Here is a 57,671-nt window from a genome sequence, read left to right on the forward strand (position 1 = left end):
AACAACTCCCCGATCCCCACCTCCACATCCAGCACCGCCCGCACCCGCGCCACCAACCGCATACCCGACAGCGAATCCCCGCCCAGGTCGAAGAACGACGCGTCGGTTCCGACCCGCCCGAGGCCGAGGACCTCGCCGTACAGGCCGCACAGCACCTCCTCCACGGGCGTCGCCGGGCCACGGACGGCGCCCGCGCCCGCGAAGTCGGGGGACGGGAGGGCGGCGCGGTCGAGCTTGCCGTTGGCCGTGATCGGCAGGGTGTCCAGGACCAGCACAGCCGCCGGGACCATGTACTCCGGCAGGTGCTCCCCCACGTACTCGCGTACCGCTCGGGGGTCGAGGGCACCCCGCTCGCGCTGCCGTTCGTCCGGCACGACGTAGCCGATCAGTTGCTTGTCGCCGGCCGAAGCGCCGTCCTGGCGGGCCACCACGACGGCCTGCCCGACCCCCGCGTATCCGGCGAGCACCGACTCGACCTCGCCCGGCTCGACGCGGAACCCGCGCACCTTCACCTGCTCGTCCGCGCGCCCCACGAACAGCAGCTCGCCCTCGGCCGTCCACCGGACGAGGTCGCCGGTCCGGTACATCCGCCGTCCACCGCCGTCACCGAACGGGCAGGCCACGAAACGTTCCGCCGTCAGGCCCGGCCGCCGCAGATAGCCGCGCGCCAGACCGGACCCGGCCACGTACAACTCCCCCACCACACCGGGCGGGACCGGCTGCAACGCCGCGTCCAGGACGTACACCTGCCGGTTGGCGAGAGGTCGCCCGATGGGCAGGGCCGGACGGTCGGGTGCACCGATCGGCAGTGCATGCCAGGTCGCGCAGAGAGTGATCTCGGTCGGGCCGTACAGGTGCCGGACCGCCACGCCCGGGCATGCCTTCCGCACCCGCGCCACCGCACCGACCGGCACCACATCGCCGCCCGTCAGCACCTCCTCCAACCCGGCGAAACACTCCGGGGACTCCTCCGCAAGCACCCGGAACATCCCCGCCGTCACATGCACCACCGACACACCATCCGCAATCGCGGCACGAATGCGAGCCGCATCCACCACACCCGGCCCAGCCACCACCACACGGCCGCCCGCCGCCAGCGGCACCCACACCTCGAACAGCGACACATCAAAGGCATGCGGCGCATGCATCAACACCACACCACCGGGACGTACTGGCCAGCCCGGATCCCCCACCAGCCCCGCCACACTCCCGTGCGGAACCGCCACACCCTTCGGCACCCCCGACGAACCCGACGTATACATCACATACGCCACGTCCCCCGCGCCCACTGACACTGCCGGACCATCGGCATGGCACCCCGCAACAGCCGCACGAACCCCCGGATCATCCAGCACCACGAGCCGCCCACCCATATCCGCAGGGATCACGTCCCGGTACGCCTCCGTACACACCACCGCTACCGGCGCCGAATCCCCCAACAGGAACGTCACCCGCTCCGCCGGATACTCCACATCCACCGGCACATACACCGCCCCCGCACGCCACAGCCCCAACAACGCGATCACCAAATCGACCGAGCGCTCCATCACCACCGCTACACGATCACCACGCCCCACACCCACACCCGCCAGATACGACGCCAGACGCCCCGCCGCCGCATCCAACTGGCCGTGCGTGATGGACCGTTCCGTGTCCACGACCGCCACCGCGTCCGCCGACCAGCCGAGCTGGCGGGCCAGCAACTTCGGCACCGTGTCCGCCGCTGTCGGGCGCGGGGCGGGGTTCCACGCGGTGAGCAGCATGCCTCGCTCGGGTTCGGCCATCAGCGGCACGTGTCCCACCGGCTGCGACGGGTCGGCCGTCAGCTGCTCCAGGAAGTGCAGGAAGGAGCGGTGGCTGCCGCGGAGCCAGGCGCGGTCGTAGGTTTGCGCGTTGGCCTCGAAGGTGATCTCCATGCCGTGGTCGGCGGACGCGCCGCTCACCAGGACGCCGAACTCCTCGACACGGCGGCTGGACAGGTCGTGGACGACGGCCTGTTGGTCTCCGAAGGTGAGGGTTTCGCCGGCCATCGGCATGACGTTCACGTACGGGCCGAAGTACCAGCGGTCGCCGGTGGGCCAGTTGAGTTCGCGGCGCAGTCGTTCGCCCCGGAAGTCCTGGTGGTCGATGAGGTCGCCGATCTCCCCGGCCGCCGTCCGCGCGAGGTCGAGGAGGTTCGTGTCGGCGGTCACGGGGAGGCGGAGCGGCAGGATGTTCGCCTTGGTGCACGGGGTGCGGCGGGCCTGTTCGGTCGTGCGGCCGGCGACCGGGAGGCTCAGGATCGCCTCGTCGGAACCGGTCAGCCTGCCCACGAAGGCGGCGACCGCCGCGACGACGAGGCGGGGCCAGCTCACGTCGGCGCGGGTGGCCGCCGCGCGCAGCGCCGCGACGGCGCGTGGCGACAGGTGCCCTGTCTCGCGCAGGACGGTTTCGGGCGCGCCGGACGCGTCGGGGGCTTCGGGGTCGGCCGGGCCGGTCGTCGTGCGGTGGCCGGGGACGCCGGTCAGGTCGGGGCGGTCCGCGAAGTGCTCGTGCCAGTACCGCCGGTCTGCCTCGTACCGGTCGGAGGCGCGGTGGGCGGACTCCTGTTCCATCAGTTCGCGCAGGGGGGCGTGGTCCGCCGGGGCGAAGGGCTTTCCGTCGAGGAGCGCCGTGTAGACGGTGGCGGCGCGGCGGGCGAGCAGGGTGCAGCCGTAGGCGTCCATCAGGAGGTGGTCGTAGCGCTGGTACCAGATGTGGTGGTCGGGTGCCAGGCGGAAGAGAGCGTGCGAGAAGGGGCGGACGGCGTGGGCGGGGATCTCCTGGTTCAGCTCCGCCCGCATCCACGTTTCGGCGACCGCTCTCGGGTCGTCCTCGGCGGTGAGGTCGAGGAATTCGGCGGGCGGGCGATCTGCGTCTTCACCAGGAAAGATCATCCGTGATCCGCCGGCGCCGTCGTCCTCGAATCGCGCGTGCAGGATTTCTGTCTCGTCCGTCAACTGCCGCAGTACGCGCTCGAATGAGTTTTCGTCGACGGGTCCGAATATCTCGACGTACTGCCCGACGCTGTACAGCCGTCGGGAGCCCGCTACGCGTTGTGCCAGCCATATTCCCTCCTGGGCGTCGAGGAGGGGCAGAGCACGAGCAGCGTTGCCGTTCATCATTCCCCCTGGCCGAGCAATTCCCCTCGGCTGTTCCGGCTGTCCGGGCCATAGGTGCGTCAAGGCCGTACGAGCCGTCCAACCGCGCACTTTCCGCACTTGGACAGAGATACCGGTACGCGCTCAAGGCAGGCCGGACGGGCATGCAAAGGAAAAGGCGCGTGGCCTCGCACGGAGAATTAAATGCTATGGCCCAGGGGGGAATGGGCGCGACCGTCCGCGGTGGGCATTCCCGGCCGTTCCGCCGGTGCCCGGTGCGGAAGCGGTGGGGCCGGTGTCCGCAGGGGGAAGTCCACTTCGACGACGAGGCCGCCCTGGGGCCGCGCGTGCGCGTGCAGGGTCGCGTCGTGGGCCGCCGCGATGGAGCGGACGATGGAGAGGCCGAGGCCGTGGTGTCCGTTGTCGGCCGTCCGGCCGAGGCGCTGGAACGGCTCGAAGAGGCGGCTCACCCCGGCGGGCGGGATCTGCGGGCCGGTGTTGGCGACGCGGACGAAGGCGCGGCCGTTCCTGACGCCGGTCACGACCGTCACCCAGCCGTCGGGCGCGTTGTACCCCATGGCGTTGTCCAGGAGGTTGGCGACGAGACGCTCGACGAGCGCGTCGTCGCCCCAGGTGCACGCCGGTTCGATGTGCGGTTCCAGGCGCAGCCCCCGCCGGTCCGCCTCCGGCCGGGATGCGAGGACCACGTCGCCGGTCAGCTCCGCCAGGTCGAGCGGTTCCCTGCGGTCGAGGCCGCGCTCGCTGCCGGACAGGGTGAGCAGTGATTCCAGGAGGCGGGCCTGCTGTTCGCTGAGGGTCAGCAGCCGCTCGAAGTTGGCGCGGAAGGAGTCGACGGTGGCCTCGCGGTCGATCAGGGACTCCTCCAGGAGGGCGTGTTCGACGGTCAGGGGGGTGCGCAGTTCGTGCGCGGCGTTGGCGACGAAGCGCTTGTGGGAGTCGAGTGCGGCCTCCAGCCGGCCGAGGAGGCCGTCGACGGTGTCGGCCAGGTCCTTCAGCTCGTCGCCCGGCCCGTCGACGGCGAGGCGCTCGTGCACGTTGTGCGCGGAGATGCGCTGGACGGTGGTGGTGATGGTGCGCAGCGGCCGCAGGACGCGCCCCGCGACCAGCCAGCCGAGGCCTATGGCGATCACCGCCATGATCGCCAGTGCGATGCCGGACTGGGTCAGCAGGTGCTGCATCTCGGCGGCGTGCTGGCGCATCGCCTGCTGCTGCTGTGCGTGGGCGAAGCTGTCGACGGCTCCCGGGACCTGGTCGCGGGAGTACATGTGGACGCCGGCGTCGCCGGGTGAGCCGGAGCCGCCGCGGCGGCTGACGAGGACGGTGCTGTTGGGGCGGTTGACCAGCAGGTAGGTGATCGTGAGCAGGACGGCGCCGGACACGACGAACAGCAGGCCGTAGAGCAGGGTGAGCCGCATGCGGACCCGTCGGGGCATGAGGCGCGCGACGAGTCCGGCTCGGGACAGGGCCGCGCGGGCCGCGCTTCGCAGACGCATCGGCATCTCGCTTCGCTTCGTCAGGTCATCGGGGGATCCGGTACCCGCCGCGGGGCACGGTCTCGATCACCGGTGGTGAACCGAGCTTCGGCCGCAGCCTGTTGATGGTCGCCTTGACCGTCGTGGTGAACGGGTCGGTCGCCTCGTCCCACACCCGTTCCAGGAGCTCCTCGGCGGACACGACGCGGCCGCGGGCCGCCATCAGGTATTCGAGGACCGCGAACTCCTTGGGGGTGAGCGAGAGCCGCTGCCCGGCGCGCGTCGCGATCCGCTGGGCCGGGTCGAGCCGCAGGTCGCCGTGGACGAGGACCGGCGGTACGGCCGGCTGGGCGCGGCGGGCCACCGCCCGGATGCGGGCGACCAGTTCGGCGTACGCGAAGGGTTTGGGGAGGTAGTCGTCGGCGCCGAGGCTGAGTCCTTCCACCCGGTCCGCGATCGTGCCGGACGCCGTGAGCATCAGGACTCTCGTGCGGGCGGGTTCGGACATCAGGGCGCCGCACACCTCGTCGCCGTGCACGGTGGGCAGGTCGCGGTCGAGTACGACCACGTCGTAGTCGACGACGGAGGTGCGCTCCAGCGCGCCCTCTCCGTCGTAGACGACGTCGACCGCCATTCCTTCGCGGCGCAGCACTCTGGCCACGGAATCCGCGAGTTCGGCCTGGTCCTCTACCACCAGCACCCTCACAGCCCCACCCCCCGATGGATCATGGCTGACCAGGATCTCCGAGCGGGGGTCACACACTGGTCACAGCCCGCCGCCACGGTTCAGCGTACCGGCGGGGCGCCGGGTGCGGGCCGGTGTGACGGAACGGCATCCGCGATGCGGTGTGCCGCATCGCGGATGCCGTGGGAGGGGCAGGGCTCATCTCATCCGTGGCCAGGGGGCGGTGGGCCGCCGTGGCCCCCCGGTCCACCTGGTCCGCCCGGTCCACCGGGACCACCAGGTCCGCCCGGTCCTGCGAGGAAGACTCCCGGGCCGCCGGGGAAGGCTCCGTGCGGGCCGCCCGGCATCGGGCCGCCGGGACCGCCTGGGCCACCGGTCAGGACGGGGCCGGGGCCGTGCGGGCCGCCGACCGGCTCGGGCACGGGCCCGTCGCCGTTCTTCGAGGGCTGGCGGGAGAACTGTGTGCGGTACAACTCCGCGTACACGCCCTCCAGTTGCATCAGTTCCTCGTGTGTGCCGCGTTCCTGGACGCGGCCCTTGTCGACGACGAGGATCTGGTCGGCGTCCCTGATCGTGGACAGGCGGTGCGCGATCACCAGCGAGGTGCGGCCCTTCAGCGCGGTCTTCAGGGCGCGTTGCAGTGCCGCCTCGGACTCCGAGTCGAGGTGGGCGGTGGCCTCGTCGAGCACGACGATGGGCGGGGCCTTGAGCAGCAGCCGCGCCATGGCCACACGCTGCTTCTCGCCGCCGGAGAAGCGGTAGCCGCGGTCGCCGACCACGGTGTCGAAGCCGTCGGGCAGCGATTCGATCAGGTCCCAGATCTGCGCGGCCTTGCACGCGTCGATCAGTTCCTGCTCGGTGGCGTCGGGCCGCGCGTAGGTGAGGTTGTCGCGGATGGTCGCGTGGAAGAGGTGCGCGTCCTGGGTGACCATGCCGACGGTGTCGTTCAGCGACTTCAGCGTCACGTCGCGGATGTCGTGGCCGCCGATCCGGATGACGCCCTCCACCGGATCGTAGAGCCGCGGCACCAGGTGGGTGATGGTGGTCTTGCCCGCGCCCGACGGGCCGACCAGCGCGGTGAGTTTGCCCGCGGGCACGGTGAACGTCAGGTCGCGCAGGGTCCAGGTGTTCTGCGCCCGCTCCTGCGACGGCAGCGCGATGGACTCCAGCGAGGCGAGCGAGACGTCCGCGGCCTTCGGGTAGCGGAACGACACGTTCTCGAACGTGATCTCCGGTGCCCTGGAACTTCCGTCGGCGGCGGCCGTGGCCGCGGCGGCCGGCAGGGGCACCGCGTCGGGCTTCTCGGAGATCAGCGGTTTCAGGTCGAGGATCTCGAAGAGCCGGTCGAAGCTGACGAGGGCGGTCAGCACGCTCGTCTGCGCGCTCGACAGCTGGTTGATGGGGCCCATCAGCCGGGTGAGCAGCGTCGCGAGGGCCACCAGCGTGCCGATCTGGAACGTGCCCTCGATGACGAGGGCACCGCCGATGCCGTAGACGAGGGCGGTGGCGATGGCGCCGACGAGCGTCATCGTCAGGAAGAGCATCTTGCCGTAGACGGAGGTCAGGACCCCGAGGTCGCGTCCCTTGCGCGCCAGTCGGGAGAACATGTGCGTCTCGGTCGCGGGGCGGCCGTACAGCTTGCTCAGCAGGGCACCGGTCACGTTGAAGCGCTCGTTCATGAACGAGCCGACCTCGGCGTTGACCTGCATGTGCTCCCGCATGATCCGCTGCAGCCTGCGGCCGACGACCCGGCCCGGCAGGATGAAGAGCGGGATCACCACGAGGGAGACCAGGGTGACCACCCAGGACAGGTAGAACATCGCGCCGAGGACGAGGAGCAGGGTCAGCCCGGCGGACACCACCGTGGACAGCAGTGCCGTGACCGCCTGTTGGGCGCCGACGACATCCGTGTTGAGGCGGCTGACGAGGGACCCGGTCTGGGCGCGGGTGAAGAACGCCAGCGGCTGTCGCTGCACGTGGTCGAAGATCTTCGTGCGGAGGTCGTAGATGAGCCCCTCGCTGACCCGCCCCGAGTACCAGGCCTCCGCGAACCCGAAGCCGGTGCTCAGCACGGCGAGGACGGCGACGATCACGGCGATCCACACGACCACCGAGGTGTTGCCGTCGACGATGCCGTCGTCGATGAGGTACTTGAAGAGAAGGGGGGTGGCCACCACGTTGCCCGCGTTGAGCACGGTGACGACCAGGAGAACACCTATGTTGAAGCGATACGGTTTCGTATAGGGGAGGATTCGCTTGGCCGTGCCAGGCTTTATCTTCTGCTTGGTCACCGACTCGTCAGGACCCATCCCCCGCATCAGTACCGGCCCCGGGCCGCCGATCATGGCCACGAAAACCTCCTGTTTCCGTTGTCGTTTCGGTCGGGGAGCGCCTAGCCGGCGGCTTCGAACCTCTCCATCTCTTCGATGAGGCTCTTGGGACGCATGTCCGTCCAGTTCTCCTCGATGTAGTCCAGGCACGCCTTGCGCGTGTCTTCTCCGAACACGGCCTTCCAGCCGGCCGGCACCTCGGCGAAGGCGGGCCAGAGCGAATGCTGGTTCTCGTCGTTCACGAGAACCAGGAAGGTGCCGTTTTCGTCGTCGAACGGGTTCGGCATAACCACTCCGATCAATTTCCGTCGGTCAGTTTCCGTCGACAGGACGTGCAATTCCGTCGGCGGGACGCGTTTCACGCTATCGGGGTGTTTCGAGGCCTACAAGGCTGTCCAGCCTCGGTGAAGAATCCAGTGATCGCGGAATTCACCGCCGCGGGCCTCTCCAGATATCCGTAGTGGCCGCAGCCCGGGATCTCCGTATAGGAGCTGCCGGGAATGCTCCGCGCGACCTCGCGGGACAGGTGCGGGCGGATGACCAGGTCGTCCTGGAAACCGATGACCAGGCACGGCCTGCTGATGCGGCGGTAGGCGGCCAGCCGGTCCGGGATGAGCTGCAGCCCGAGCTGGCCGCGTGCGCCCGTCGCCGTGGCGTCCACGGCCGACAGCTCGAAGACGGCGAGCCAGTCGCGCAGGCGTTCCTCGTCGTTGAGGGTACGCGGGGAGAGGTTCTGCAGGGCCTGTACGTAGGCCGCGAAGCGGGGCGGGAGTTTGCCCCCGCCGTCGGTGAGTTCCACGTCGGCGGCGGTCATCGCGGCGGTAAGGGCGTCGGTGCGTCCGCTGGTCGCCATCAGGACGGCCTGGCTCACGAGGTCGGACCGGGTCAGCAGCAGTTCCTGGACCACGATGGCACCCAGTGAGTAGCCGACGACCCGGCACGCGCCGTCACCCGCGCCCAGGTACTCGATGAGCCCCGCGACGTCCGCGACCATGTCGGCGAGGGTGAACCCGTCGGGGCACGGATCGCTCGGCGGGATCCCCCGGTTGTCGAGCGTGATCACCCGGTAGCCCGCGCCGGTGAGGGCGGGCACCTGGTGGGTCCGCCACATCCGGCCGGGGGCACCGGTGCCGGTGACCATGACGACCGGCTCTCCGGTGCCGTACTCGTCGTAACCGAGGTTGATCCCGTTGATCCGGGCGATCGGCATCGCAGTGTCCCCTCAACCGTGCGGTGTCGCACCGAAGCGGCCGACCTTGTCGATGACGTCCTGGCCGTAGATGCGGAGGGCCTGTTGGAGCGCGAACTCCGCCATGTACGCGCGGAACGCGTCCGGCGGCTCCTCCGCGAGGTTGAGCATCCGCCGGTTGGCGAGCACCGCGGCGCCGTCGAGCCGGGCCAGGCCCGCCTCCACGGCGGCGTCCATGTCCTCGGGCTCCACGACCTCGTCGACGAGCAGCCGCGCGTCGGGCTCGGCGGCCCTGATCCTGCGGCCCTCCAGGATCACCTGCCGGGACAGGCACGGGCCCACGTACCGGCTGAACCGGAAGTTGGCCACGCCGGGGATGATCCCCTCCTTCGCGGCGGGCAGGCTGAGGTAGGCGTCCGACGCGGCCAGCACGTGGTCGCAGACCAGCAGGAGCTGGGCGCCGCCCCCGATGGCGAAGCCGTCGACGGCCGCGACCCACGGCTTCTCCACGAGGGGCGAGTGCCACCGGCCGGGATGGTCGGCGCGCACACCGCGCACGAGCTTGTGCAGATAGCCGAGTTCGCGCCGCAGCAGGAACCCGACGAGCGGAATGTCACCGGAGCTGAGGCTCTTGAGGTTGATGCCCGCGCTGAAGACGCGCCGGCCGCGGTAGCGGGGGTGCGTCATCTCCCCGCCGCGCAGCAGCCCGACCCGGACGGCCGGGTCGAGCAGGGCGAGGTCGACGGCGGTCTCCATGTCGTCGACCTGGCGGACGTCCTCGGCGTTCAGACAGTCGTCCCTGCACAGGGTCAGCCGCGCCACGCCGTCGGCGCGCCGCTCGACGCGCACGGACTCCATCTCCACGACTCCCGTCCGGGTGAACTGGTCCAGGAGCCCCAGGGCCCGCGGGGTCGGCCGCAGCATGGCATCGAGCAGGTGCGGCCCCGCGGACGGGGAACGGAGCACGGCCCGCAGGAAGATGCCCTGGTCGATCTCGTCCCCCTCCTTGGCGGCCTGCGGCCTGCTCCGCTCGGCGGCGAGCCGGGCCTCGCCGGGCACCAAGCCCGGGAAGGCGACGGCCGCGGCGGCGAGAAGTTCCTCGATGCGCGGGGACTCGGTGCGGCCTGCGGTCAACCGGTCGTAGACGGCGTCCGCATACGTGTCGAGGAACGCGACCCGCAGCGCGCGCGCCGCGTCCTTGGCCGCGGCGATGTCGGCACGCTGCTCGGCGGTACGGGCGGACGGCTCGGGCAGCCCGGCCACCAACGCGTCGACGCGCGCCACGACGCCACCCTCCGCGACCGCCTCCGCCCAGGCGTCCCGCACGTCGGCGTGACCGGCCGGGGCCGGGTGCTCCGGGTGTTCCGGGTTCGATGAGTGACTGAGTTGCGGCGACTGTCCCGGTCGCGGCGACTGGTCCGGTTGCGGCGGCGGGCCCGGGAGCGTGGCCGTCACGACGCCTCCTCCCCTGGCCCAACACGGCCACAGGCCGCGAGGCGCGCACCGGGCACGACCGCACGACCGCGCTGAGGCGGATGCCCCGGCTGCCCCGGTCGCGGTGGCCGACCGGGCTGGGGCGACTTCCCTGGCCGCGGCGACTGCCCCGGAAGAGTGGTCGTCACGACGCCTCCTCCCCCGCGCCGGCGGCCTGCCGCAAAGCGCGGTCGCAGGCCGCGAGGTGGGCGCCCAGGGCGTCCTCGAAGCCGGTTGTCGCCGCGTCGAACATCAACTGTCGTCGGATCGCGACCTCCTTGCCGGACAGGCCGCCGGCCAGCTCGGCGATGACGGCGAGCGCGGCCGCCGGATCGTCCGTCAGCTCGTCGACGACGCCGAGCGCCAGCGCCTCGGCCGCCTCGATCGTCCGGCCGAACAGGAGGGCCTTGCGTATCCGGGCGATCCCGGCGAGCCGGACCAGGCGGTAGCCGGCCATTCCGGGCCAGGTGGCCGAGGCGTCGCGCGGGAGGAGCAGCCGCGTGTCCGGGAAGGCGACGCGGACGTCGGCGGCCAGGAACGCTTCGAGCGCGGTTCCGCCGCAGTCGCCGCGGGCCACCGCCACCGTGGCCGCGGGCAGCCGCTCCAGGCGGCGCAGCGCGCGCTCCCACTTGGTGACCAGCATGACGTCGAGATCGTCGGCCCAGCCGTCCCGCGGTGCCCCCGTGACGTGCAGGGCGACGACGGGGGGTCCTGTCCCGTCCTCCGTACGGTCGCAGAGGGCGCCGACGGCCTTGACCGCCGTGGCCGACAGGGGCTCGGATCCGTCCAACTCCAGTGCGTACACCGCGTTCATGGTCTCTGCCGTCCTCACCATCGGATCAGCGCCGTCTCGATCGTGGAGCCCGGCCCCATGGTCATGAGCACTCCGTACTCGCCGGGCCGGGTGACCCCCTCGTCGAGGAGGCGTTCGTACGAGAACAGGAACGAGCCGCTGGACACGTTCCCGTGGTCGCGCAGCACACCGACGGTGTGGCGGACGTCGTGGCGGGTCAGTCCGAGGTTGACGACGACCGCGTCGATCACCTTCTTGCCGCCGGAGTGCACCAGCCAGTGCCGGATGTCGCTCCTGCGCAGCCCGGTGCCCGCCAGCAGCCGGTCGACGACCGGTTCGGCGTGCGCGCCCACCACGTAGGGGATCTGCGGGTCGAGGAAGAAGCTGAACCTGCCCTGGACGCGGTCCCAGTCGTACCGCATGGCGTCGACCGCTTCGGGGATGACGCAGCTCGCGAACTTCAGGACGGTCGGCGCCTCGGCGTACGAGTTCGGACCCTGGGCGGATGTCGTATCCGTGAACAGGGCTACGGCCGCCGCTCCGTCGCCGAACAGGCTGTTCACGACCGCCGTCCGCATCGTCGAGTCCACGGTGTACGCGGCCGAGCACGCCTCCACGCAGAGCACCACGGCGAGCTCCCCGGGGTGGGCCGCCGACCAGCCGGACACCACGCCCAGGGCGTTGAGTCCCGCGTTGCAGCCCATGCCGACGATGTCGGTCCTGCCGCAGTGGCGGTCGATGCCCAACTCGCGGATCAGCAGGGCGCTGAGGCCGGGCGTGAGCAGTCCCGTGGAGGTCACGCAGCACAGATGGCGCAGGTCGGCGAGGTCGGCGCCGGCCTTCTTCAGGCAGGCGCGCAGGGCCTCGCCGCCCATCTCCAGGGCCAGTGCCTTGTGTTTGTCGAGCAGGTCGCCCTGGGACTCGGGGGCGCGCACGCCGTGGGCGTCCTCCGGAGGAAGGGCGAGGTTGCGCCGTTCGATCGCGCTGTTGAGGAACACCGAGCGCACTTTGGGGTCGGTGATCCCGAAGGCGTCCAGCACCTCCAGCTGCGAGTAGGACGCGGCGGTCACGGCCGTGCCCACGCCGACGACGCGGGGGTGGGCGAACGTCGTGGGCGGTGCCGGGTCCATGGTCATCGATGCGGTCCCCGTGGTCATCGGAAGGTCCACCCCCACATTCGTGGCTTGCTGCGCAGGTACCGCATGGTCTCGGTGCCGGTCACTGTCCTGTCCTTCCCTGTCAGGTCGAGCTCGCGGTCAGGTCACCGTTCGCGCGCTCTCCGCCTCGATGAACCGCACGAGCCGCGCGGTGCCCTCCCGGATCTGGGCGGGCGTCAGATAGCTGGTCGACAGGCGGATGCCGTGCAGGCCTCCGCCGTCGGGATGGAAGTACGTCATCGGCGTCCAGATGACGCCGAAGTCCTGTGCCGAGCGGATCAGCGCGGCGTTGTCCGCGCGGAAGGGCACCCGCAGGGTGAGGAAGAACCCGCCCGTGGGTTCGTTCCACCCCACGCCGAGGGCCTCCCGCCGCTCCGGGGGCAGGTGTGCGTCGAGCTCCCTGAGCGTGGCCCGCATGGCATCGCCGTAATAGGTGGCCGCTGCCGCGTTCAGCTCCGAGACCCGGCCGCCCGCCGCGAGGAGCGTGCCCGCCACGGCGGCCTGGCTGAGCGAGGAGGTGTTGACCGTCACCATGCTCTTGATCTTGGCGAGTTCGTCCGCGAGCAGGCCTGTGTGCCCGGACTCGTCGACGACGGGCTGGTCGGCGACGACGAAGCCGACGCGGGCGCCGGGGAACACGGTCTTCGAGAAGGAGCCCAGGTGGACGACCGTGTGCGCGCGGTCCTGGGACTTCAGCGTCGGCAGCGGCGGGCCGGGGCTGACCAGGCGGTAGGGGCTGTCCTCCAGGATGAGGATGCCGTGCCGGGCGGCGAGTTCGAGGAGTTCGGCCCGCGCCCGCGGACCCATCGTGGTGCCCGACGGGTTGGAGTGGTCGGGGACGACGTAGAAGGCGCGGGGCCGGCGCCCGCGGGCCCGCTCGTTCCTGATCGCCGCCTCCAGGTCGGCGCAGGAGACACCGTCCTCGTGCTCCTCGACGGGGGTCACGGCGACGTCCAGGAGGCGGGCCGCTCCGGTGATGCCCACGTAGCAGGGGCTGGAGACCAGGAGCGCGTCGTCGGGGCCGGTGATCAGGGCGCGCAGGACGAGGAGCATGGCCTCCTGCGCGCCGACGGTCACCACGATCGACTCGGCCGGGACGTCGATGTTCTCGTCGGCGCGCAGCGAGTCGGCGATGATCTCGCGGATCTGGCCCGCGGTGGGCCCGTACTGGTACATGGCGGTGCGCACCTGCTGCGGCGAAAGCCCTTGCTCCTCCAGGTGGTTCAGGTACCGGCGGAGGTGGGTGAAGATCTGTTCGTTGTCGAAGAAGCCGTCGTGGGGGCGGCCCGGCGCGAAGGAGATCGCCTCCGGGTAGCGGGAGGTGATCTCGTTGAGGAAGGTCATCGTGTCGAGGACCGGGGCGGACACACTGGCGTGCAGGTCGGCCTTCCGCAGCGGCCGCGCGGCCACGGCCGGTGCCGTGGCCGTCTCTGTGGCCGTGTCCGTGGGGGACGGCGCGGTGCGGACCAGGCCGGGGCCGATGTCCGCGACGGTCGCGGTGCCGGTGAACGTCATCGCCTCGCCGAGCTCCCGGACGAGGCCGTCCAGCGCCTCCGCCACTCCCGCGCGCCCGCCGGCCCGCAGCCCGTCGAGGACGGGGCGCCCGGCGAACACCGCGTCGGCACCGGACGCGAGGGACACGAGGATGTCCGCGCCGCGCCGGATCCCGCCGCTCAGCAGGACCGGGCAGCGCCCCGCCACGGTCTCCGCGATCGCGGGGAGCGCGTCGAGGGAGGTGACCACGACGCCGTCGGCGCCGCTGTCCAGGGCGCGGAGCGCGTCGGACTCGGTGCGCACGCCCGCGACGAGCAGCGGCAGCGCGGTGGCCGCGCGCAGCCCGGCCACGTCGGCCCAGCCGGCGCGGGTGTCGAGCAGGGTGCGGACGTCGCTCGACGGTGCGTGCCGCGTCAGGTTGGCGGGGGCGGCGACCTTCCCGAGGCGGGCATCGTCGCGGCTGCCGAGCGCCAGGAGCACCGCCCCGAATCCGGCGTCCTCGGCCCGCGCGGCGAGGTCGCGTCCGGTGTCGCGGTCCCGGAAGGCGTAGGTGCGCAGCCAGGGCGGGACGTCGGCGGCCGAGGAGAGCTCGCTGAAGGCGCGTTCGGCGAAGGCGCCGACGACCGCGGGGAGTTGGGCGGCGCCCGCGGCGCGGATCACGGCGAGTTCGCCGCCGGGGCGGGCCGGGGCGGCGAGCGGTCCGACGACCAGGGGCGCCGCCCAGACGCGGCCGAGGATCTTCACGGTGGTCTCGGGGGGCCCGGGGTTCCCCGGTGCGCCCTGGCGCAGGCCCTTGCGGTCGAACGCCGCTCGGTTCGCCGCGGAGTGCTCCGGGCCGTCGGCCGTCAGTTCCGGCATGAATTCTCCCAGGCGTCCGGAAGTTATCGGGAAAGTGTCATACGTCGCTCAGAGTCACACGGTTCCCGACGGTCCAACAACGTCGTCCAACCGGCCGATTCGCACACTTGGACAGGCACGGACACGCTTCAACACGCCGGTCGGCGGCCACGCGGAACGCTCGGCGGTCACGCAGGGCTACGGCCCGGCCGGGTCACCGCGACGGTCGCGTCCCGTACGACATCCCATCCCCCGGCGCCGAGCACGGCCACGAGCCGGTCCGCGGTGCGCGGCGGGACGGTGAAGCGTACGGCGAATCCCGCACCGTGCGCGTCCCCGTCCGGCCTCGCTTCCTCGACCCGGGCGTCGTCCGCCGCGATGCCGAAGTCCGCGACCGCGGCGAGGAGCCGTGCCAGTTCGCCGGGGCGGTCCGGGACGGCGACCCGTACGCACAGGTCCTCGGGCGAGGCGCCGGACCGGGTGTCCGGGATCTCCGCGAGGCCGGAGATGCCCCGGTCGAGCAGGTCCACCAGCGTCCGCATGCCGAGGTCCCGCTCCCGGCCGCCGGGTGCGGCGAGCGCGTCCAGCGCCGGCACGAGGCGGGAGAGGTCCCTGTGCAGGTCCCTGAGGACGCCGGCGATCGCCGGGGCGTTGGCCTGGAGGATGTCGCCCCAGAGCCGTGAGTCGCCGCCCGCGATCCGGGTGGCGTCGCGCAGGCCCTGTCCGGCGAGGCGGGGCAGGTCGGCCGGGCCCTCGCGCAGCCGTGCGGCCATCAGGCTGGCCATGAGGTGGGGTACGTGGGAGGTGACTGCCACGGCGGCGTCGTGGTCCTTGCTGCCCATCACGACCGGGACGGCACCGCACAGGGCGACCAGTTCCAGGGCCTGGTCGAAGGTCTCGTCCGAGGTCAGCGGGGAAGGGGTCAGCACCCAGTTGCGGCCCGTGAAGAGGTCGGCGCGGGCGGCGAGCGGGCCCGAGCGCTCCCGGCCCGCCAAGGGGTGGCCTCCGACGTAGCGGTCCGGGTCGGGGGCGTGGCTCAGCGCGGCCCGCTCCGGCTCGGCCTTCACGGACGCCACGTCGGTGTAGCTGTCGGCGAGGCGGCGGCCCTGCGCCTCGGCGAGCACGGCACCCACCTGGCTGGGCGGCACGGCGAGCACGGCCAGGTCCACCGGTTCGGCCGGGGTCCGCACGAATCCGGCGCCGAGCGCGGCGGCCGTCCGGGCCGCCGCGGGGTCACGGTCGGACAGGTACACCGTCACGCCCCGCCGGCTCACGGCCAGCGCGACGGAGGTGCCGATCAGGCCCGTGCCGATGACGGCCATGGTGCGCATCACAAGTCATCACCCGTCCAAACAAGTCAGCACCCGCCAAAGGCCATCGGCCATAAACCGAAAACTGAAGGATAAAGGACCACCAGCTTTATGCGCGGCCCTGCGAAGTCGGCCTCCTGGACGGTGAAGTCCGGCGTCCATAACGGCCGTAGCCAGATTCGCGACCGGGCTCGTAGAGTCCCAGGAGCTCATTTCTCTCCGGATCTGGAGACCTTCATGAGGGATTTATCGGAATCACCGGAATCAGCAGAATCAGCGGATCCGCTCGCGGATCTCTCCATCGACTACGTGGAGATGTACGTCGAGGACCTGGACGCGGCGGTGGCCCACTGGACCGACCGGTACGCGTTCACCGTGATCGGCACCAGCACCTCCGCCGAGCACCGTGGCATCACCGTGCGGCACGGGAAGATCACGCTCGTCCTGACCCAGGCGACCTCCGAGCTGCACCCCGCGTCCGCGTACGTGATGGCCCACGGCGACGGCGTCGCGGACATCGCGCTGCGCACCGCCGACCCGGAAGCGGCGTTCCAGGCCGCGCTGGCCCGCGGCGCCCTGGCCCACCGGCATCCGGCGCCGCCGACCGAGGCCGGTCCCGGCACCACCGCGGCGCTCCGTGGCTTCGGGGACCTCGTCCACACCCTGGTCCGGCGCGCCCCCGGGGAAGGCCCCGGGCTGCCCGTCGGCCACGTCCCGGTGGCAGCGCCGGACACCGAACGGTCCGACGCCGTCGGCCTGTTGGAGCTCGACCACGTCGCGGTGTGCCTGCCCGCGGGCGACCTCGACGCGATGGTCGCCTACTACCGCGACGCCCTCGGCTTCCGGTTCGTCTTCGAGGAGCACATCGTCGTGGGCACGCAGGCCATGGAGTCGAAGGTCGTGCAGAGCCGTTCGGGGACCGTGACCCTCACGCTGATCGAGCCCGACACCTCGGCCGCCACCGGCCAGATCGACGAGTTCCTCAAGGGGCATCAGGGCGCGGGCGTCCAGCACCTGGCGTTCTCCTCGCGGGACGCGGTGAGCTCGGTGCGGGCCCTGTCCGAGCGCGGCGTCGCGTTCCTGCGCACCCCGTCGTCGTACTACGACCTGCTCGGCCGGCGCGTCGAGCTGGGCGAGCAGCGGCTGGCCGACCTGCGCTCGACGCACGTGCTCGCCGACGAGGACCACGACGGCCGGCTCTTCCAGATCTTCACGGCGTCCACCCACCCGCGGAAGACCCTGTTCTTCGAGGTCATCGAGCGGCAGGGAGCGGCGACCTTCGGCAGCGCGAACATCAAGGCGCTCTACGAAGCGGTGGAGCTGGAGCGGACGAAGCAGCGTGGATTCGACCAGCGCTGAAGCGGGGCACCGGCCCGCGGTCGACCGTCTCCACTGTCTGGCCGACGTCGAACGTGCCGCCGACGCGGTCCTGCCCGCCGCCGTCCGGGACTTCGTGGCCGGCGGCAGCGGCGCGGAGGTGACGCTCGACGCCAACCGCGCGGCCCTCGACCGGGTCTTCGTCGTGCCGCGCGTCCTGCGGGACGTGTCGCGGTGCACGACGGAGGCCACCCTGCTCGGGCGTCCTGCCCGGCTGCCGCTCGCGGTCGCGCCGGTCGCCTACCAGCGGCTGGTGCACCCCGAGGGGGAACTGGCCGCCGCCCGGGCGGCGAAGGCGGCGGGCGTGCCGTTCACCGCGAGCACCCTCAGCAGCGTCCCGGTGGAGCGGCTCACCGCGGTCGGCGGAGCCGTCTGGTTCCAGCTGTACTGGCTGCGGGAGCCGGGGCGCTCCCTCGACCTGGTCCGGCGGGCCGAGGACGCCGGCGCGGAGGCGGTCGTGCTCACGGTCGACGTGCCGTGGATGGGCCGCAGGCTGCGCGACGTGCGCAACCGGTTCGCGCTGCCGGACCACGTGCGCGCCGCCCACCTCGCGGCGGGGCCCTCCGCCGCCCACCGGCCGCCTTCCGGCGCAGCCTCCGCGCTGGCCGCGCACACCGGGGCGGCGTTCTCGCCCGCGCTGACGTGGTCGTCGGTGGCGGCGCTGCGGGAGCGGACCCGGCTGCCGCTGGTGCTGAAGGGTGTCCTCGCGGCCGAGGACGCGGTGCGCGCCGCCGAGTGCGGGGTCGACGCCGTGGTGGTGTCGAACCACGGCGGCCGCCAGCTGGACGGCGCCGTGCCGAGCGTCGACGCGCTGCCGGACGTGGTGGCGGCCCTTGCCGGCCGGTGCGAGGTCCTGCTGGACAGCGGCGTCCGCAGCGGTACGGACGTGCTCAGGGCGCTGGCACTCGGCGCGTCCGGCGTGCTGGTGGGGCGTCCGCCGCTGTGGGGTCTCGCGGTCGGCGGTGAGGACGGAGTGCGGCGGGTCCTCGAACTCCTGACGGACGAATTCCGGGACGCTCTGGGACTCGCGGGATGTGCGGACGTGGCTGCGGCGCGCGAACTGCGGGCGGTCCGCCGGGAGTGGTGAATCCGTGGCGGGGCATCCCGTCGCATTCCGGTGGCGCCGCGCGGAGGAACGCCCTGCGCAATATCTTCGGAACGCGCACCAATACCATTCCAGAACACGCCTGGATCAGCTGTCGACGCCGCCGTACCGCAATTGCGTCCCCCTATTGCGACACCCCTATTCACCCCTACCGGCTCGCGCGACCGGCCACGGCCTAGGATTGTGGGGTTTGTCCCCGAGCCGCGTACGGAGCCCGACCATGCACAGCCCCCACGATCCGTTCGTACGCGTCCGGGGTGCCCGGGAGCACAACCTCCAGAGTGTCGACGTGGACATCCCGCGCGACGTCCTCACGGTCTTCACGGGCGTCTCCGGCTCGGGCAAGTCCTCGCTCGCGTTCGGCACCATCTACGCCGAGGCCCAGCGGCGCTACTTCGAGTCCGTCGCGCCGTACGCCAGGCGGCTGATCCACCAGGTGGGCGCCCCGAAGGTCGGCGAGATCACCGGACTGCCGCCCGCCGTCTCGCTCCAGCAGCGCCGCTCGGCGCCGACCTCCCGCTCCTCCGTCGGCACGGTCACCACGCTCTCCAACTCCCTGCGGATGCTCTTCTCGCGCGCGGGCCGCTACCCGGAGGGCGCCGAACGGCTCGACTCGGACGCCTTCTCGCCCAACACGACGGCCGGCGCGTGCCCAGAGTGCCACGGTCTTGGCCGTGTCCACCGGACCACCGAGGAGCTGCTGGTCCCCGACCCCTCGCTGTCCATCCGCGAGGGCGCCATCGCCGCCTGGCCGGGCGCCTGGCAGGGCAAGAACCTGCGGGACGTCCTCGACGCCCTCGGCCACGACGTGGACCGCCCCTGGCGCGAGCTGCCGCAGCGGGACCGCGACTGGATCCTGTTCACGGACGAGCAGCCGGTCGTGACGGTGCACCCGGTGCGGGAGGCCGGCCGGATCCACCGCCCCTACCAAGGCACTTACATGAGCGCCCGGCGCTATGTGCTGAAGACCTTCGCCGACTCCAAGAGCCAGACGCTGCGGGCCAGGGCCGAGCGGTTCCTGGCGAGTGCGCCGTGCCCCGCGTGCGGCGGGAGCAGGCTGCGGCCGGAGGCGCTGGCGGTGACGCTCGCGGGCCGCACGATCGCCGAGCTCGCCGCGCTGCCGCTCTCCGGGCTCGCCGACGTCCTCGCGGCGGAGAGGACGTCGTCGGAGACGGCGCGTGTCCTGACCGAGGACCTGCTGGCCCGCATCGCGACCGTCACCGAGCTCGGCCTCGGCTACCTCAGCCCGGACCGCGCCACGCCCACCCTGTCGGCGGGCGAACTGCAGCGCCTGCGCCTCGCGACCCAGCTGCGCTCGGGTCTCTTCGGTGTGGTGTACGTCCTGGACGAGCCGTCGGCGGGACTCCATCCGGCGGACACGGAGGCCCTGTTGACGGTCCTCGACCGGCTCAAGGAGGCCGGGAACTCCGTCTTCGTCGTCGAGCACCACCTCGATGTCATGCGGCACGCGGACTGGCTCGTCGACGTCGGCCCGCAGGCGGGCGAGCACGGCGGGCACGTCCTGCACAGCGGCCCGGTGGCGGAGCTCGCGGACGTCCCGGAGTCGGCGACCGCCCGCTTCCTCTTCGACGAATCCCCCTCACCCGTACGCGAAGTGCGCCCCGCCCGGGGCTGGTTGAAGGTCGGGCCGGTCACCCGGCACAACCTTCGCGAGGTGACGGCGGAGATCCCGCTCGGCGCGTTCACGGCGGTCACCGGCGTGTCGGGCTCGGGCAAGTCCACGCTCGTCGGCGAGATCACCGAGGAGCTGCCGGGGGTCGGCAGGCTGGTCCGCGTCGACCAGAAGCCGATCGGGCGCACGCCCCGTTCCAACCTCGCCACCTATACCGGCCTCTTCGACGTCGTGCGCAAGGTCTTCGCGGCCACGGACACGGCGAAGGAGCGCGGCTACGGCGTGGGCCGGTTCTCCTTCAACGTGGCGGGCGGGCGGTGCGAGACCTGCCAGGGCGAGGGGTTCGTCAGCGTCGAGCTGCTCTTCCTGCCGAGCACCTACGCGCCGTGCCCCGACTGCGCGGGCGCCCGCTACAACCCCGAGACGCTCGAAGTGACGTACCGCGGCAGGAACATCGCGGAGGTCCTCGACCTGACCGTGGAGTCCGCCGCGGACTTCTTCGCCGACACTCCGCCCGTCGTACGCAGCCTGCGCACGCTCCTCGACGTCGGGCTCGGCTACCTGCGGCTCGGCCAGCCGGCCACGGAGCTGTCGGGCGGCGAGGCCCAACGCATCAAGCTGGCGGGCGAGTTGCAGCGCGTCCGGCGGGGCCACACCCTCTACCTCCTGGACGAGCCCACGACGGGCCTGCACCCGGCCGACGCCGAACTCCTCACGCATCGCCTGCACGAGCTGGTCGACGCGGGCAACTCCGTGGTCGTCGTGGAGCACGACATGGCGATGGTGGCGGTCGCGGACCATGTGATCGACCTGGGTCCGGGCGGCGGCGACCGGGGCGGCCGGATCGTGGCGACGGGCACCCCGGCGGAGGTCTCCCGGGCGGAGAACAGCCGTACGGCGCCGTACCTGGCCCGCGCCCTGGGCGGGCAGGGCGACTGACCGGCGGCACGCAGCCCGGCACCGGCGGCACGGCCCCGGCGCGTCACCCGTTCCGGTACGCGTCGCGCAGCCGGGACTTCGCCAGTTTGCCCGTGGGGGTGCGTGGCAGGGACACGGTGAAGTCGACGGTGCGGGGAGCCTTGTAGTGCGCGAGGCGGTCCCGCGCGAAGTCGATGAGTTCCCGTTCCAGTTCCGGGCCGGGTTCAACGCCCGGCTCGACCTGGACGACCGCCTTGACCGCCTCGCCCATCTCCGGGTCGGGGACCCCGACGACCGCGACGTCGGCGACGGCCGGGTGCAGCACGAGGATGTCCTCGGCCTCCTGCGGGTAGACGTTCACACCACCCGAGATGATCATGAAGGCCTTGCGGTCGGTGAGGAAGAGGTAGCCGTCGTCGTCGACGTGTCCGATGTCGCCCGTGGTCGTCCAGTTCGGGTGCTCGGGGTGCTGGGCCGCGCGGGTGCGGGTCTCGTCGCCGTGGTAGCGGAAGGACGGTACGTCGCGCTCGAAGTAGACCGTTCCGGTCTCGCCGGGCGGCAGGACGCGCCCCTCCTCGTCGCAGATCCGCAGGGTACCGAGGAATCCGTCGCGGCCGACGGACCCGGGCTTGCGCAGCCACTCCTGCGGGGTGATGAAGGTGATGCCGTTGCCCTCGGTCGACGAGTAGTACTCGTACAGGACGGGCCCCCACCACTCCATCATCCGCCGTTTGACCTCGACGGGGCAGGGCGCGGCGGCGTGGACGGCGACCTTCATCGACGACAGGTCGTACCGCTCGCGCACCTCGGCGGGGAGCTTCAGCATGCGGACGAACATGGTCGGCACCCACTGACTGTGCGTCACCCGGTGGCGCTGCACGGCCGCGAGGGCCGCCTCGGCGTCGAAGGACTCCATCAGGACGACGGTGCCGCCGAGCGCGGTCACCACGCCGCAGAAGCGCAGGGGTGCCGCGTGGTGGATCGGCGCGGGGCAGAGGTAGACGGTGTCCTCGCCGAAGCCGTACATCGCCTGGAAGACGACGGTGTACGTCGTGGGCTGGTCCCGCACGTCCCCTTCGGGGAGTGTCGGCTCGATGCCCTTGGGCCGTCCCGTGGTGCCGGAGGAGTAGAGCATGTCGGTGCCGAGCGGCTGGCGGTCGGGCGGCACGGGGGAGGCCGCGTCCAGCGCCTTCTCGTACGACCCGTCGTCGAGGCCGAGCGCGAGCTGCGGCCCGCCCGCCAACTCCCTGACACGCATGCCCAGTTCGGTGAGCGAACCGGCGACGATCAGCGCCCCCGCGCCGCAGTCGCGCACGATGTAGGCGGCCTCCTCAGCCGTCAAGTGGTGGTTGACGGCGGTGAGATAGAGCCCGGAGCGCATGGCTGCCCAGTAGACCTCCAGGGCGCGCGGGTCGTTGTCGCAGAGCAGGGCGAGGTGGTCGCCCCGACGCAGACCCGCGGCCCGCAGATGATCCGCGAGCCGCAGGGAGCGTTCTTCGAGTTGTCCGTAGCTGAGGGTCCGTGTGCCGTCGGCGCTGACGACGGCCGTCCTCGCGGGGTCGTACGCTCCCGGATACATGGGTCGCAAGGTACGCGCCCCCCGCGGCGGGCGGAACCGCGCCTATCGGCTGACCTTCCGGGTGGCGCGCAGCCACTCCTTGTTCATCGCGGCGATGGACGGCAGCGGAATGCCCTTCGGGCAGGCCGTCGCGCACTCGCCGGTCAGCGTGCAGCCGCCGAACCCCTCCGCGTCCATCTGCGCGACCATGTCGAGGACCCGCGTCTCCCGCTCGGGCGCACCCTGCGGGAGCACGTTGAGGTGGTTGACCTTGGCCGAGGTGAAGAGCATCGCCGACCCGTTGGGGCAGGCCGCCACGCACGCCCCGCAGCCGATGCACTCGGCGTGTTCGAAGGCGAAGTCGGCGTCCGGCTTCGGCACCGGGGCGGCGTGCGCCTCGGGCGCGGAGCCGGTGTTGGCGCTGATGTAGCCGCCGGACTGGATGATGCGGTCGAAGGCGGAGCGGTCCACCACCAGGTCCTTGACGACCGGGAAGGCGGCGGCGCGCCACGGCTCGATGTCGATGGTGTCGCCGTCCTCGAAGGACCGCATGTGGAGCTGGCAGGTGGTGGTGCGCTCGGGGCCGTGCGCGTCGCCGTTGATGACGAGCGAGCAGGCGCCGCAGATGCCCTCGCGGCAGTCGTGGTCGAAGGCGACGGGGTCCTCGCCCTTGACGATGAGCTCTTCGTTGAGGGTGTCGAGCATCTCCAGGAAGGACATGTCGGAGGAGATGCCGTCCACTTCGTAGGTGGACATCGCGCCGTCGGCGTCGGCGTTCTTCTGGCGCCAGACGCGCAGGGTGAGCTTCATGCGTAGCTCCGCTGAGTGGGGTGGACGTACTCGAAGACGAGGTCTTCTTTATGAAGGACGGGGGCGTCGCCGGTGGCGGTGAACTCCCAGGCGGCGGCGTAGGAGAACTCCTCGTCGCGGCGGGCGGCCTCGCCGTCGGGCGTCTGGGACTCCTCGCGGAAGTGGCCGCCGCAGGACTCGGCGCGGTGCAGGGCGTCGAGGCACATCAGCTCGGCGAGTTCGAGGTAGTCGACGATCCGGTTGGCCTTCTCCAGGGACTGGTTGAACTCCTCGCCGGTGCCGGGCACCTTGATGCGGCGCCAGAACTCCTCGCGGATCTGCGGGATGCGCTCCAGTGCCTTGCGCAGCCCCGTCTCCGTGCGGGCCATGCCGCAGAACTCCCACATGACTTCGCCCAGTTCGCGGTGGAAGGAGTCGGGGGTGCGGTCGCCGTCGACGGACAGGAGGAGGTTGAGCCGGTCCTCGGTCTCGGCGAGGACCTCCTGGACGACGGGGTGGTCGTCGCTCACCTCGTCCTTGTGCGGGTTGCGCGCGAGGTAGTCGTTGATGGTGGACGGCAGGACGAAGTAGCCGTCGGCGAGGCCCTGCATGAGGGCGCTCGCGCCGAGCCGGTTGGCGCCGTGGTCGGAGAAGTTGGCCTCGCCGATCGCGAAGAGGCCGGGGACGGTGGTCTGCAGGTCGTAGTCGACCCAGAGGCCGCCCATCGTGTAGTGCACGGCGGGGTAGATCCGCATCGGCACCTCGTACGGGTTCTCCGCGGTGATCCGCTCGTACATGTCGAAGAGGTTGCCGTACTTCTCCTCGACCTTCTTCTTGCCCATGCGCCGGATGGCGTCGGCGAAGTCGAGGTAGACGCCCTGACCGCCGGGGCCCACTCCCCTGCCCTCGTCGCACACGTTCTTCGCGGCGCGCGAGGCGATGTCACGCGGGACGAGGTTGCCGAAGGACGGATAGATCCGCTCCAGGTAGTAGTCGCGCTCGTCCTCGGGGATCTCGTTCGGCGGCCGCTGGTCGCCGCGCGCCTTCGGCACCCAGATGCGTCCGTCGTTGCGGAGCGACTCGCTCATCAGCGTGAGCTTGGACTGGTGGTCGCCGGTGCGCGGGATGCAGGTGGGGTGGATCTGGGTGAAGCAGGGGTTGGCGAAGTACGCGCCGCGCCGGTGGGCCCGCCAGACGGCGGTGGCGTTGGAGTTCATGGCGTTGGTCGACAGGTAGAAGACGTTGCCGTAGCCGCCGGAGGCGAGGACGACGGCGTCGGCGAAGTACGTGTCGATCCTGCCGGTGATCAGGTCGCGGGCGACGATGCCGCGCGCCCGCCCGTCGACGACGATGACGTCGAGCATCTCCGTACGGGGATGCATCTCCACGTTCCCCGCGGCGATCTGCCGGCTGAGCGCCTGGTAGGCGCCGAGGAGCAGCTGCTGCCCCGTCTGGCCGCGGGCGTAGAAGGTGCGGGACACCTGGACGCCGCCGAAGGAGCGGGTGTCGAGGAGGCCGCCGTACTCGCGGGCGAACGGCACGCCCTGCGCGACGCACTGGTCGATGATCTCGACGGAGATCTGCGCGAGGCGGTGCACGTTGGACTCGCGGGCGCGGAAGTCGCCGCCCTTGACGGTGTCGTAGAAGAGGCGGTGGACGGAGTCGCCGTCGTTGCGGTAGTTCTTCGCGGCGTTGATGCCGCCCTGCGCGGCGATGGAGTGGGCGCGGCGCGGGGAGTCCTGGTAGCAGAACTGGACGACGTGGTAGCCCTGTTCGGCGAGGGTGGCTCCGGCGGAGCCGCCGGCCAGGCCGGTGCCGACGACGATCACGGTCTGCTTGCGGCGGTTGGCCGGGTTGACCAGCTTCGCCTCGAAGCGGCGGGTGTCCCAGCGCTCGGCGATCGGCCCGGTGGGTGCCTTGGTGTCGACGAGCGGCTCCCCCGTCGTGTACGCGGAGTACTCACTGGAGTAGTTCATGGGTCAGCTCACCAGTCCGGTCATGACGGCCACGGGTACGGAGACGAAGCCCAGGGTCAGCACCGCGGCGAGGCCGTTGGCCAGGGGCTTGAGGACGCGGTCGCGGGTCGCGGTGCCCACGCCCAGGGTCTGTGCGGCGCTCCACAGTCCGTGCCGCACGTGGAAGCCGACGGCGACCACGGCGACGATGTAGATGACGTTGCCGTACCAGGTGGAGAAGGTGTCGATGATGTTCTGGTACGGGTGCAGGTGCTCGTAGTTCCCCGGGTGCACGGTGCCGGTCGTCAGGTCGAGGATGTGCCAGACGATGAACAGGGCGAGGATGATGCCGCCCCAGCGCATGGTGCGGGTGGCGAAGCTCGCCTCGCGCCTCTTGTGCACGTACTTCGTGGGGCGCGCCCTGATGTCGCGGCGGCTCAGCTGGTACGCGGCGGTGGCGTGCGCGACGACGGCGACGACGAGCACCACGCGGAGCAGCCAGAGCGTCCACTCGTAGTGCATGAAGGGCTCGCCGACGGTGCGGAGCCAGTGTGCGTAGTGGTTGATCTCCGCGGGGCCGAAGAAGATCTTCAGGTTCCCGATCATGTGCAGGAACAGGTAGAGCAGCATGATCAAGCCGCTCACCGCCATCACCGTCTTCTTGCCGATGGTGGAGTCCCACAGCGTGCGGGTCATGGACGGTCGTTTGTCCGTCCGCGTTGCCAGAGCCATGTCGGAGACGCTACGGCCGAAAGTCCTCATCGGTCCAAGAGATGGTTCGGCTCATCTCCATAGCCTCTCCCTATCGAGGCCCGTACGCTGCAGGTATGCAATTCCAGCAGCTGCACTACTTCGTCTCGGTCGCCGAGACCCGGCACTTCACACGGGCCGCGGAGGCGGTGCACGTCTCCCAGCCCTCGCTCTCGCAGCAGATCCGGGCGCTGGAGAAGGAGCTGGGCGCGGAGCTCTTCAGCCGGGCGCGCGGCAACATCACCCTCACCGACGCCGGCGAGGCCCTGCTGCCGCTGGCCCGCCGGATCCTCGCCGACGCGGACACCGCGCGGATCGAGGTGCAGGAGCTGGCGCAGCTGCGCCGCGGCCGCATCCGCCTCGGTGCCACCCCGAGCGTCTGCACGGGCCTGCTGCCGGATGTGCTCCGCGCCTTCCACGACCGCCACCCGGGCATCCAACTCCTCATCGAGGAGGGCGGCTCCCACGATCTCGTACGCGAACTGGCGCGCGGCGCGCTGGACCTGGCCCTTGTGGTGCTGCCGCTGCCGTCGCCGTCACCCGCCCTGACGACCGTGGAGCTGCTCCGCGAGGACCTGGTCGTGGTGTCCTCGCCGGACTGGCGGGGCCTCGGCGGCTCGGTCCGGATCGCGGATCTGCAGGGTGAGCGCCTCGTGATGTTCCGGCACGGCTACGACCTGCGGGAGCTCACCGTCACCGCCTGCCGCGCCGAGGGGTTCGAGCCCGAGTTCGCGGTGGAGGGCGGCGAGATGGACGCGGTGCTCGGCTTCGTGCGGGCCGGGCTCGGCGTGGCGGTCGTCCCGCGCATGGTCGCGGAACGCTCAGGCCCCGACCTGCGGATGACGCCCCTGGCCAGCCCGAGCCTGCACCGCACGATCGCGCTCGCCCACCGCAGCGACGTGGCACCCCCGCGGGCGGCACGCGAACTCCAGCGGATGCTGCTGGCACGCTGACGCGTGCCCCCACCGCTCACTCCGGGTCGCGGCCCGTCAGACAGTAGGTGCCGCCCGCCGGATCGCGCATCACGAGCCAGTTCGCGCCGCGCGACACGAAGACGGCTCCGTGGCTCTCGTGCCAGGCGCGCACCGCGTCCGGGTCCGAGCAGGCCAGGTCGAGATGGGCCCCGGCGCGCCCGTCCGGGCCGAGACACTGCAGCAGGAGCCGGACCGGGAGCTCCGGGGGCGGCTGCACACGGTGGAACTCGGAGAGGGCGCTCGCACTGGACTCCCACCCCGTGAGCGCCGCCCAGAAAGCGACTTCCCTGTCGTACGCCCCCGGGGGCACGTCCAGGCACACCTGGTCCAGGCGGCTGGTGGCGCCGCCGGGCGCGGCGACCGGTGCCGGGCGGGTCGTCTCGCCCGACCAGGGCACCACGCAGAAGAGCTGCCCGGCCGGCGAGCGCAGGACTTCGAGGCCCTCCTCCGCGTGCACCGCGGCGGCGCCGAGGCCGCGGGCCTCCCGCGTCGTCGCGGCGACGTCGTCCACCGCGAGGTCGAGGTGTGCGCCGGCGGGCCCGGCCACGGCCTGCGCCTTCACGCACGCGTCGGCGGGAGCGTGCGGCAGCAGGGTCGCGAACTCGGCGGCGGGGCCCCGGAGTTCCGACAGGCGCGTGCCGGTGACCGCGGTCCAGAAGGCGCAAGCCCGGGGGAAGCGGTCGCGGGGCCGGTCGATGAAGGCGTACGCCCAGCGGATCACGGGTCAGCCCGTCGCGTCGGCGAGCGCCAGCTCGTGCAGCCGGTCGGGCGGGCCCGGGCGGGCGTAGTACCAGCCCTGCGCCGTGTCGCAGCCGAGCTCCCGCAGCTGGTCCGCCTGCGCGCCCGTCTCGACGCCCTCGACGGTGACCGCGAGGTCGAGGCTGTGCGCGAGCGCGACGATCCCCTCGACGATCTTCAGGTCGACGGGGTCGGCGGGGAAGTGCTGCATGCCCTGCGTGAACGAGCGGTCGAGCTTGAGCACGCTCACCGGCAGGCGGCGCAGATTGGCGAGGTTGGAGTAGCCCGTGCCGAAGTCGTCGAGCGCGATGTCCACGCCCATCTCGGCGAGCCTGCGCAGCGGCTTGAGCAGGTCGTCATCGGCTCCTATCAGAGCGGACTCGGTGACCTCCAGGCAGAGCGCGCCCGGCTCCAGGCCCTCGCGCTCCAGGATGTCGACCGTGTCGGAGACCAGGCCGGGGTGGGTCAGCTGCATGGGTGAGAGGTTCACGTTGACGCGCAGGGGTCCCGCGGCGGCCGCCCCGTCGAGGGGGCGCGCCTCCCACAGGCGGGCCTGGCGTACGGACTCCGCGAGGACCCAGCGGCCGAGCGGCACGATCAGGCCGGTGTGCTCGGCGAGCGGGATGAAGCGGTCCGGGCCGATGACGCCGTGCTGCGGGTGCAGCCAGCGCACCAGCGCCTCGGCGCCGCGCACGCTGCCGTCGGCGAGGTGCACGAGCGGCTGGTACTCGATGAAGAACTCGCCGCGCTCCAGGGCGGCGGGCAGCGCGGTGGTCAGCCCGTGCCGGGTGATGGCGCGCGCGTCGGCCTCGGGGTCGGCGAGTTCGTAGCGGTTGCCGCCCGCGGACTTGGCGCGGTACATCGTGATGTCGGCGCTGCGCAGGACCTCCGCGGCGCCGCGCTCGCCCGCGGGGCCCTCCACGATGCCGATGCTGCCGCGCACGGTCAGCTCGCGGCCGTCGACGCGGATGGGGGTGGCGAGCGCGTTCATGATGCGGCCGGCGAGCTCGTCCACCTCGGTCTCGGTGTCGGGTCCCGTGGTGAGCGCCACGAACTCGTCGCCGCCGAGTCTGGCCACCATCTCGCCGGGGGCGGTCGCGCAGGATTGCAGCCGGTCGGCGACCTCGACGAGCAGCCGGTCGCCGGCCGCGTGCCCGAGGCTGTCGTTGACGGTCTTGAAGCCGTCGAGGTCGAGGTAGCAGAGCCCGAAGCGGGCGTCCGCGCCCGCCGCGAGGGCCTTCTCCAGGCGTTCGAAGAACAGGGTGCGGTTGGGCAGGCCGGTGAGCGCGTCGTGCGTCGCCTCGTACCGCAGGCGGAGGTTGAGCAGGCGGCGCTCGGTGGTGTCCTCCATCAGCGCCAGCTGGTACTGCGGGACTCCGTCCGCGTCGCGCAGCAGCGACACGGTCAGGTTGGTCCAGAGGACCGTGCCGTCGGGGCGGTAGAAGGCCTTCTCCACGCGGTAGTGCTCGCGCTCGCCGCGCACCAGCTCCTCGTACAGCTTCCAGACGTGCGGGGAGTCGTCGGGGTGTGTCCACTCCCCCACGTTGCGCCCGCGGAGCTGGTGCTCAAGGCCGCCGAACATGCGGATCAGCGCGTCGTTGACTTCGAGGATCCTGCCTTCGAGGTCCGCTATCCCGATGCCGATCGCGGCGCCGTGGAAGACGGCCCGGAAGCGTGCCTCGCTGGCGTGCAGGGCCTCGGCGACGGCGCTGCGCGCGCTCAGGGCGGCGCGGGAGATCGCCTCCTGCTCGGCGAGGGTGCGTTCCCGCAGGGCCCGGGCGAAGCCCGCGGCCATGGCGTGCTGGATGCGCGCGGAGCGGGCCCGCAGCGCTTCCTGGGGTCCTTCGCCGCCGCAGTACAGGACGAGGTAGGCGTCGACGCAGTCGAGGGTGCGGCTGAGGGCCTCGGGGTCGGTGCAGTGCGTGCCGATGAGGGCGGCGCCGACGGCCTGGCTCTCCGCCGCGTCGAAGACCCGCTCCTGGAGCGCGTCGTTCAACCGCCTGGCAAGCGGCACCAGTTGCTGCTCGAACTCGGGACGGGTCAGCGAGGTGGCGGTGACGGGGAAGATCGCACGGCTCCAGATGGTGGCGAACCTGCGGAGTCTGCCCTCGGGTCCGTCCTGCTCGCCGCTCAACGCTTCCGTCCCACGCCCGCGAATCCCGAGAAGGAGTACGGGTCCTCCTCCTCGGGCGCGGTGTCGGGCCGCCAGTGCGGCATCGGCACCAGGCCGGGTTCCACCATGTCGTATCCCTCGAAGAACCGCGCGATCTGGTCGCGCGAGCGCATGATCAGTGGATTGCGGATGTCCTTGTATACACCGACGGTCCGGCCGGCTTGCTCGGGGGGGACGGGGATCCCTTCGTACGAGGCGTGGCTGAGGATGACGAGGCTGCCGGGCGCCATCGCGTCCCGCAGCTCGGCGACCGCCGCGTAAGGATCGTACGCGTCCTCGACGAAGTGCAGGACGGCGACGAGGAGGAGAGCCACCGGGCGGTCCAGGTCGAGGACCGAGGTGACCTCCGAACTGCCCAGAATGTCCCGGGGCTTGCGCAGGTCGGCGGCGAGGGCCGCGGTCCCCTCGGTGCCGTCGAGCACGCTGCGGCTGTGGGCCACGGCGACCGGGTCGTGGTCCACGTACACGACGCGCGCCTCGGGGCTGGCCTGGCGCGCCACCTCGTGGACGTTGCCGAACGTGGGGATGCCGGAGCCGATGTCGAGGAACTGGGTGACGCCCCCGGCGACGGCGTGGCGCACCGCGCGCCGCATGAAGGCGCGGTTGGCCTGCATGATCTTCGGGAGCCCCGGCATGTGCTCCATGGCCTCGCGGGCCGCCTCCCTGTCCACCTCGAAGTTGTGCGAACCGCCCAGGTAGTAGTCGTAGATGCGGGACACGCTGGGCATCGAGATGTCGATGCCCGGCGGTGCCCAGGCGGGACGCTCCATCAAGACTCCAAGGTAGGGGGCGGCACGGGCGATCCGGTGTTCGAGGGTGAGGCTACTGATCGTCCGCCAAGGGAGCGAGTCAAACCGGAAATTGGTCGTCCGTTCTCGGTCACTGCCTTTGGCAAGTGCCGTATCCCACACGTACGACCGGCCCGCCCCCTCCTTGTGATATGGGAGGGGACGGGCCGGTCTGTCCGAATGCCGTGCGGGCGGCTAGGGAGCGCCCACTGTTTTCCCCGTGGGGCTCGCGGCGTACCAAGTGCCGCCCACGCCCTGGCCGTTGGTGTCGCCGGGCTTCTTGTCGCCGGCGAAGGTGTACAGCGGCCAGCAGTCGATCGTCTGCTGCTTCTTGCCGTCGGGCCGGTTGAAGACGGTGTAGCCCTTCTTGAGGATCCCTCTAGTGGCGCTCTGGTCCACGGGCTCCACGACGGGCCACTTGTCGAGGCAGGCGCCGGTGCAGGCCGACTTCATCGGCCAGGCGGAGTCCTTCGTGAAGCGGTAGACCGTCATGCCGTTCTTGTCGACGACGATCTCGCCGAGCTTCGGGTCCTTGCGGGTGGACAGGCCCGCGGGGTCGACGGGGGCGGTGTCGGCCGCCGGTGCGGCCTTCTTGCCGTCGGGGGCGGCCGCGAACCAAGTGCCGCCCACACCCTGCCCCTTGGCGTCGCCCGGCGCGGTGTCCTTCGCGTACCGGTACATCGGCCAGCCGTCGATGGTGAGCTGCTTGGTGCCGTCGGTGGCGGTGACCTCGCCGAGCAGGGACTCGTCGACTCCCGGCGGGGCCTTGGAGCCGTCGGCCGCGACGACGGGCCAGGCCTTCAGACAGGCCGCGTCGCAGTTGGACCTGGGCGGCTGGGCGGTGTCCTTGTCGAAGCGGTAGAGGGTGCGGCCCGCGCTGTCGGTGACGACCTCGCCGAGCTTCTTGCTGTCCCACACCGCGAGTTGACCTGCGGACTTCGCCTTGGCGCCCGCGCCCTTGTCCGCGGCGCCGAAGTCCTCCCCGTAGGCGTCGTCCGCGCCGTAGCCGTCGCTCTTGGCGGGTGCTTCGTTGCCCACGTTCTGCCCGTTCGGAGACTGGTCGCCCTTCTCCTGACCGCACGCCGTCGTCAGCGCCAGCAGGGCCGCGGCTGTCGCTACGAGCGAGGCGTTCCGCCAGGCCCGGGGGGAACCCCCACTTGGATGCAGCATCCTTGACTCCCAGTGTCAGCACAGGTGTTGTGGCGCCCTTTTGCGTCACACATGGCCCTAGGTACGGGCCGGGACGGCCGTCGCGTTCAACCCCGCCGCAAGATTCTTTGTGCGCCGCGGGGCGGCGTGGGCGGCGGCGCTCGCGGTCGAACCCCTGTCGGGGGCGCGTCCTTCCTTCGGGTCATTCATGGGCTTCGTGGGCGTGCCGAGGGCGTGCGCGGCTCATGCTCCCCGTCGTGCACGGAACTCCACGAGCCTTGTCGCCTCTGGTCACCCGCGTGTTGGCGCTGGTCGGGCTGGCGTTGCTGCTCGCCGCGTCGACGGCCGTCGGCTCCGCCTCCGCCGACAACTGCGGGTACGCGTCGATCAATCAGAACGGTGGCGCCTCCGGCGGCGACAACGTGGCCGTCTCGGGCGACGGCGCCGGCTGCTGGGCCGGGCCCACCCACCACCCGAAGCCCAAACCCCCGCCACCACCTCCACCTCCACCTCCCCCGCCACCGCCGCCGCCCCCACCACCGCCGAAGCCGCCCGCCCCTGAGCCACCTCCGCCGCCGGCTCCGGCACCGCCGCCGGAGCCGTCCGCGCGGCCCGCGGCACCCCCGCCCGCGCCGCCCCCGCCCGCCGCCGCGCCGGCATCAGAGCCGAAGCCCGACCCGAAACCCTCCGCCCGCCCCCCGAAGGCCCCCGCACCCGTGAAATATCCGGAGTACAAGGCCCCGCCCCGCAAGCAGGCGCCCCGCCACGGCCCGTCCCTCGTCTCGCTCACCCTGCTCATCACGGCGCCCGCGGTGCTCGCCGTCGCCGCGCTCCGCCCGCGCTGACCGCCGGAGGTCTCCATGTCGGAATGGCTTGTTCTCACCCTCGCGATGGTGGCCGCTTGCGGTGTTGTGCTCATCGTGACACTGCTGCGCCACCGCAGGACCGGCGCGGACTACGACGCGTCCGAGACCCCGGACGTCATCGAGTACATGACGATGATGATCGGTGTCGTGTACGCCATCGTCCTCGGTCTGGCCATCGCGGGAGTCTGGGAGGCACGCGGCGCCGCCCAGGAACACGTACGCCTTGAGGCCCAGGCGCTGCACGAGGTCTCGGAGCGGGCGCGGATCTATCCCGAGGAGATCCGCGACCGTATCCGCGCCGATGTCCACACCTATGTCAGCCATGTCGTCACCACCGAGTGGGACACCATGAGGTCCAAGAACGAACTCACCGACCGCGGCTCGGACCTCCTGGCCCGCGTCCGGCACGACGTCACGGACTACGAACCGAAGACGGACTTCGAGGCGCAGGCGTATCAGCCGCTGGTCGACTCGGTGGCGGCCGCGGACGACGCGCGCAGCGCCCGCGCGGACAGCGTCGGGGCGACCATGCCCGCGGTGGTGTGGTTCGGCCTGATCACCGGCGGCCTGGTCACCATCGGCATGCTCTTCGCCCTGCAGATCCGCCGCACACCGCGCGAACTGGTCCTCGCCGGGCTCTTCTCCGCCCTGTTCGCCTTCCTGCTCTTCCTCATCTGGGACTTCGACGCGCCCTACAGCCGTGGTGTCGCCGCGACGGCGGAACCGTTCCGGGCGCTGTTCCCGGATCTCGGGGGCTGACCGGGCCCGCCCTGCTCGGCCTTCCTACTCGGCCGCCGGGGCGCGGGGAGCCCGGCAGGACCGTCAGCTCCCCGCGCCCCGGCGGCCGAACCGCAGTTTCCACGGGGTGATCGCCGACTCCGCCTGCACCCGCAGACTGAGCTTCGACTCGCCGTTGGCGCGCTCTTCGAAGGTGATCGGCACCTCGACGATGCGCAGACCGCGGCGGATCGCGCGGTAGTTCGTCTCGACCTGGAAGGAGTAGCCGTTGCTCCGCACCGACGGCAGGTCGATCGCGGCCAGCGCGGTGGCCCGCCACGCCTTGAAGCCGGCCGTGGCGTCCTTGACGCCGAGCCGCAGGACGGCGTTGACGTAGAAGTTCGCCCAGGCGGACAGCGCCTTGCGGTGCCAGGCCCACTCGGTGGCGAGCGCGCCGCCCGCCACATACCGCGACCCCAGTACGACGGCCAGGTCGTCGCCGCCCGCGAGCAGGGTGCGCACCATGAGCGGGAGCGCCTGCGCCGGGTGCGAGAGATCGGCGTCCATCTGGACGACCACGTCGGCGCCGTCGGCGAGGGCGCGGGTCATGCCGGCTACATAGGCACGGCCGAGGCCGTCCTTCTCGGCGCGGTGCAGGACGGTGACCGTCCCCGCCGACTCCGCCGCGATCCCGTCCGCGATGTCACCGGTGCCGTCCGGCGAATTGTCGTCGACCACCAGGACGTGAAGGTTCGGCAGCTCCAGCTCCCTGAGCAGGCCGACGAGAAGGGGCAGGTTCTCCCGTTCGTCGTACGTGGGGACGACCACCACGACCTTCGGGGAGGCCGCGTCAGCGGCCCGGGACACCTGTTCCACGTTCATTCCCCCGTGCGATTCTCCGTTCGGTCGGCACCACACTACGACAGGGATCTTGAAAGTACGCCAACACCTGGGCGTGGGCGGCCTGTTGGGGCGCGAGCGACGCCTGGCCGCACGTCCCGGTCGGAGAGGCCCGGCCGGGACGCGCGATGCCACGGACCGACGCGCGTTGGCCGTGAACCGCGCTGCGCCGCGCCTCCGCAGGGCGCACTCTGGTGACATGGCCTGGCAGTCACCGATCGTCGTCCATCCGCCCGCCGCCGACGGCGGACGACGCGTCACCGTGCGCGGACGGGAGGTGGGCGTCGCGCGCAGCGACCACGAGCTGACGGAGCTGCTGCGGCGCGCGGGGCTCGGCGAGGCCGACATGGCGCTCGACGACCCGCACCTCGTCGAGTGGCGGGGCGGACCGCACGTGTGGGCCAAGGCGTGAGGCAGCCGACGGCCAGGACGTGAAGCCGCCACGCCGTCCCGTTCCCTCGCCCGGCCCACACGATTGCCCCGTTCGCGCGACACGGATCGCGCGACCCCTGGCCACTATCTAGCGTTTCGGGCATCGAGGTGCATTTCAGGCATCAGCGGAAGAAGGTCCGCAGCTGCTCCTCGTGGACCCGGAGGATTCATCATGCGCGCGATACGCGTCGCCTCGGCCGCCCTGCTCACCGCTTCCGCCCTCACCCTCACCGCTCCGACCGCGTCCGCGTCCGCCCCCACAGGCGAGGAGAACGTGACCGCGTTCGGCTTCAGCATCACCCCCAAGACGGTCGCCGCCGGCGGGCAGGTGACCCTCAACGTCGACGGCTGCGACGGCGAGACCAAGGTCACCTCCGGAGTCTTCGACGACACCACCATCCCCAAGGGGCAGAAGTCCGCCACCGCCCACGTGTTCTGGGACGCGAAGCCCGGCGCGATGTACGAGGTGACGTTCACCTGCAACGGCAGCAACCCCGGCAGCGACAAGGCCGACCTCACCATCGCCACCGGCCGCCCCGACAACAACACCCGCCCCGACGGCAACACGCACCACAACCCGCAGAAGGGCGTCAAGGCCGGCGTCGGCGGCAGCCTCGGCGGACTCGACCTGCACGAGATCGCCCTCGGCGGCGCCCTGATCCTGGGCACCCTGGGTGCCGCGTACTACAAGACGCGCCGCCGCACCGGCGAGGGCAACTCCTGACCCGCGCGCTCCGCACCCGCGCGCCGCGGCGCTTCGCCCCCGGGCGTCTCCAGGACCCGAGGGCGAAGGACGGTCACCTGCCGGGCACGGAGCGGAAGGGGGTCGCGCCGGCCCGGCGGGAACTCAGATCTTGTTCTCGGCGCGGCGGCGCATCCAGAAGACCCCGCCGCCGACGAGCGCCGCCGTGACCAGGGCACCGCCGATGGCCATGTCGGTGCCGGTGGCCCCCGAGTTCGTGCTGCCGCCGAAGCCGCCGCGCACACCGCCGTGGATGACGGTGAACGCCGCCGGCCGGGTCAGCGTCTTGCCGCCGCAGTGAGCGGTGATGTCGTACGCGCCGGGGTGGGTGTGCGAGTGGACGATCGCGGTGGCGCTCGCCGTGGTGCCGCCCGCGATGCTGTGCAGCTTCGCGTCCGGGAAGGCATGTGAGGTGATCTTGCTGCCGGGCGACTGGCAGGAGGATCCGTCGACGGTCACCGTCAGGTGGCCGCCTCTCGGGATCACGCTGGGCATCGCCACGATGTTGGTCGGGTCGGCCCACGCGGACGCGGTCGGGGCGGCGAGCCCGACGGCCCCGACGGCCACGGCGGCGACCGCGACGGCACGAGTGGTCCGCATACGAGAAGTACGCATGGCAATCCTCCGCGGAAGGCGCCCCGGGGATACCGTCCCCGGTCGATCGGCGAGAGCGCCTCCCAGACTGACCCTCAGATGCCTAGGTCAGGCCCGCATTTCGGCGCTCGGCCGTCCTGGTGAGACGACACGCCGGGGCGCGTCCGCGCAACCCGACATCACCGCAGGTCACGGACCGTCAGAAATTTCCTGCCCGGGGCGACTCGGATGGCGCACCCCGGCCCCGGAGCCACCCGTTCGCTCCCGCCCTTTCGCACGCCGCGCGCCCCGCGCTTAGCGTTTTGGTACGCGCTACGGACGCGGCACGTCTGCCGCGTCGAGAGGGGATAGAGAATGCCTTCGCCCCAGCCGGCCGACGAGTTCGAATTCCAGGATCTCCAGGGTTTCCAGGAGGACGAAAAGCAGCGGAAGCGCGCCCCGTGGGGTGTGATGGCGCTTGTCCTGCTGACCGGTCTCGCGCTGATCCGCAATGGTTCCGGGGAATTCGACGTGGGACCGCCGCAGCCCGCGTCCGCCGCCGCCGCGGACCGCGCGCCCGAGTCGGGTGACGGAGCTCCCGCGCCCCTGACGTTCTCGCCCGCGGAGCGCATCCGCATCAAGGGCATTCAGGTGGACGCGCCGGTCATGCAGGTGGGGCTGGATTCCGAGGGCTGGGTGGACGCGCCGCCGCCGGGGGACCCGAACCTCGCCGGCTGGTTCACCGGCGCCGTGTCACCGGGCGAGACGGGCACCGCCGTGGTGGTCGGCCATGTGGACAATCAGCAGGGCCCCGCCGTCTTCTACGGCCTCGGTTCGCTGAAGAAGGGACAGCGCGTCGAGGTCGAGCGCAGGGACAAGCAGACGGCCACTTTCGAGATTTACGGCGTCGAGGTGTTCGACAAGGACAATTTCCCGGGCGAGCGGGTCTACGGGAACAGCGGAACTCCGGAATTGCGCGTCATCACCTGCGGCGGCGGATTCTCCAAGCACGCGGGCTACGACGGGAACGTCGTGGTGTTCGCCCGCCTGGTCGCCGGGAGCTGATGCGGACCGGGCCGGGTGGGTCAGGTCAGGCCAGGCCAGGTCAGGTCAGGTCAGGTGGGGGTGCGGCAGCGTGATGCGGTATCCGGAGTCCAGGAGTTCCGGAAGGTAGCTGCGCAGCGCCTCGACGCTGCCCGAGCGGTCGCCCCCCGCGTCGTGCGAGAGCACCACGACGCCCGGTCCCGCGCCCGCGCGCACGCGTCGCACGATGGTCCGCGCGCCGGGTTCGGTCCAGTCGAGGGTGTCGACCGTCCAGGCAAGGGGCTCCATGCCGAGTTGGGCGCCCAGCTGGAAGGCGTTGCGGTTCCACGCTCCGTAGGGGGCCCGGAACCACTCCGGGGGCATGCCGGTCACTTCCTCGATGACGTCACAGGTGCGCTCGATCTCTTCGCGCATCGTGGCCCTGCCGAGGCGGGGCAGCAGCGGGTGGCTCCAGGTGTGGTTGCCGATTACATGCCCGTCGTCGGCCATCTCGCGCAGCAGGTCCGGGCTGTCGGCGGCCATCTCGCCACACACGAAGAACATGGCGCGGACGTCGTACCGGCGCAGGGTCCGCAGGATGCCCGGGGTGTAGCGCGGGTCGGGCCCGTCGTCGAACGTCAGCACCATCGACCGGTCGCGGCCCGGCATGCGCAGGATCGGTGCCTTGCGCACGTGGGACAGGGCCCGCGTGTGGCGCTGCGGGCCGCTTCCCGCGATGGGCCGCAGGCGGTACGCGGAGGGCTTGAGGGCGCGTGCGGCCTGCGGGCCACCGGCGGGCGGCCCGCCGGTGGCGGTGGGTCCCGGCGTGGCCGGTCCTTCCGTGCCCGCGCAGCCCGCGACGGTGGCGAGCCCGAGGACCGCGGCGGCGCGGAGCAGCACCCGACGCCTCGGCGACAGCTGATCGTCTTTCATGACTAATCCGTCGCATGGCCGACAGCCCACCCCGAACATCAACACCCGCGGCGGGCCCCGAAAGCACCCGATCAGACGCGGCGGACGAGGGGGAAGGGGAGGGTCTCCCGGATGGTGAGGCCGGTGAGGAACATGACGAGCCGGTCGACGCCGATGCCGAGGCCGCCGGTGGGCGGCATCGCGTACTCCAGGGCGTCGAGGAAGTCCTCGTCGACCTCCATGGCCTCGGGGTCTCCCCCTGCGGCGAGCAGCGACTGGGCGGTGAGGCGGCGGCGCTGCTCCACGGGGTCGGTCAACTCCGAGTAGGCGGTGCCCAGTTCGGTGCCGAAGGCGACGAGGTCCCAGCGTTCGGCCAGGCGCGGGTCGGTGCGGTGCTGGCGGGTGAGCGGGGAGACGTCGGTCGGGAAGTCCTTGTAGAAGGTGGGCAGCTCCGTCTTCTCCTCGACGAGCCGCTCGTACATTTCGAGGACGACGTCGCCGCGGCCGTCGTCCGCCGTGTACGGGACGGCGGCCCGGTCGCAGAGCCGGTGCAGGGTCTCCGTCGGGGTGTCCGCGTCGATCTCCTCGCCGAGCGCCTCGGAGATCGCGCCGTGGACGGTCTTGACCGGCCAGGGCCCGGAGATGTCGTGCTCGACGCCGTCCTTGTACGCCACGGGTCCGCCGAAGGCCGCGGTCGCGGCGCCCTGGATGAGTTCGCGGGTGAGGTCGAGCATCACGTCGTAGTCGGCGAAGGCCTGGTAGGCCTCCAGCATCGTGAACTCGGGGTTGTGTTTGTGGGAGACGCCTTCGTTGCGGAAGGTGCGGCCCATCTCGAAGACCTTCTCCATGCCGCCGACGCAGAGCCTTTTCAGGTACAGCTCGGGGGCGATGCGCAGGTGGAGGTCGAGGTCGTAGGCGTTGATGTGGGTGGTGAAGGGGCGGGCGTTGGCGCCGCCGTGGATCTGCTGGAGCATCGGCGTCTCGACCTCCAGGTAGCCGCGGTCGAGGAGGCCCTGGCGCAGGGCCTGGACGGCGGTGGAGCGGGCCCTGACCACGTCGCGTGCGCCGGGGCTCGCGACCAGGTCGAGGTAGCGGCGGCGCACCTTGGCCTCGGGGTCCGTGAGTCCCCGACGTTTGTCGGGCAGCGGGCGCAGGCACTTGCCGGTGAGGCGCCAGTCGGTGACGAAGACGGTGAGCTCGCCCCGGTCGCTGGTGCCGACCGTGCCGGTGGCGGTGATGTGGTCGCCGATGTCGGTGCCGGTGGTGAAGCGGTTGAGGGTGTCGGAGCCCGAGGTGGCGCGGGTGAGGGCGAGCTGGCGGTCGCCGGACCAGTCGCGCAGGACGGCGAAGACGACGCCGCCGAAGTCGCGTACGAGCATGACGCGGCCGGCGACGGTGACCTGATCGCCCGTCATGCCGGGGTGTATGTCGGCGAGTTCGTGGGTGCGCGGGGGCAGGCCGACCGGGTAGGGGTCGATGCCCGCGGAGCGCAGCCGGTCGAGTTTGCGGCGGCGGATGCGGATCTGTTCCGGGAGCTTCGACGTGGGGTCGGCGTCGGCGGTGTCGTTCCGGCCCGCGAGGCCGAGCGCGGCGATCGGCGGGAGGCCCTCGGTGGTGGCGGGCCGGTCGACGCCGCGGGGCTTGTGGCCGTTGCCCCACAGCTTGCGCAGGGACGGTACGGAGACGAAGCCCTCGGCGATGCCGGAGGCCAGGCTGATGCGGGCGAGGGCGCCGCTGTCGCCGTAGCAGATGAAGCGCGGGTACCACTCCGGGTGGTACTTGGCGTTCGAGCGGTAGAGCGCTTCGAGCTGCCACCACTTGGAGAAGAACAGGAGCAGTCTGCGCCACAGCCGCAGCACCGGGCCCGCGCCGATGCGGCCGCCCTCCTCGAAGACCGAGCGGAACACGGCGAAGTTCAGCGAGATGCGGCGCACGCCGGTCCTGGGGGCCGCCGCGCACAGTTCGGCGACCATGAACTCCATGACGCCGTTGGGCGCGGTGCGGTCGCGGCGCATGAGGTCCAGGGAGATGCCGTCCCTGCCCCACGGGACGAGGGAGAGCAGGGCGAGGAGCCTGCCGTCGGCGTCCAGGGCCTCGACGAGGAGGCAGTCGCCGTCCTCGGGGTCGCCGAGCCGGTCGAGGGCCATGGAGAAGCCGCGTTCGGTCTCGGTGTCCCGCCAGGCGTCGGCCTTGTCGACGATCTCCTCCATCTCCTCGTCGGTGAGCGTGGAGTGGCGGCGGATGCGGGCGGTGGCGCCGGTGCGGCGGACGCGGTTCACGGCTTGGCGGGTGACGCGCATGTCGCGGCCGTCCAGGTCGAAGCCGGCGACGTGCAGGATCGCCTCGTCGCCGAGTTGCAGGGCGCCGAGCCCGGCGCGGGCGTAGGCGGTGGCGCCGTCCTCGGACGCGCCCATGACCGCGGGGGCCCAGGCGTACCGGCGGGCCACGTCGAGCCAGGCGCCGATGGCGTGCGGCCATGCCTCGCGGTCGCCGACGGGGTCGCCGCTGGCCAGGCAGACGCCGGCCTCGACGCGGTAGGTGACGGCGGCCTTGCCGCTGGGCGAGAAGACGACGGCCTTGTCGCGCCGGGTGGCGAAGTAGCCGAGGGAGTCCTGGTCGCCGTAGGCGCCGAGGAGGGCGCGGATGCGGGGTTCCTCGTCGCCGTGCAGGGCCGCTTCCATGCGCTGGGAGCGGAAGAGGGTGGCGGCGGCGTTCAGCAGGGCGAGGGCGCCGAACAGGCCGAGCCAGAAGTGGAGGGTGCGCGGCGGGGTGCCGTCGAAGTAGTCGCTGCCGTGCGGGAGGCCGCCGCAGACCCGGTTGACCGCCCAAAGCAGGCGTTCACCGCGCGGGAGCGTGCCGGGGAACAGCTCGACGAGGCCCCAGCCCACCAGGACCGCGATGCCGAGGCCGGCGACCAGGACGGCGACGGCCCGCCAGACGGCGCCGTGCCGCGAGTCCGCGGAGAATTCGGCGCGGGCGAGGAGCAGCACGACGAAGGCGGCCCCGCAGACGACGAACGAGGGCAGGCACTCCGCCCAGAAGCCGAGCGCGGCGCCGACCACGTCGGAGACGAGCAGCAGGCCCAGGTAGCTGACCACGAGCCACCACGCGACCTTCTTGCGGGCGGCGGTGGCGGCGGCGAGCAGGAAGAGGAAGACGGCGTACGCGAGGTTCGCGCTGACCGGGACGGTGACGAGGTCCAGGAAGCGGATGACGGGCATGAGGAGGCGGCGCAGCGGCGCGACGACGGCGAGGACCGCGCAGAAGACGCCGAGGGCTCCGAAGAAGGCGGCGAACCCTTCGGGGACGCGGCCGAGGAAACCGTCTCGGGAGCGTATCCGCCCGCCGGGCGCGGGCGCCTCCGTGCTGACAGTCATGGGCACGACTCTAGGAAGAGGTGCGCCGGGGCGCGCGCCGAGAGCGGCGGGACGGGGCACGACCGCCCGGAACGCGGGCGGTACGACTGCCTCCGCTAACCTCTCGGCGTGAGTGCAGACCAGTCCCAGCAGTTCGAACGCGGCACCGACGGGCCCAAGGTGATCGTGGTCGGAGTCGATGGCTCCGATTCATCGCTCCGCGCGGCGGCATATGCCGGAGGCCTGGCGCGGCGGCAGCGGGCCCTGCTCGCCGTCGTGTACATCCAGCCGGTGCTCGCCGCGGGCGCCGCGTTCGGTGTGCCGGTCGCCGAGACCACCGACGAGATCGCCGAGGGGCTGATCGCGGAGATCCGGGCGGCGACGGAGCGGGTGAAGGACATATTCGACGTCCGGTGGGAGTTCCACACGTTCCGCGGCGACCCCTACACCGGCCTGGTCACCGCCGCGGACGACCTGAAGGCCGACGCCGTCGTCGTCGGCGCCTCCGAGCAGGCGGGCCACCGCATCGTCGGCTCCGTCGCCGTCCGGCTGGTGAAGGCCGGGCGCTGGCCGGTCACCGTGGTCCCGTAGCCCCGCGCACCTGAATGGCCCCCGGCGTGACGACGCCCCGGACGGCCGGGGTGTGGCGTCTTCCGTCGCGCCCCGGGCTGGGCCATCATGATCCGCCATCAGCCGACTGCCGTCTGCGAAGAGGTGGAGATCATGTCGGGACTCCGGATGGGACAGGGCGTGCTGCGCCGCAAGCCCATCGAGCACATCGACGAGACGGAGACGGGGGCGGGCGGCGGGCTCGCGAAAACCCTCGGCCTCTGGCAGCTCACCGCGATCGGTGTCGGCGGCATCATCGGGGCCGGCATCTTCAGCCTCGCCGGCGCCGTGGCGAACGGCACGGCGGGCCCCGCGGTACTGATCTCCTTCCTGATCGCGGGGGTCGCGAGCGCGGCCGCCGCCTTCTCGTACGCCGAGTTCGCGGGCATGATCCCGAAGGCCGGGTCGGCGTACACCTACGGTTACGTGGTGCTCGGCGAGCTGACCGGCTGGTTCATCGGCTGGGACCTGCTGCTGGAGTACACCGCGATCGTCGCGGTCGTCGCGATCGGCATCTCCGGCTACTTCGGCTTCCTGGTCGAGGAGCTGGGGGCCGAGCTGCCGAGCTGGATGATGGGCGCGCCGGGCACCGGGGACGGGCACAAGGTCGACCTCTTCGCCGCGGTGCTGTGTCTGTTCATCGCGTATCTGCTGACCCTCGGCATCAAGAACGCCGCGCGCTTCGAGATGGTCGTGGTGGTGCTGAAGGTGGTCGTGGTGCTCGTCGTGATCGCGGTCGGCTTCTTCCACATCGAGACCGGCAACTACGAACCGTTCTTCCCGTACGGGGTCAGCGGCGCGTTCACGGGTGCGGCGACCGTCTTCTTCGCCGTCTTCGGCTACGACGCGATGAGTACGGCCGCGGAGGAGTCCAAGGACGCGCAGCGGCACATGCCGAAGGCGATCCTCTACTCCCTCGCCATCTCGATGGTCCTTTACGTGCTCGCGTGCCTGGTCCTGACGGGCATGCAGAGCTACCAGGACGTCGACCCGGAGAGCGGCTTCTCCACGGCGTTCAAGTCGGTGGGGCTCGGTGGTCTCGCGGACGTCATCGCGGTGGGCGCGATCATCGGCATCCTCACGGTGATGTTCACGTTCATGCTGGGCTGCACCCGAGTGTGGTTCAGCATGTCGCGCGACGGCCTCCTTCCCAAGTGGTTCGCCAAGACGCACCCGACCCGGCACGTGCCGACGCGCGTGACCTGGATCGTGGGGGTCGCGTCGGCCGCCATCGCCGGGTTCCTGCCGATCGGCGAGGCGGCCGAACTGACCAATATCGGGATCCTGTTGGCGTTCGTGGTGGTGTGCGTCGCGGTGATCGTGCTGCGCTACAGGCGCCCGGATCTGCCACGCACCTTCCGCTGCCCGGGGATGCCCGTGGTGCCCGCGATCGGAGTGGTGTTCTCCATCTGGCTGATCACGTTCCTGCAGTGGCAGACGTGGGTGCGGTTCGCGGTGTGGTTCGCGCTCGGTCTCGTCGTGTACTTCGGGTACTCCTACCGGAAGTCGGAGCTGGCGAAGGCGGAGCGCGGCACCGGGGCGTGACGCGGTCTACTTCCCCATGACCAGGCCGTGCTTGCCCGCGCCGCGGCTGAGGACGACGCGGCGGATGCGGTCGCGCACGTCGCGTACGTCCGCGCCGCGGTCCAGCGCCCGGTTGAGGTTCACGACGCGCACGGAGTCCGTGTCGAACCACATCGGCAGGAACTCGGCCTTCGTCACCCGCCAGCGGGCGCCCGGCCGCGCGGGCGGAGCGAAGGTGAAGCGGCCGATGGTGCCCTGGTTGCCGCGCGGGTCGTGGGCGCCCTCGTGGTTGATCATCTCACCGGCGATCTGGTCGCCCATGCCGTAGACGACCCAGGTGCCGTTCACCTTCTCGTACGCCTGTGGGACGTGGGCGTGCGTGCCGATGACGAGGTCGATGTCCGGGCGCCCGCCCGTCCGCGACGCCGTGAGCCGCTTGCCGAGCCGCAGCTGCTGCCGGTCGGGCTCGTCCTGCCACTCCGTTCCCCAGTGCAGGCTGACGACCACGACGTCGGCGCCCGCCTTCCGGGCCCGCCGGGCATCCTGGATGATCTTGCCGCGGTCGATGAGGTCGACCGTCCAGGGCTTTCCCTTGGGGAGCGGATAGCCGTTCGTGCCGTAGGTGTACGCGAGCTGCGCGACCTTGGCGCCGCCCGCCCGGAGCCACGCCGGGCTCTTGTCCTCGGCGGCCGAGCGGGCCGAGCCCACGTGCTTGACGCCCGCCTTGTCGAGCGCGTCCAGGGTGCGGCGCACGCCTGCCGCGCCGTCGTCGAGGGTGTGGTTGGAGGCGGTGGAGCACGAGTCGTACCCGTTGGCCTTGAGGGCGCGGGCCACCTGGGGCGGGGATTTGAAGGCGGGGTAGCCGCTGTAGTCGCCGTCCGCTCCGTAGACGGTCTCCATGTGGCAGATCGCCAGGTCGGCCTTGCTGATGACGGGTTTGGCGCCCGCGAGCATCGGCGCGAAGTCGTAGCCGTCGCCGTCCGCGTCGGCGCGGGCCTTGCGGATGATCGAGGCGTGCGGGAGGACGTCTCCGGAGGCGGCGAGCGTGAAGCCGCGCCGCTCGGCCGCGGCCATGCCGGCCGGGGAGTGGGCCGGGGCCGGGCCCGCGGAGCAGGCCGTGGGGCCCGCGGCGCCCGCGATCAGGAGGGCCGCCGCGGCGGCTGTCGCGGGGCGCGGACGCCGGGCCCGCGGTCCGTTTCGCGAGGTGACGGTGGTTCGTGTGTGCCGTGTGGTCCGTGCGCGCTGCTTCATACTCCGGCTCCGTCGGTGGGGGCGATATCCAGCCAGACGAATCCACATACGGAATTATCCGATAATCAAGGAGCAAGGCCGCCGTAGTCCCTGAAACGGCGTCAAACGGCCCCGCCTGTGACGCGAACAACACACAGCGGCTCACCTGCGGTGAAACCGGGGCCCGGGTCAAGCCTCCGTAAAGCGCCTTGCCCGGCACCCCTTCCGGGTAATCGGCTGTCCTCACCGTGTGCCGGATTGGGGGGCCAGAGCCGGAGCGCGCGCGGACCGGAGGAAGGCGGAACGGATGCGGCACGAGAGCAGAGGGAACACGGACGGCCCGCAGGAGGGCGGCCTCGCCGTCCCGATGGCGTGGTTGTACGCCGAGTACATCGCCGACGAGCTGCTGCGCACCGGCGATCTGATGCCGCCCACGTCGTTCGAGTACCGGGCGGGGCGCGATGCCCTCGCGCTGACGATCTTCCTGTCGGACAGCGAGGGCGAGCTGTCCGGAATCCGGGTGATCTCCCAGTTGGAGACCTGGCTGAGCCTGACCGCGTACGGCCAGCCGTGGCAGGACTGGGTCCGGGAGCGGATGGCGCTCCGCACGGCGGACGCCGCCGCCGCGGGCGGCCCCCGGCCCGATCTGGAGCTCGCCGACCGGGCGTGGCGCTGGCTGCAGGAGACCGAGCTGCTCGCCCCCGACCTGGACGCGGTGCCCGGCCGCGGCGGGCAGGGCGAGGAGGACGGGCCGAAGGTGTGGACGCCCGCGTGGCGGCTCGGGCTGCCGCTGAGCCACCTGGCGATCCACCTGTTCTGAGCGGGCCGCGGCCCTTGAATGATTCGGCGGTCCGCTGCGTACCGGAGGAGGAACAGCACCCGGCAGCGACACCGAACGGCAAGGATCGCCATGAGGCCCCTGGAGCGGCACCGTGACGCGGGCGCCTACGCGCTCGGCGTACTGGACGAGGCGGACGCCTTCCGCTTCGAGGATCACCTCGTGGGCTGCCCCGCCTGCCTCTTCTCACTCGACGAACTTCATGCGCCCGCCCGCCAGTTGAAGCTGTACCGGCGGGTGACACCGGCCCCCGTGGAGCCGCTCGCCGCGCCCTCTCCAGGCCTGCTGGACCGCCTCCTGCGGGAGGCGGGGCGGGTGCACGGGACGCGGCGCGGGTGGCGGCTGTGCGGGGTCGCCGTCGGGGTCGTGCTGGCCGTCGGCGCCCCCGCCGTGACCGTCGTGACGGCGAGCCAGCCGGGCCCGGTGCGGATCAGCGCGCGGGACGCCCGCAGCGGGGTCTCGGCGACGCTGACCGCCAGGGACCGGGCCTGGGGCACGGAGATCGGGCTCACGGTGCGGGACGCGGCGGCCGACGGGCGGGTCTGCGAACTGGTCGCCGTCGGCGCCGACGGCGCCGAGCAGACCGTCACGACGTGGCGGGTCCCCGCGCCGACCGTACGGACGCGCGGCACCGCGGCCCTGCGCACCGGGCAGACGGAGCGGTACGAGGTGCGCACCGCCGACGGGGAACCGCTCCTGACCCTGCCGCGCCCGTGACCGGCGCCGTCATTTCAGCAGCCGGGACAGCCGCCGGTCCGCGAGGAGCTTCCCGCCCGTCTGGCACGTCGGGCAGTACTGCAGCGAGGAGTCGGCGAAGGAGACCTCCCTGATCGTGTCGCCGCACACCGGGCACGGCTCGCCGGTGCGGCCGTGCACGCGCAGACCGCTCTTCTTCTCCGACTTGAGGCGGCCCGCCGCGACCCCGCGCGAGCGCTCCACCGCCTCGGTCAGCGTAGCCAACAGCGCCACATGCAGCCCATGGACTTCCTCCTCGGTCAGGCTCGACGTGAGCCGGAACGGGGACATGCGGGCCGCGTGCAGGATCTCGTCGCTGTACGCGTTCCCGATGCCCGCGATCAGGCTCTGATCGCGCAACGCCCCCTTGATCTGGCGCCGTTCACCCGCCAGGAGGCGCGCGAACCGCTCCTCGTCGAAGTCGGCGGCCAGCGGGTCGGGGCCGAGGCGCGCGATGCCCGGCAGCTCCATCGGCGCCCGCGTGACGTACACCGCGAGGCGCTTCTGGGTGCCCGCCTCCGTGAGGTCGAAGCCCTCCCCCGTCTCCAGGGCCACCCGCAGCGCCAGCGGACCCTTGCCGGGGCGCGGTACGCCGTCGGGGAGGCGGTCGTGCCACCGCAGCCAGCCGGCCCGGGCGAGGTGCGTAACGAGGTGCGTGCCGTCGGCGTCGACGTCCAGGAACTTGCCGTGCCGCTCCACGGCGGTGACGGTGCGTCCTTCGAGGGCGGTGAGCGGTGGATCGTACGTCTTGAGGACGCTGATCGCGGTGGGCAGTACGCGTACGATCTCCCGGCCGACCAGATGGCCCGTCAGGAACTCGCGCAGGGCTTCCACTTCGGGCAGTTCCGGCATCGCTCTCCCTCACCTCCGCGCTCTGTCCGCGGGCACGACGAACTCGCACCACACGCACTTGCCGCTGCCGCGCGCGTCCACGCCCCACACGTCCGCGAGCCGGTCCACCAGGAGCAGGCCGCGGCCCGACACCCCGGACTCGCCGGCGTCGCGGCGGCGCGGCAGAGCGCTCGACGAGTCCTCCACGTCGACGCGCAGCCGCCGGTCGGTGCCGCTCAGGACGCGCACGGTCACGACCGCGGAGCCGTCGGTGTGCAGCAGGGCGTTGGTGATCATCTCGTCGGCGACCAGCTCGATCTCGTCGGCCCGTTCACCCGCGCCCCAGGCCCGCACCGCGGCCCGGATCATGTGCCGTGCCTCGGCGAGCGCCTCCGGGTCGCTCGGCGCGACGTGCTGCCGCAGCCGGCCGCCCGAGCGGGGCCCGTCGGCCGGGCGGCGGCGCAGCAGGAGGAGCGCGGCGTCGTCGTCGCCGCCGCGGCCGTCGACGATGCCGCAGAGCCGGTCGGCGAGCCGCTGCAGATCGCGGGGGCCGACGGCGGCGAGCTCCGCCAGGGCCCGCATGCCGTCGTCGAGGTCGGCGCCCGGTACTTCCACGAGACCGTCGGTGCAGAGCAACAGGGTCTGCTCCGCGTCGAGTTCGTAAGTGGTGACCGGATAGTCGAGCTGACCGAACTCGGCGGACAGACCGAGCGGCAGGCCCCCGTCGACCGGCACCCGCCGGCAGGACCCGTCGGTGAGCAGGACGAGCGGGTCGAGGTGCCCCGCCCGGACCAGCTGCACCACGCCGGTCGACAGGTCCGCCTCCGCGTACAGGCAGGTCGCGAAGCGTTCGGTGTCCAGCTCGTGCAGGAAACCGGAGGCACGGGCCATCACGGTGGCGGGCGTGTGTCCTTCGGCGGCGTACGCGCGCAGGACGATGCGGAGCTGGCCCATGACGGCGGCCGCGTGCGTGTCGTGCCCCTGCACGTCGCCGATGACGGCGCCGACGCGGCCCCCGGGCAGCGGGATCACGTCGTACCAGTCGCCGCCGATGTCCCGGCCGAGCGCCGCGGCGCGGTACCGGACGGCGATCTCCGCGCCCTGCACGCCGGGGATGGTACGCGGCAGCATGGCCTGCTGGAGGCCCTGGGCGAGGTCCTTCTCCTGCTCGTAGAACATGGCGCGCTGCAGGCTCTGCGCGATGCTGCTGCTCAGCGCGACCAGGACGTTGCGCTCGTCCTCGGTGAAGCCGGTCTTGTCCTGGTAGAGCAGGCCGAGCACGCCGATGGGGCGGGCCTGCGCGATCAGCGGGAGGTACGCGGCCGCGGTGATGCCGAGCTCGTCGATGTGCGGCCAGAGCAGCGGGTAGGACTCCGCGAAGTCGTCGGCCGTCTCGATGTAGCGCGGCGCGAGGGTGCGGACGACCTCGCTCATGGGGTACTGCTCGTCGACGCCCGTGAGGCGCGTGCCGGGCACGAAGCTGCCCGCGGGCCCCTCGGCGACGAGGCGGATGCGGCCCGCCTCGACGAGACCCATGACCAGGTTCGACGCTCCCAGGTGGGCCAGGCCGTGGGTGTCCTGGAGCACGTCGATGACGTCCCGCACCGTGCGGGCGTGCGCGAGGGCCGCCGTGGTGCCCTGGACGAGGCTGGTGGTGCGGCGCCGCTCGGCCTCCTCGTCGGCCCGCTCGCGCAGCGCGGCGGGGCTGTCGCCCAGCTCCCGGGTGGCGTCCCTGACGATGCCCACGATGCGGCGGGGCCGCCCGGTGGCGTCCCGCTGGATGCAGCCCTGCGTGTGGGTCCAGCGCAGCGCGCCGGTGTGGCAGCGGATCCGGAAGTACGCGCCGTACGTGTCGCTGCCGTCCTTCAGGGCGTGCGAGACGATCTGGTCGAGGCGGTGTCCCTCGACGGTCGGGACGCGGAAGGCGAGGGTCTCGGGCCGGTTGTCGTACTCCTCGGGGCGCACGTCGAAGACCTCGTGGGCCGTGGCGTCCATGGTCATCAGGCCCGTGTCCAGGTCCCAGTCGAAGCGGCCCATGCGCAGCGCGGCCCCGTACAGCGCGAGGAAACAGCCGGCCGGCTCCCCGGCCGGCTGTCCACAGCGGCATTGCCCCGCCGGGTCGTGCTCCATGGGCCCACGCTAGGCGGAGGCCCCGGCGCGCGCATGTGGGAGGGGCGCCGCCGCTCCCCGCTACGCCGACTCGGCGACCTTGCTCTGGACCCGTACCGCGACCTCCGTCCACATCTCGGCGCTCTCACCGGCGAGGTAGGCCACGACGCCCCTGCAGTGCGGCGGCACCTTGTCGATGATCTGGTCCCACTCCTCCCTGCTGATCGTGTGGATGCTCAGCAGCCGCAGCAGGGTGCGGCCGATCTCGCTGAAGCGCAGCGCCGGGTCCGCCTTGAGGCGCTTGACGGCGGCGGCCCGGTCCTGGGCCGCGTCCCGGTCGGGCACGGCCGAGGGCCGGGGAATCCGCGGGGCGGTGGCGCGGTCGTCGCGGTTCGCCTGCTTCCCGCGCTGCGGCACCGGGTCCTCGCCCCGCATCATGCGGTTGCGCACGTCGCGCACCGTCTCCGGCGAGATGGCCGCCACCCGGGCCACCTGGCGCAGCGACAGCCCCGGGTTCTCGGCGATCAGCTCACCTGCGAGCCTGCGCCCCTCCGCGCCGTTGATGGGCCGGACCCGGCCGTCGTGGCCGATCCGGCTCTCGTCGCCCTGCCGGCCGCCCGGGGCGCGCCTGCGGAGGTCCGCGACGGTGCCGGGGGCGATGCCGCTGACCGATGCGATCATCCGGTCCGACCACTGCGGGTGGGAGGCGATGATGCGCGCCGCCGCCCGTTTGCGGTCCGCCGTCGTCAGCGGCAGACCATGTGTGACGTTCGATTCGACGGCGAGGACGAAGGCGTCGTCCTCCGCGCCGTCGAAGTACTTCACCGCGATCTTGCTGCGCCCCTGGAGTTCGGCGGCGCGCAAGCGGTGCAGGCCGTCGATGACCCGCATCGTCGGACGGTGCACGGTGATCGGCGGCAGCGGCGTCTGTACGACCGCGAGCGCCTGAACGTGCTCCGGATCGACGCCGGACGTCCGCGGTGAGTCCGTCGTCGCCAGCGAGCCGATCTCGACTTCGACGACCATGAGCCGGTCGATTTCTGCGTGCCCAGGTGTTGCCAACTCAACTCCCCCTCAAGCTCTGTTGTCCCCCGTGCGCGCGTCCCGGCACACCGCCCGGACGCGCCCCAGCGCCGAGTCCCCCTGCCGCCTTGGGTCCGCTCCGGTGCGCGTCACGTATCGCCCTTGGTCGAGGGCTCCTGAAGTGAATGCGTCGTGTGCCCCGCGGGTGTGTTCTCCCGGATTACAGAATTCACCCGCGCTCGGCACCCCGGTCCCTTCGGCGGGAATCCGCGCGCCCGGCCGCGGGATTATTTCCCCGGCCGAGCACTTTCACCCTAACAACGCCCTTTCGGCCCCGGAACCCCTCACTGACAGCGCGCCACGGGTTCCGCCACCCCTATTCACCCCTACCGGCCCGCACATCGGCGGCAGGCCGCGCGAGGGTGCGGCCCATCAGCGGCGTCAGCGCGTCGACGGCGCTCGCCACCGCACCGATCTCCGTCCGGGTCAGGGCCTGGTCGCCGTCGCAGAGGGCCCGCCCCGGCTCCGGATGCACGTCGATCATCACGCCGTCCGCGCCGACCGCGAGCGCGGCACGGGTCAGCGGCAGGACGAGGTCCCGGCGGCCGCCGGAGTGCGAGGGGTCCACGATCACGGGGAGGTGGGACAGGCGCTGGACCACCGGCACGGCGCTGATGTCCAGCGTGTTGCGGGTGGCGGTCTCGAAGGTGCGGATGCCGCGCTCGCACAGCACGATGTCGAGGTTGCCGCGCTGCGCGATGTACTCGGCGGCCATCAGCCACTCCTCGATCGTGGCCCCGAAGCCGCGCTTGAGGAGCACGGGCCGGCCGGCCGCGCCCACCTCCTGGAGCAGCGCGAAGTTGTGCATGTTGCGGGTGCCGATCTGCAGCATGTCCGCGTAGGGGGCGACCAGTTCGACGCTGGCCGGGTCGATGACCTCGGTGACGACGGGGAGCCCCGTCTCCTCCCGCACGTCGGCGAGGATGCGCAGTCCGGTCTCGCCGAGCCCCTGGTACGCGTACGGCGACGTGCGCGGCTTGAAGGCCCCGCCGCGCAGCAGCGCCGCGCCGGCCTTCTGCGCCATCCGCGCGGCGGCCAGGGTCTGCGAGTGGGTCTCCACCGCGCAGGGCCCGGCGATCACGGTCAGGGTGTCGGGGCCGATGGGCACGCCCCCGACGGTCACGACGGAGCGGTCCAGGTGGTGTTCCCTGCTGACCAGTTTGTACGGCACCGAGATGCGCACGACCTCCAGGACTCCGCGCAGGTGGGACAGGTTGAGGGCGCCGAACGCCGCCACGTCTCCCACCAGGCCGACGATCGTCCGGGTGACGCCTCGGCTGACGAAGGCGTCCCCGCCCGCCGTGCGGACCAGTTCGACGACCGCGTCCACATCTTCCTGCGTGGCCTCCGGGGCCATCACGACAACCAAGGGGTTCCTCCCGTGAACGGTGTCCCGGCGGAGCGGGACTGATCGCGAATACGTGATATCCCTCGACCGGATCGAAATCCGCCCGCGCTCCGGAAAACCGCGGAAAGCGCGGGGAACCGTCGGGGAAATACGTCGGGCGACCACGGTAGAAGTGCCGACCCCCTTTCCTCAACGAAGTCCGGCCCCCTTGTCCAACTGCGCAATATCGACGACGCCCGCACCCGGCCCGTCCGGCTCATCGAACTCACCGGACTCACCGGGGCAGAGCGGAAAGGCGACCTCCACCGCGAGCCCGCCGCCCGGCCGCGCCCGGGCGCTGATCACGGCGTCGTGGGCGAGGGCGATGGCGTGCACGATGGAGAGGCCGAGGCCGTGGTGGCCGTCGCCCGCCGTGCGGCCGAGGCGCTGGAAGGGTTCGAAGAGCCGTTCCACCTCGTCCGGCGGCACCCGCGTGCCGGTGTTCGCCACGGAGAGGACCGCGTGCCCGCCCCGGCCGCCGGTGGTGATCCGCACCTGTCCGCCCGGGGTGTTGTGGCCCACGGCGTTGTCCACGAGGTCGGACACCAGGCGCTGCACGAGGGCCGGGTCGCCCAGCAGGGCCGCGGAACCGATGGCGGTCTCCACCCGCAGCCCGCGCCCCTCGATCCGCGGACGCGAGGCGTGCAGGACCCACTCGGTGACGCGGGCCAGGTCCAGTCGCTCGCGGTGTCCGAGGCCCCGCTGACTGCCCGCGAGCGTCAGCAGCGACTCCAGGAGCCGGGCCTGCTGTTCGCTGATCTCCAGCAGCCGCTCGAAGTGGGCACGGAACGATTCCGCGGTGGCGTCGCGGTCGATGAGCGCCTCCTCCAGCAGCGCGTGCTCCAGGGTGAGCGGGGTGCGCAGTTCGTGGGCGGCGTTGGCGACGAAGCGCCGGTGGGAGTCGAGCGCCGTCTCCAGGCGGCCGAGGAGCCCGTCGACGGTGTCGGCGAGGTCCTTGATCTCGTCGCCGGGGCCCTGGACGGCGAGCCGCTCGTGGAGGGTGTGCGCCGAGACGCGCCGGATGGCGCCGGTCATCGTGCGCAGCGGACGCAGCGCGCGCCGGGCGACCAGCCGGCCGAGGGCGGCGGAGACCACCACCATGACGGCCAGGGCGATCCCGGACTGGACGAACAACTCCCGGAGCTGATCGGCGTGTTGCCGCACCGCCTGTTCGTGGAGCCGTCCGGCGATGTCGCCGGTCCCGGCGGCGGTGTGGACGCCGGGACCGGCTCCGGGGCCTGCTCCGGTTCCGGTTCCGTCGACGACCACCCGGTCCGCGGGGAACCGGGCGACGAGCAGATACGTGAGAGTGAGCAGGACCGCCCCCGAGGCGACGAACAGCGCGCCGTACAGCAGCGTGAGGCGTGTGGTGAGCGAGGGCAGGCGCATGGGCCCCTCAAATCCGGTAGCCGCTCCGAGGAATGGTCTCGATGACGGGCGGGGTGCCGAGCTTCGGCCGCAGGCGGTTGATCGTCGCCTTGACCGTGGTGGTGAACGGATCCGTCGCCTCGTCCCACACCCGTTCCAGGAGTTCCTCGGCCGAGACGACCCGGCCGCGGGCCGCGAGGAGGTACTCCAGGACCGCGAACTCCTTGGGCGTGAGCGCCAGTCGCTCCCCGGCGCGCGACGCGACCCGCCGCGCCGGGTCGAGTCTGAGGTCGCCGCGTACGAGGACCGGGGGCAGCGCCGTCCGCGAGCGGCGGCCCAGCGCCCGGATGCGGGCCACCAGTTCGGCGTAGGCGAACGGCTTGGGGAGGCAGTCGTCCGCACCGAGGCCGAAGCCCGCCGCGCGGTGGGCGATCGTGCCGGACGCCGTCAGCATCAACACCCGGGCGCGCCCGGGCTGTTCGGCGAGGCGACGGCACACCTCGTCGCCGGGCACGCCGGGCAGGTCCCGGTCGAGCACGACCACGTCGTAGTCGACCACGGAGGTGCGTTCGACGGCGTCCGCGCCGTCGAGGGCGACGTCGACCGCCATGCCTTCGCGGCGCAGCACCCGCGCCACCGACTGCGCGAGCTCGGCGTGGTCCTCGACCACCAGGACCCTCATCGCGGGGGCCTCATCGGGGAACTGATCATGAAGTCCACGGTGCCCGAACCGTCGTCACGCACCGGTCACAACCCGTCGTGTCCGGGCCTGCCCGGACTTCCTGTGAACCGGTCACAGATCTTCGGACCGCGGTGTGACCGACCGCCGCGTAGAAACGGAATCGCACCACCGCCACTGTGCCAGGGCCTCGTGACACCCCGCGACACCTCGCGACACCTCGCGACACCTCGACAAGGAGATGCCGGCCGTGCCCACCAACGGGGAGACGGACATGACCGACGTCCGGTCGTCAGCACACGTGCAGCCGGTCACAGGCGTCGTGCGTCGCGGCCCCCTCGCGGTCCCCCTCCCCCGGTCCCGCGAGGGGGTTCAGCTTGGCCGCGAGGTCGGCCCGCCGCTGGACGGCGAGCTTGCGGTACGCCCGCGTCAGATGCTGCTCGACGGTGCTGATCGTGATGCAGAGCTTGTCGGCGATCTGGCGGTTGGTGTGGCCGCGGACGGCGAGCGTGGCCACCCGCAGTTCGGCGTTGCTGAGTTCGTCGGGATGTCGGCGGTTCCCGGCCGACCACGGCTGTTCGGCGGGGTGCGGGCTGTCGGCGTCGGCCGCGGCCGGCATGCTGGGCACGGGCACTCCGCACTCCCCCGCGAGCCGCTGTGCCTTCCGGGCCAGGGCCCGCGCCTGGCCGACCTTGCCGAGCTCGCGCTGCGCGCGGGCCAACTCGTCGGTGGCGCGGATCAGTTCGAGGCGGTGGCCGCGGTCCCGCAGGATGTCGATGGCCTCGACGAGCAGCGGCGGCCGGTGTGCGGCGTCGAGCGTGCCGGCGAGCATCCGCAGCGAGACGGCTCGCGCGCAGTCGTTCTTCCGGCCGCTCAGGGCCAGTTGCTCCTCGGCCAGGCCCCGGGCGCGGTCGCGGTCGCCGAGGGACAGGTGGGCCTCGGCCGCGTCGGTGCGCCAGGGCACCAGCGCGGGCAGGTCGAAGTCCCAGCGCCGCATGAGGTCACCGCAGGTGAGGAAGTCGTCGAGTGCGGCGTAGGGGCGTCCGGCGGCGAGGTAGTAGTGGCCGCGGGCGCGCAGGTAGAGCAGGCCGTCCGCGGTCTGGAACGCGGCGTCCGGCACCGGGACGCTGAGATGCGCGGCGGCCTCGTCGAGCCGGCCCATGACGGTCCTGGTGGACACGGCGGTGGCCACGGGCGAGACGACGGCCACGCCCCAGCCGTCCGCGGGGACGAGGGCGAGCGCGGAGCGCGCCGACTCCCGCGCGGCGACCAGAGCGCCCGTCCTGAGCTCGATGCGCGCCTTGGCCGCGGCGAGCAGCGCCTGCCACATGGGGGCGCGCCGCTCGACGGCCTCCTTCAGGAGCGTCTCGCACCAGAAGCCCGCGGCCTCCAGGCGGTCGGCGAGGAGCAGGGAGTTGAGCGCGACCAGGAGCGGCGTCAGCGTGCCGTCGTCGAGGCGGGTGCTCTGCAGGATCTGCTCGGCCCTGACCACCACGTCGTCGCCGGGGCCGTCGAGGAGGGCCTTCACCAGCGTGGCCGCCCGCTGATGCGGGCTGCGCGCGAGCGCCGCCGCGTGCTGTGGGCTCGTGTCCTGTGCCGTCGTGTGTTCCGGCGTCCCGCCCAGGCAGGCCCCGGCGGAGGCGGGGAGGCCCGGATAGGCGTACGTCATCCAGCGGCGCGGGCAGTCGTGCCGGTACCGGACGCCGGGGCCGGGGCGTCCCGGCGGCACGGTGCTCTGCCGCTCGACGGCCCGGAGCACGTCGAGGGCGCGCTCCGCCCGGCCGAACCAGAGGAGGTGGCCGACGAGTTCGTCGGCGTGCCGGGTGCCGAGGCGCCCGTCGAGCGCCGCGGCGGTGAGTTCGGGCAGGTGCTGGGCGACGCCGGCCGGGTTGACGCGCCAGCCCGCCCGGGTGAGCGCGGCCCGGATCTCCAGGGCCTGGTCCGGGTCGGTGCTGCTGTCGCGGGCGATGCGCAGGCAGGTGAGGGCGAGCTCGACCTCGTCGTCGGCGAGGGCGCGCTCCGCCGCCTCGATCAGGGTGCGCCGGGCCCAGGGCGCGTCGGCCGTCTCCGCCGCGATGAGGTGCCGCACGACGACGGTCGGGGCGGCCCCGTGCTCGTGCAGCACCTGGGCGCAGCGGGCCTCGACGCGGGCGCGGTCGGCGGGCTCCAGGCTCCTGAGCACCGCGGCGCGCCCGACGTCGTGGCGGAACCAGCCCGCGTCGAGGAGGCCCGCCTCGTTCAGCGCCCGCAGGCTGTGCAGGAGCGACTCCCTGCTGGCCCCGAGGACTTCCACCAGTTCGGCGAGGGACATGTCGGCGCCCGCCACCGCCAGGGCCCAGGCGGTGCGCCGGGTGGCGAGATCGCTGCGGTACAGACAGGTCGCGACGGCCCGCACGAACGACTCACCCGGCACCAGGCTTGCGGACGGTGTGGTTCCGGCGCCCGCGGCGCGGTGGTCCTCGATGAGCGCGCGGGTCAGCAGCGGGCTGCCGCCGCCCATGTGGTGGATCTCCGGGACCAGCTTGCGCGTCCGCCACCCCGGCTCACCGAATACGGAGATCATTTCTGCGACTCCGGAGTGTGTGAGCGGACCGAGCCTGATATTTCGGCAGCCGGGCAGACGCAGCAAATCAACGCGTAATCTCGCGTGTCCTGCCAGGAAGCCACTGTTCTCGCCCAGCACGACCAGAATGCGGCTGACGGCCAGCCGGCGGGCGAGGAAGAGGAGGCATTCCAGTGAGTGTTCGTCGGCATGCCGTGCGTCGTCGATACTGAGCACCAGGGGCCTTTCCCTGGCTTTTTCGAGTAGAATCCCGCAGAGCTCGGGAATCTCGTTCATGGCCACGGCGGGCAGTTCCCCCGCTGCCCGCCGTGTCTGGGCCGAGCCGGCGATGAGCTCCACGAGCCGCGCCGCGCGCCGGGCGTCCGCGGCGGGCAGATCGGCGCCGAGGAGCAGTTGCCCCATCACTCCGAGGGGCAGGTCGCTCTCCGCGTCCGACGCTGTGGCCTGCAGGTGCAGTGCGCCCGAGGTGTTGACGCGCGTCTCGAAAGCGCGCAGCAGCGCGGTCTTGCCACTGGCCACCGCGCCGCTGACCAGAATGACTCCGCCATGCCCGCTCGCACTTGAGTCGAGCATGTGTTCCATGATCGAAAGTTCTTCACCGCGTTCCACCAAGTTCATGAGCCGACTTCTCCCCCGCGGCTGACGGCTGATCCGTGAGCGGCCGTAAGACCAACTGGATCCATTCCTCGACTGAACCGGCCACCCGACGGACGACTCTGCCATATCTGAAAATCAACTACCAGCGCTATTTGACTCAATGCCGCGCCAATACCGTCACGAATGCGCCACATCCACGGCAATCGGACGCGGCCGCTCCATATCATTCGGAAACACTTGCGTATTTGCCTGATGACGGAACTCGGCGAATTCAGGGAAGGCGGCTGCGGGCCGGGCGAAAAGACCGCCGTGGCGAATGGGACGGCAGCGACGAGAGGGCCGGGGAACGATTGGCCCGTTCCGCATGGCTGTCCCGCCCGCCGTCTGACCGATTCGACTCGCCGGCCGTCGAAGGCGCCGGCGTGCGGCCGACCGCACAATGGGCACGTGGAGTGGTTCACCGCGGACGCGTACTGGTTGAGCCGGCTGATCTTCCAGCGGGCCCTGGCCGCGCTGTATCTCGTGGCCTTCCTGGGGGCCGCCCTGCAGTTCCGGGCGCTCATCGGTGAGCGCGGAATGCTGCCGGTGCCGCGGTACGTGGCGCAGGTGCCGTTCCGGCGGGCGCCGAGCCTCTTCCAGCTCCACTACTCGGACCGCTTCTTCGCGCTCTGTGCCTGGACGGGCTGTGCGGTCGCGGTGGCGCTGCTGGCCGGCGCGGACGGTCTGCTGCCGCTGTGGGGCGCCATGCTGCTGTGGCTGGTGCCCTGGGCGCTGTACCTCTCCATCGTGAACGTGGGCCAGACGTGGTAC

Annotated in this window: 45 protein-coding genes (1 of these 45 running past the window's edge); 14 read left to right on the top strand and 31 right to left on the bottom strand. The window is 72.0% G+C overall.

Annotated elements, in window-relative coordinates; genetic code table 11:
- The 11 genes from AB0H82_RS05995 to AB0H82_RS06045 form a co-directional block, all read right to left on the bottom strand.
- The coding region (locus AB0H82_RS05995) for an amino acid adenylation domain-containing protein (protein ID WP_362989290.1) at window positions 1–3,143 on the bottom strand (3,143 nt) is incomplete at its 3' end.
- 176 nt (window positions 3,144–3,319) lie between these two features.
- The gene (locus AB0H82_RS06000) at window positions 3,320–4,633 is read right to left on the bottom strand and encodes a HAMP domain-containing sensor histidine kinase (RefSeq protein WP_362989292.1); all 1,314 of its coding nucleotides are present in this window, start codon (window positions 4,631–4,633) and stop codon (window positions 3,320–3,322) included.
- A 25-nt stretch (window positions 4,634–4,658) separates the two neighbouring features.
- Complete coding sequence (locus tag AB0H82_RS06005) at window positions 4,659–5,318, bottom strand: response regulator transcription factor (RefSeq protein WP_362989294.1); 660 nt, start codon at window positions 5,316–5,318, stop codon at window positions 4,659–4,661.
- Between the two features lie 182 nt (window positions 5,319–5,500).
- A complete protein-coding gene (locus tag AB0H82_RS06010) occupies window positions 5,501–7,642 on the bottom strand; it encodes an ABC transporter ATP-binding protein (RefSeq protein WP_362989643.1) in 2,142 nt (713 codons plus the stop codon).
- A gap of 47 nt (window positions 7,643–7,689) precedes the next feature.
- Window positions 7,690–7,914 carry an MbtH family protein gene (locus tag AB0H82_RS06015; protein ID WP_362989296.1) on the bottom strand — a complete coding sequence of 75 codons (225 nt, stop codon included), beginning with the start codon at window positions 7,912–7,914 and terminating at the stop codon, window positions 7,690–7,692.
- 71 nt (window positions 7,915–7,985) lie between these two features.
- Window positions 7,986–8,837, bottom strand: coding sequence for an alpha/beta hydrolase (locus AB0H82_RS06020; RefSeq protein WP_362989298.1), 852 nt, complete (start codon window positions 8,835–8,837; stop codon window positions 7,986–7,988).
- 12 nt (window positions 8,838–8,849) lie between these two features.
- Window positions 8,850–10,142 carry a (3,5-dihydroxyphenyl)acetyl-CoA 1,2-dioxygenase DpgC gene (gene dpgC / locus AB0H82_RS06025; RefSeq protein ID WP_362989645.1) on the bottom strand — a complete coding sequence of 431 codons (1,293 nt, stop codon included), beginning with the start codon at window positions 10,140–10,142 and terminating at the stop codon, window positions 8,850–8,852.
- Window positions 10,143–10,434: 292 nt separating this feature from the next.
- Window positions 10,435–11,103, bottom strand: coding sequence for an enoyl-CoA-hydratase DpgB (gene dpgB / locus AB0H82_RS06030; protein WP_362989300.1), 669 nt, complete (start codon window positions 11,101–11,103; stop codon window positions 10,435–10,437).
- 14 nt (window positions 11,104–11,117) lie between these two features.
- Window positions 11,118–12,218: a 3,5-dihydroxyphenylacetyl-CoA synthase DpgA gene (dpgA, locus tag AB0H82_RS06035; protein WP_362989647.1), complete on the bottom strand. Its 1,101-nt coding sequence runs from the start codon at window positions 12,216–12,218 to the stop codon at window positions 11,118–11,120.
- Between the two features lie 120 nt (window positions 12,219–12,338).
- On the bottom strand, window positions 12,339–14,591 hold the full coding sequence (locus AB0H82_RS06040) for an aminotransferase class I/II-fold pyridoxal phosphate-dependent enzyme (protein WP_362989302.1): 2,253 nt from the start codon (window positions 14,589–14,591) through the stop codon (window positions 12,339–12,341).
- 167 nt (window positions 14,592–14,758) lie between these two features.
- Window positions 14,759–15,901, bottom strand: a complete 1,143-nt coding sequence (locus AB0H82_RS06045; protein WP_362989304.1) for a prephenate dehydrogenase — start codon at window positions 15,899–15,901, stop codon at window positions 14,759–14,761.
- Window positions 15,902–16,117: 216 nt separating this feature from the next.
- Here AB0H82_RS06045 and hppD point away from each other — a divergent pair, with 216 nt between their 5' ends.
- The 3 genes from hppD (at window position 16,118) to AB0H82_RS06060 (ending at window position 20,934) form a co-directional block, all read left to right on the top strand.
- Entirely contained in the window at window positions 16,118–17,239 is a 1,122-nt protein-coding gene (hppD, locus tag AB0H82_RS06050) for a 4-hydroxyphenylpyruvate dioxygenase (protein ID WP_362989306.1), read from the top strand.
- Window positions 17,220–18,344, top strand: coding sequence for an alpha-hydroxy acid oxidase (locus AB0H82_RS06055; protein WP_362989308.1), 1,125 nt, complete (start codon window positions 17,220–17,222; stop codon window positions 18,342–18,344). The genes hppD and AB0H82_RS06055 overlap by 20 nt, the downstream gene beginning before the upstream one ends.
- 238 nt (window positions 18,345–18,582) lie before the next feature.
- The gene (locus AB0H82_RS06060) at window positions 18,583–20,934 is read left to right on the top strand and encodes an excinuclease ABC subunit UvrA (protein WP_362989309.1); all 2,352 of its coding nucleotides are present in this window, start codon (window positions 18,583–18,585) and stop codon (window positions 20,932–20,934) included.
- Between the two features lie 43 nt (window positions 20,935–20,977).
- Here AB0H82_RS06060 and AB0H82_RS06065 read toward each other — a convergent pair whose 3' ends face one another.
- Genes AB0H82_RS06065 through AB0H82_RS06080 form a run of 4 tightly spaced genes read right to left on the bottom strand, consistent with a single transcriptional unit; the run spans window position 20,978 to window position 25,947 of the window.
- The gene (locus AB0H82_RS06065; protein WP_362989311.1) at window positions 20,978–22,492 is read right to left on the bottom strand and encodes an acyl-CoA synthetase; all 1,515 of its coding nucleotides are present in this window, start codon (window positions 22,490–22,492) and stop codon (window positions 20,978–20,980) included.
- A 42-nt stretch (window positions 22,493–22,534) separates the two neighbouring features.
- Complete coding sequence (locus AB0H82_RS06070) at window positions 22,535–23,281, bottom strand: succinate dehydrogenase/fumarate reductase iron-sulfur subunit (RefSeq protein WP_362989312.1); 747 nt, start codon at window positions 23,279–23,281, stop codon at window positions 22,535–22,537.
- Window positions 23,278–25,236, bottom strand: coding sequence for a fumarate reductase/succinate dehydrogenase flavoprotein subunit (locus tag AB0H82_RS06075; RefSeq protein WP_362989315.1), 1,959 nt, complete (start codon window positions 25,234–25,236; stop codon window positions 23,278–23,280). The genes AB0H82_RS06070 and AB0H82_RS06075 overlap by 4 nt, the downstream gene beginning before the upstream one ends.
- Before the next feature lie 3 nt (window positions 25,237–25,239).
- Window positions 25,240–25,947, bottom strand: a complete 708-nt coding sequence (locus AB0H82_RS06080; RefSeq protein WP_362989317.1) for a succinate dehydrogenase — start codon at window positions 25,945–25,947, stop codon at window positions 25,240–25,242.
- 95 nt (window positions 25,948–26,042) lie between these two features.
- On the opposite strand from AB0H82_RS06080, the gene AB0H82_RS06085 reads away from it, so the two are divergent.
- Window positions 26,043–26,918, top strand: coding sequence for a LysR substrate-binding domain-containing protein (locus AB0H82_RS06085; RefSeq protein WP_362989319.1), 876 nt, complete (start codon window positions 26,043–26,045; stop codon window positions 26,916–26,918).
- A 16-nt stretch (window positions 26,919–26,934) separates the two neighbouring features.
- On the opposite strand, the gene AB0H82_RS06090 is transcribed toward AB0H82_RS06085, so the two are convergent.
- The 4 genes from AB0H82_RS06090 to AB0H82_RS06105 all read right to left on the bottom strand — a co-directional run bounded on the left by AB0H82_RS06090 (window position 26,935) and on the right by AB0H82_RS06105 (window position 31,808).
- Window positions 26,935–27,660, bottom strand: coding sequence for a VOC family protein (locus tag AB0H82_RS06090; protein ID WP_362989320.1), 726 nt, complete (start codon window positions 27,658–27,660; stop codon window positions 26,935–26,937).
- A 3-nt stretch (window positions 27,661–27,663) separates the two neighbouring features.
- Complete coding sequence (locus tag AB0H82_RS06095; RefSeq protein ID WP_362989321.1) at window positions 27,664–29,811, bottom strand: EAL domain-containing protein; 2,148 nt, start codon at window positions 29,809–29,811, stop codon at window positions 27,664–27,666.
- A complete protein-coding gene (locus AB0H82_RS06100) occupies window positions 29,808–30,620 on the bottom strand; it encodes an SAM-dependent methyltransferase (RefSeq protein ID WP_362989649.1) in 813 nt (270 codons plus the stop codon). The genes AB0H82_RS06095 and AB0H82_RS06100 overlap by 4 nt, the downstream gene beginning before the upstream one ends.
- 213 nt (window positions 30,621–30,833) lie before the next feature.
- The gene (locus AB0H82_RS06105; RefSeq protein ID WP_362989323.1) at window positions 30,834–31,808 is read right to left on the bottom strand and encodes an SCO0930 family lipoprotein; all 975 of its coding nucleotides are present in this window, start codon (window positions 31,806–31,808) and stop codon (window positions 30,834–30,836) included.
- 278 nt (window positions 31,809–32,086) lie between these two features.
- On the opposite strand from AB0H82_RS06105, the gene AB0H82_RS06110 reads away from it, so the two are divergent.
- Together AB0H82_RS06110 and AB0H82_RS06115 are read left to right on the top strand one after the other, a co-directional pair.
- Window positions 32,087–32,632, top strand: a complete 546-nt coding sequence (locus AB0H82_RS06110; RefSeq protein ID WP_362989325.1) for a hypothetical protein — start codon at window positions 32,087–32,089, stop codon at window positions 32,630–32,632.
- A gap of 15 nt (window positions 32,633–32,647) precedes the next feature.
- Window positions 32,648–33,412: a hypothetical protein gene (locus tag AB0H82_RS06115; protein ID WP_362989327.1), complete on the top strand. Its 765-nt coding sequence runs from the start codon at window positions 32,648–32,650 to the stop codon at window positions 33,410–33,412.
- Between the two features lie 63 nt (window positions 33,413–33,475).
- On the opposite strand, the gene AB0H82_RS06120 is transcribed toward AB0H82_RS06115, so the two are convergent.
- Window positions 33,476–34,252, bottom strand: coding sequence for a polyprenol monophosphomannose synthase (locus AB0H82_RS06120; RefSeq protein WP_362989329.1), 777 nt, complete (start codon window positions 34,250–34,252; stop codon window positions 33,476–33,478).
- A 217-nt stretch (window positions 34,253–34,469) separates the two neighbouring features.
- Between AB0H82_RS06120 and AB0H82_RS06125 the strand changes: the two genes are divergently transcribed.
- Together AB0H82_RS06125 and AB0H82_RS06130 are read left to right on the top strand one after the other, a co-directional pair.
- Complete coding sequence (locus tag AB0H82_RS06125; protein ID WP_362989331.1) at window positions 34,470–34,682, top strand: hypothetical protein; 213 nt, start codon at window positions 34,470–34,472, stop codon at window positions 34,680–34,682.
- A 192-nt stretch (window positions 34,683–34,874) separates the two neighbouring features.
- A complete protein-coding gene (locus AB0H82_RS06130; RefSeq protein WP_362989333.1) occupies window positions 34,875–35,426 on the top strand; it encodes a hypothetical protein in 552 nt (183 codons plus the stop codon).
- A gap of 123 nt (window positions 35,427–35,549) precedes the next feature.
- On the opposite strand, the gene AB0H82_RS06135 is transcribed toward AB0H82_RS06130, so the two are convergent.
- Window positions 35,550–36,044: a hypothetical protein gene (locus AB0H82_RS06135; RefSeq protein WP_362989651.1), complete on the bottom strand. Its 495-nt coding sequence runs from the start codon at window positions 36,042–36,044 to the stop codon at window positions 35,550–35,552.
- Between the two features lie 444 nt (window positions 36,045–36,488).
- Here AB0H82_RS06135 and AB0H82_RS06140 point away from each other — a divergent pair, with 444 nt between their 5' ends.
- On the top strand, window positions 36,489–37,082 hold the full coding sequence (locus tag AB0H82_RS06140) for a class F sortase (protein ID WP_362989653.1): 594 nt from the start codon (window positions 36,489–36,491) through the stop codon (window positions 37,080–37,082).
- Window positions 37,083–37,127: 45 nt separating this feature from the next.
- Here the strand turns inward: AB0H82_RS06140 and AB0H82_RS06145 are convergent, their stop codons facing one another.
- Window positions 37,128–37,973 carry a polysaccharide deacetylase family protein gene (locus AB0H82_RS06145; protein ID WP_362989335.1) on the bottom strand — a complete coding sequence of 282 codons (846 nt, stop codon included), beginning with the start codon at window positions 37,971–37,973 and terminating at the stop codon, window positions 37,128–37,130.
- Between the two features lie 71 nt (window positions 37,974–38,044).
- On the bottom strand, window positions 38,045–41,329 hold the full coding sequence (lysX, locus tag AB0H82_RS06150) for a bifunctional lysylphosphatidylglycerol synthetase/lysine--tRNA ligase LysX (protein ID WP_362989338.1): 3,285 nt from the start codon (window positions 41,327–41,329) through the stop codon (window positions 38,045–38,047).
- Window positions 41,330–41,437: 108 nt separating this feature from the next.
- On the opposite strand from lysX, the gene AB0H82_RS06155 reads away from it, so the two are divergent.
- Both AB0H82_RS06155 and AB0H82_RS06160 read left to right on the top strand, forming a co-directional pair.
- The gene (locus tag AB0H82_RS06155; RefSeq protein ID WP_362989340.1) at window positions 41,438–41,899 is read left to right on the top strand and encodes a universal stress protein; all 462 of its coding nucleotides are present in this window, start codon (window positions 41,438–41,440) and stop codon (window positions 41,897–41,899) included.
- 132 nt (window positions 41,900–42,031) lie between these two features.
- A complete protein-coding gene (locus tag AB0H82_RS06160) occupies window positions 42,032–43,462 on the top strand; it encodes an amino acid permease (RefSeq protein ID WP_362989342.1) in 1,431 nt (476 codons plus the stop codon).
- 6 nt (window positions 43,463–43,468) lie between these two features.
- Here AB0H82_RS06160 and AB0H82_RS06165 read toward each other — a convergent pair whose 3' ends face one another.
- On the bottom strand, window positions 43,469–44,692 hold the full coding sequence (locus AB0H82_RS06165; RefSeq protein ID WP_362989345.1) for a CapA family protein: 1,224 nt from the start codon (window positions 44,690–44,692) through the stop codon (window positions 43,469–43,471).
- 286 nt (window positions 44,693–44,978) lie between these two features.
- On the opposite strand from AB0H82_RS06165, the gene AB0H82_RS06170 reads away from it, so the two are divergent.
- Window positions 44,979–45,491 (top strand): hypothetical protein, encoded by a 513-nt coding sequence (locus AB0H82_RS06170; protein ID WP_362989347.1) that lies wholly within the window; start codon window positions 44,979–44,981, stop codon window positions 45,489–45,491.
- Between the two features lie 90 nt (window positions 45,492–45,581).
- Window positions 45,582–46,226 (top strand): zf-HC2 domain-containing protein, encoded by a 645-nt coding sequence (locus tag AB0H82_RS06175; protein WP_362989350.1) that lies wholly within the window; start codon window positions 45,582–45,584, stop codon window positions 46,224–46,226.
- A 9-nt stretch (window positions 46,227–46,235) separates the two neighbouring features.
- Here AB0H82_RS06175 and AB0H82_RS06180 read toward each other — a convergent pair whose 3' ends face one another.
- The 7 genes from AB0H82_RS06180 to AB0H82_RS06210 all read right to left on the bottom strand — a co-directional run bounded on the left by AB0H82_RS06180 (window position 46,236) and on the right by AB0H82_RS06210 (window position 56,987).
- Entirely contained in the window at window positions 46,236–47,096 is an 861-nt protein-coding gene (locus AB0H82_RS06180; protein ID WP_362989352.1) for a DNA-formamidopyrimidine glycosylase family protein, read from the bottom strand.
- A gap of 9 nt (window positions 47,097–47,105) precedes the next feature.
- Entirely contained in the window at window positions 47,106–49,205 is a 2,100-nt protein-coding gene (locus AB0H82_RS06185) for a SpoIIE family protein phosphatase (RefSeq protein WP_362989354.1), read from the bottom strand.
- A 60-nt stretch (window positions 49,206–49,265) separates the two neighbouring features.
- Window positions 49,266–50,210, bottom strand: coding sequence for a streptomycin biosynthesis protein (locus tag AB0H82_RS06190; protein ID WP_362989356.1), 945 nt, complete (start codon window positions 50,208–50,210; stop codon window positions 49,266–49,268).
- 373 nt (window positions 50,211–50,583) lie between these two features.
- Window positions 50,584–51,627, bottom strand: coding sequence for a 3-deoxy-7-phosphoheptulonate synthase (aroF, locus tag AB0H82_RS06195; RefSeq protein WP_362989655.1), 1,044 nt, complete (start codon window positions 51,625–51,627; stop codon window positions 50,584–50,586).
- A gap of 177 nt (window positions 51,628–51,804) precedes the next feature.
- Window positions 51,805–53,043 carry an ATP-binding protein gene (locus tag AB0H82_RS06200; RefSeq protein ID WP_362989359.1) on the bottom strand — a complete coding sequence of 413 codons (1,239 nt, stop codon included), beginning with the start codon at window positions 53,041–53,043 and terminating at the stop codon, window positions 51,805–51,807.
- A 7-nt stretch (window positions 53,044–53,050) separates the two neighbouring features.
- On the bottom strand, window positions 53,051–53,704 hold the full coding sequence (locus AB0H82_RS06205; RefSeq protein ID WP_362989361.1) for a response regulator transcription factor: 654 nt from the start codon (window positions 53,702–53,704) through the stop codon (window positions 53,051–53,053).
- A gap of 289 nt (window positions 53,705–53,993) precedes the next feature.
- Complete coding sequence (locus AB0H82_RS06210; protein ID WP_362989363.1) at window positions 53,994–56,987, bottom strand: AAA family ATPase; 2,994 nt, start codon at window positions 56,985–56,987, stop codon at window positions 53,994–53,996.
- A 321-nt stretch (window positions 56,988–57,308) separates the two neighbouring features.
- On the opposite strand from AB0H82_RS06210, the gene AB0H82_RS06215 reads away from it, so the two are divergent.
- Window positions 57,309–57,671: the start of a lipase maturation factor family protein gene (locus AB0H82_RS06215; RefSeq protein ID WP_362989365.1), read on the top strand. Its footprint extends 1,065 nt past the window's final position; only the first 363 of its 1,428 coding nucleotides appear in the window; its start codon is at window positions 57,309–57,311; its stop codon lies off the right edge, out of view.

The organism is Streptomyces sp. NPDC050732 (assembly GCF_040654255.1).
Classification (GTDB): domain Bacteria; phylum Actinomycetota; class Actinomycetes; order Streptomycetales; family Streptomycetaceae; genus Streptomyces.

Bases quoted from the DNA above. Each gene is read 5' to 3' on its own strand.
- AB0H82_RS06000 (WP_362989292.1), bottom strand. From the start codon at position 4,633: ATGCGTCTGCGAAGCGCGGCCCGCGCGGCCCTGTCCCGAGCCGGACTC.
- AB0H82_RS06010 (WP_362989643.1), bottom strand. From the start codon at position 7,642: ATGATCGGCGGCCCGGGGCCGGTACTGATGCGGGGGATGGGTCCTGAC.
- AB0H82_RS06015 (WP_362989296.1), bottom strand. From the start codon at position 7,914: ATGCCGAACCCGTTCGACGACGAAAACGGCACCTTCCTGGTTCTCGTG.
- AB0H82_RS06020 (WP_362989298.1), bottom strand. From the start codon at position 8,837: ATGCCGATCGCCCGGATCAACGGGATCAACCTCGGTTACGACGAGTAC.
- dpgB (WP_362989300.1), bottom strand. From the start codon at position 11,103: ATGAACGCGGTGTACGCACTGGAGTTGGACGGATCCGAGCCCCTGTCG.
- dpgA (WP_362989647.1), bottom strand. From the start codon at position 12,218: ATGACCATGGACCCGGCACCGCCCACGACGTTCGCCCACCCCCGCGTC.
- AB0H82_RS06040 (WP_362989302.1), bottom strand. From the start codon at position 14,591: ATGCCGGAACTGACGGCCGACGGCCCGGAGCACTCCGCGGCGAACCGA.
- AB0H82_RS06045 (WP_362989304.1), bottom strand. From the start codon at position 15,901: ATGCGCACCATGGCCGTCATCGGCACGGGCCTGATCGGCACCTCCGTC.
- hppD (WP_362989306.1), top strand. From the start codon at position 16,118: ATGAGGGATTTATCGGAATCACCGGAATCAGCAGAATCAGCGGATCCG.
- AB0H82_RS06060 (WP_362989309.1), top strand. From the start codon at position 18,583: ATGCACAGCCCCCACGATCCGTTCGTACGCGTCCGGGGTGCCCGGGAG.
- AB0H82_RS06065 (WP_362989311.1), bottom strand. From the start codon at position 22,492: ATGTATCCGGGAGCGTACGACCCCGCGAGGACGGCCGTCGTCAGCGCC.
- AB0H82_RS06070 (WP_362989312.1), bottom strand. From the start codon at position 23,281: ATGAAGCTCACCCTGCGCGTCTGGCGCCAGAAGAACGCCGACGCCGAC.
- AB0H82_RS06075 (WP_362989315.1), bottom strand. From the start codon at position 25,236: ATGAACTACTCCAGTGAGTACTCCGCGTACACGACGGGGGAGCCGCTC.
- AB0H82_RS06080 (WP_362989317.1), bottom strand. From the start codon at position 25,947: ATGGCTCTGGCAACGCGGACGGACAAACGACCGTCCATGACCCGCACG.
- AB0H82_RS06085 (WP_362989319.1), top strand. From the start codon at position 26,043: ATGCAATTCCAGCAGCTGCACTACTTCGTCTCGGTCGCCGAGACCCGG.
- AB0H82_RS06100 (WP_362989649.1), bottom strand. From the start codon at position 30,620: ATGGAGCGTCCCGCCTGGGCACCGCCGGGCATCGACATCTCGATGCCC.
- AB0H82_RS06105 (WP_362989323.1), bottom strand. From the start codon at position 31,808: ATGCTGCATCCAAGTGGGGGTTCCCCCCGGGCCTGGCGGAACGCCTCG.
- AB0H82_RS06115 (WP_362989327.1), top strand. From the start codon at position 32,648: ATGTCGGAATGGCTTGTTCTCACCCTCGCGATGGTGGCCGCTTGCGGT.
- AB0H82_RS06120 (WP_362989329.1), bottom strand. From the start codon at position 34,252: ATGAACGTGGAACAGGTGTCCCGGGCCGCTGACGCGGCCTCCCCGAAG.
- AB0H82_RS06125 (WP_362989331.1), top strand. From the start codon at position 34,470: ATGGCCTGGCAGTCACCGATCGTCGTCCATCCGCCCGCCGCCGACGGC.
- AB0H82_RS06130 (WP_362989333.1), top strand. From the start codon at position 34,875: ATGCGCGCGATACGCGTCGCCTCGGCCGCCCTGCTCACCGCTTCCGCC.
- AB0H82_RS06135 (WP_362989651.1), bottom strand. From the start codon at position 36,044: ATGCGGACCACTCGTGCCGTCGCGGTCGCCGCCGTGGCCGTCGGGGCC.
- AB0H82_RS06140 (WP_362989653.1), top strand. From the start codon at position 36,489: ATGGCGCTTGTCCTGCTGACCGGTCTCGCGCTGATCCGCAATGGTTCC.
- AB0H82_RS06145 (WP_362989335.1), bottom strand. From the start codon at position 37,973: ATGAAAGACGATCAGCTGTCGCCGAGGCGTCGGGTGCTGCTCCGCGCC.
- lysX (WP_362989338.1), bottom strand. From the start codon at position 41,329: ATGACTGTCAGCACGGAGGCGCCCGCGCCCGGCGGGCGGATACGCTCC.
- AB0H82_RS06160 (WP_362989342.1), top strand. From the start codon at position 42,032: ATGTCGGGACTCCGGATGGGACAGGGCGTGCTGCGCCGCAAGCCCATC.
- AB0H82_RS06165 (WP_362989345.1), bottom strand. From the start codon at position 44,692: ATGAAGCAGCGCGCACGGACCACACGGCACACACGAACCACCGTCACC.
- AB0H82_RS06170 (WP_362989347.1), top strand. From the start codon at position 44,979: ATGCGGCACGAGAGCAGAGGGAACACGGACGGCCCGCAGGAGGGCGGC.
- AB0H82_RS06175 (WP_362989350.1), top strand. From the start codon at position 45,582: ATGAGGCCCCTGGAGCGGCACCGTGACGCGGGCGCCTACGCGCTCGGC.
- AB0H82_RS06180 (WP_362989352.1), bottom strand. From the start codon at position 47,096: ATGCCGGAACTGCCCGAAGTGGAAGCCCTGCGCGAGTTCCTGACGGGC.
- AB0H82_RS06185 (WP_362989354.1), bottom strand. From the start codon at position 49,205: ATGGAGCACGACCCGGCGGGGCAATGCCGCTGTGGACAGCCGGCCGGG.
- AB0H82_RS06190 (WP_362989356.1), bottom strand. From the start codon at position 50,210: ATGGTCGTCGAAGTCGAGATCGGCTCGCTGGCGACGACGGACTCACCG.
- AB0H82_RS06200 (WP_362989359.1), bottom strand. From the start codon at position 53,043: ATGCGCCTGCCCTCGCTCACCACACGCCTCACGCTGCTGTACGGCGCG.
- AB0H82_RS06205 (WP_362989361.1), bottom strand. From the start codon at position 53,704: ATGAGGGTCCTGGTGGTCGAGGACCACGCCGAGCTCGCGCAGTCGGTG.
- AB0H82_RS06210 (WP_362989363.1), bottom strand. From the start codon at position 56,987: ATGGCAGAGTCGTCCGTCGGGTGGCCGGTTCAGTCGAGGAATGGATCC.